The sequence below is a fragment of the Streptomyces sp. NPDC048383 genome (assembly GCF_040651775.1).
Classification (GTDB): domain Bacteria; phylum Actinomycetota; class Actinomycetes; order Streptomycetales; family Streptomycetaceae; genus Streptomyces.
In genome coordinates this window covers 113,174-167,145 of record NZ_JBEZKS010000005.1, presented here as the reverse complement: position 1 = coordinate 167,145, position 53,972 = coordinate 113,174, and the positions used below count along the sequence as shown (strand labels likewise).

The 53,972-nt window shown below is 71.7% G+C and carries 55 protein-coding genes and 3 pseudogenes (1 of these 58 cut by a window edge); 32 read left to right on the top strand and 26 right to left on the bottom strand.

Annotation, left to right across the window (positions count from 1 at the left end; translation table 11 throughout):
- Nucleotides 1-226: 226 nt before the first annotated feature.
- Entirely contained in the window at nucleotides 227-1,105 is an 879-nt protein-coding gene (locus AB0D46_RS06470) for a SigB/SigF/SigG family RNA polymerase sigma factor (protein WP_362876135.1), read from the top strand.
- Nucleotides 1,106-1,154: 49 nt separating this feature from the next.
- Here AB0D46_RS06470 and AB0D46_RS06465 read toward each other — a convergent pair whose 3' ends face one another.
- A complete protein-coding gene (locus AB0D46_RS06465; protein WP_362876134.1) occupies nucleotides 1,155-2,750 on the bottom strand; it encodes an ATP-binding protein in 1,596 nt (531 codons plus the stop codon).
- Nucleotides 2,751-2,867: 117 nt separating this feature from the next.
- Here AB0D46_RS06465 and AB0D46_RS06460 point away from each other — a divergent pair, with 117 nt between their 5' ends.
- Nucleotides 2,868-3,656, top strand: coding sequence for a response regulator (locus AB0D46_RS06460; RefSeq protein WP_362876133.1), 789 nt, complete (start codon nucleotides 2,868-2,870; stop codon nucleotides 3,654-3,656).
- A gap of 76 nt (nucleotides 3,657-3,732) precedes the next feature.
- Here AB0D46_RS06460 and AB0D46_RS06455 read toward each other — a convergent pair whose 3' ends face one another.
- Complete coding sequence (locus tag AB0D46_RS06455) at nucleotides 3,733-4,107, bottom strand: ATP-binding protein (RefSeq protein ID WP_362876132.1); 375 nt, start codon at nucleotides 4,105-4,107, stop codon at nucleotides 3,733-3,735.
- 395 nt (nucleotides 4,108-4,502) lie between these two features.
- Here AB0D46_RS06455 and AB0D46_RS06450 point away from each other — a divergent pair, with 395 nt between their 5' ends.
- The 5 genes and pseudogenes from AB0D46_RS06450 (at nucleotide 4,503) to AB0D46_RS06430 (ending at nucleotide 8,815) form a co-directional block, all read left to right on the top strand.
- Nucleotides 4,503-5,366 (top strand): STAS domain-containing protein, encoded by an 864-nt coding sequence (locus AB0D46_RS06450; protein WP_362876131.1) that lies wholly within the window; start codon nucleotides 4,503-4,505, stop codon nucleotides 5,364-5,366.
- Nucleotides 5,363-5,704 (top strand): annotated as a pseudogene (locus AB0D46_RS06445) (STAS domain-containing protein); the annotation flags it as partial. The gene AB0D46_RS06450 and the pseudogene AB0D46_RS06445, both read left to right, overlap by 4 nt.
- A gap of 95 nt (nucleotides 5,705-5,799) precedes the next feature.
- Nucleotides 5,800-6,216, top strand: a complete 417-nt coding sequence (locus AB0D46_RS06440; protein ID WP_362876130.1) for an anti-sigma regulatory factor — start codon at nucleotides 5,800-5,802, stop codon at nucleotides 6,214-6,216.
- Entirely contained in the window at nucleotides 6,204-7,436 is a 1,233-nt protein-coding gene (locus AB0D46_RS06435; RefSeq protein ID WP_362876129.1) for an ATP-binding protein, read from the top strand. The genes AB0D46_RS06440 and AB0D46_RS06435 overlap by 13 nt, the downstream gene beginning before the upstream one ends.
- Nucleotides 7,433-8,815, top strand: coding sequence for a SpoIIE family protein phosphatase (locus AB0D46_RS06430; protein ID WP_362876128.1), 1,383 nt, complete (start codon nucleotides 7,433-7,435; stop codon nucleotides 8,813-8,815). Before AB0D46_RS06435 ends, AB0D46_RS06430 begins: the two co-directional genes overlap by 4 nt.
- 217 nt (nucleotides 8,816-9,032) lie before the next feature.
- On the opposite strand, the gene AB0D46_RS06425 is transcribed toward AB0D46_RS06430, so the two are convergent.
- Nucleotides 9,033-10,583, bottom strand: a complete 1,551-nt coding sequence (locus AB0D46_RS06425; protein ID WP_362876127.1) for a PD-(D/E)XK nuclease family protein — start codon at nucleotides 10,581-10,583, stop codon at nucleotides 9,033-9,035.
- A 143-nt stretch (nucleotides 10,584-10,726) separates the two neighbouring features.
- On the opposite strand from AB0D46_RS06425, the gene AB0D46_RS06420 reads away from it, so the two are divergent.
- Nucleotides 10,727-11,902 (top strand): cytochrome P450, encoded by a 1,176-nt coding sequence (locus AB0D46_RS06420; protein WP_362876126.1) that lies wholly within the window; start codon nucleotides 10,727-10,729, stop codon nucleotides 11,900-11,902.
- Nucleotides 11,903-11,972: 70 nt separating this feature from the next.
- On the opposite strand, the gene AB0D46_RS06415 is transcribed toward AB0D46_RS06420, so the two are convergent.
- Both AB0D46_RS06415 and AB0D46_RS06410 read right to left on the bottom strand, forming a co-directional pair.
- The gene (locus tag AB0D46_RS06415) at nucleotides 11,973-12,695 is read right to left on the bottom strand and encodes a hypothetical protein (protein WP_362876125.1); all 723 of its coding nucleotides are present in this window, start codon (nucleotides 12,693-12,695) and stop codon (nucleotides 11,973-11,975) included.
- A gap of 41 nt (nucleotides 12,696-12,736) precedes the next feature.
- Nucleotides 12,737-13,231 (bottom strand): helix-turn-helix domain-containing protein, encoded by a 495-nt coding sequence (locus tag AB0D46_RS06410; RefSeq protein WP_362876124.1) that lies wholly within the window; start codon nucleotides 13,229-13,231, stop codon nucleotides 12,737-12,739.
- Nucleotides 13,232-13,953: 722 nt separating this feature from the next.
- On the opposite strand from AB0D46_RS06410, the gene AB0D46_RS06405 reads away from it, so the two are divergent.
- Complete coding sequence (locus tag AB0D46_RS06405) at nucleotides 13,954-15,864, top strand: helix-turn-helix domain-containing protein (protein ID WP_362876123.1); 1,911 nt, start codon at nucleotides 13,954-13,956, stop codon at nucleotides 15,862-15,864.
- Between the two features lie 1,529 nt (nucleotides 15,865-17,393).
- Here the strand turns inward: AB0D46_RS06405 and AB0D46_RS06400 are convergent.
- Nucleotides 17,394-17,849, bottom strand: coding sequence for an SsgA family sporulation/cell division regulator (locus tag AB0D46_RS06400; RefSeq protein ID WP_362876122.1), 456 nt, complete (start codon nucleotides 17,847-17,849; stop codon nucleotides 17,394-17,396).
- Nucleotides 17,850-18,025: 176 nt separating this feature from the next.
- On the opposite strand from AB0D46_RS06400, the gene AB0D46_RS06395 reads away from it, so the two are divergent.
- The 3 genes from AB0D46_RS06395 to AB0D46_RS06385 all read left to right on the top strand — a co-directional run bounded on the left by AB0D46_RS06395 (nucleotide 18,026) and on the right by AB0D46_RS06385 (nucleotide 20,436).
- Nucleotides 18,026-18,301, top strand: coding sequence for a WhiB family transcriptional regulator (locus AB0D46_RS06395; protein WP_362876121.1), 276 nt, complete (start codon nucleotides 18,026-18,028; stop codon nucleotides 18,299-18,301).
- Nucleotides 18,302-18,436: 135 nt separating this feature from the next.
- Nucleotides 18,437-19,840: an oxygenase MpaB family protein gene (locus AB0D46_RS06390; RefSeq protein WP_362876120.1), complete on the top strand. Its 1,404-nt coding sequence runs from the start codon at nucleotides 18,437-18,439 to the stop codon at nucleotides 19,838-19,840.
- 215 nt (nucleotides 19,841-20,055) lie between these two features.
- Nucleotides 20,056-20,436: an STAS domain-containing protein gene (locus AB0D46_RS06385; protein ID WP_362876119.1), complete on the top strand. Its 381-nt coding sequence runs from the start codon at nucleotides 20,056-20,058 to the stop codon at nucleotides 20,434-20,436.
- Nucleotides 20,437-20,479: 43 nt separating this feature from the next.
- Here AB0D46_RS06385 and AB0D46_RS06380 read toward each other — a convergent pair whose 3' ends face one another.
- Nucleotides 20,480-21,400, bottom strand: a complete 921-nt coding sequence (locus tag AB0D46_RS06380; RefSeq protein ID WP_362876118.1) for an AraC family transcriptional regulator — start codon at nucleotides 21,398-21,400, stop codon at nucleotides 20,480-20,482.
- Between the two features lie 536 nt (nucleotides 21,401-21,936).
- Complete coding sequence (locus tag AB0D46_RS06375; protein ID WP_362876117.1) at nucleotides 21,937-22,434, bottom strand: DUF4232 domain-containing protein; 498 nt, start codon at nucleotides 22,432-22,434, stop codon at nucleotides 21,937-21,939.
- Between the two features lie 195 nt (nucleotides 22,435-22,629).
- Here AB0D46_RS06375 and AB0D46_RS06370 point away from each other — a divergent pair, with 195 nt between their 5' ends.
- From AB0D46_RS06370 to AB0D46_RS06360, 3 genes are read left to right on the top strand one after another with little or no spacing between them, the layout of a single operon-like run.
- Nucleotides 22,630-22,956 (top strand): PadR family transcriptional regulator, encoded by a 327-nt coding sequence (locus AB0D46_RS06370; RefSeq protein WP_362876116.1) that lies wholly within the window; start codon nucleotides 22,630-22,632, stop codon nucleotides 22,954-22,956.
- The gene (locus AB0D46_RS06365) at nucleotides 22,953-23,309 is read left to right on the top strand and encodes a DUF1048 domain-containing protein (protein WP_362876115.1); all 357 of its coding nucleotides are present in this window, start codon (nucleotides 22,953-22,955) and stop codon (nucleotides 23,307-23,309) included. The genes AB0D46_RS06370 and AB0D46_RS06365 overlap by 4 nt, the downstream gene beginning before the upstream one ends.
- A 1-nt stretch (nucleotide 23,310) precedes the next feature.
- Nucleotides 23,311-23,637 carry a DUF1048 domain-containing protein gene (locus AB0D46_RS06360; protein ID WP_362876114.1) on the top strand — a complete coding sequence of 109 codons (327 nt, stop codon included), beginning with the start codon at nucleotides 23,311-23,313 and terminating at the stop codon, nucleotides 23,635-23,637.
- 93 nt (nucleotides 23,638-23,730) lie between these two features.
- Here AB0D46_RS06360 and AB0D46_RS06355 read toward each other — a convergent pair.
- Both AB0D46_RS06355 and AB0D46_RS06350 read right to left on the bottom strand, forming a co-directional pair.
- A pseudogene (locus tag AB0D46_RS06355) lies at nucleotides 23,731-23,841 on the bottom strand (short chain dehydrogenase); the annotation flags it as partial.
- A gap of 68 nt (nucleotides 23,842-23,909) precedes the next feature.
- Nucleotides 23,910-24,575, bottom strand: a complete 666-nt coding sequence (locus AB0D46_RS06350; RefSeq protein ID WP_362876113.1) for a GNAT family N-acetyltransferase — start codon at nucleotides 24,573-24,575, stop codon at nucleotides 23,910-23,912.
- Between the two features lie 703 nt (nucleotides 24,576-25,278).
- Between AB0D46_RS06350 and AB0D46_RS06345 the strand changes: the two genes are divergently transcribed.
- Entirely contained in the window at nucleotides 25,279-25,839 is a 561-nt protein-coding gene (locus AB0D46_RS06345; RefSeq protein ID WP_362876112.1) for a DUF6817 domain-containing protein, read from the top strand.
- A gap of 305 nt (nucleotides 25,840-26,144) precedes the next feature.
- On the opposite strand, the gene AB0D46_RS06340 is transcribed toward AB0D46_RS06345, so the two are convergent.
- On the bottom strand, nucleotides 26,145-26,864 hold the full coding sequence (locus AB0D46_RS06340) for a class I SAM-dependent methyltransferase (RefSeq protein WP_362876111.1): 720 nt from the start codon (nucleotides 26,862-26,864) through the stop codon (nucleotides 26,145-26,147).
- Between the two features lie 210 nt (nucleotides 26,865-27,074).
- Here AB0D46_RS06340 and AB0D46_RS06335 point away from each other — a divergent pair, with 210 nt between their 5' ends.
- Both AB0D46_RS06335 and AB0D46_RS06330 read left to right on the top strand, forming a co-directional pair.
- Nucleotides 27,075-27,299, top strand: a complete 225-nt coding sequence (locus AB0D46_RS06335; RefSeq protein WP_362876110.1) for a hypothetical protein — start codon at nucleotides 27,075-27,077, stop codon at nucleotides 27,297-27,299.
- Between the two features lie 191 nt (nucleotides 27,300-27,490).
- A complete protein-coding gene (locus AB0D46_RS06330) occupies nucleotides 27,491-28,918 on the top strand; it encodes a hypothetical protein (protein ID WP_362876158.1) in 1,428 nt (475 codons plus the stop codon).
- Between the two features lie 56 nt (nucleotides 28,919-28,974).
- Here AB0D46_RS06330 and AB0D46_RS06325 read toward each other — a convergent pair whose 3' ends face one another.
- Nucleotides 28,975-29,397, bottom strand: a complete 423-nt coding sequence (locus AB0D46_RS06325; protein WP_362876109.1) for a helix-turn-helix domain-containing protein — start codon at nucleotides 29,395-29,397, stop codon at nucleotides 28,975-28,977.
- Between the two features lie 101 nt (nucleotides 29,398-29,498).
- On the opposite strand from AB0D46_RS06325, the gene AB0D46_RS06320 reads away from it, so the two are divergent.
- The 5 genes and pseudogenes from AB0D46_RS06320 to AB0D46_RS06300 all read left to right on the top strand — a co-directional run bounded on the left by AB0D46_RS06320 (nucleotide 29,499) and on the right by AB0D46_RS06300 (nucleotide 33,355).
- Complete coding sequence (locus AB0D46_RS06320; protein ID WP_362876108.1) at nucleotides 29,499-30,335, top strand: NAD(P)H-binding protein; 837 nt, start codon at nucleotides 29,499-29,501, stop codon at nucleotides 30,333-30,335.
- 204 nt (nucleotides 30,336-30,539) lie between these two features.
- Nucleotides 30,540-30,764 (top strand): hypothetical protein, encoded by a 225-nt coding sequence (locus AB0D46_RS06315; RefSeq protein WP_362876107.1) that lies wholly within the window; start codon nucleotides 30,540-30,542, stop codon nucleotides 30,762-30,764.
- A 106-nt stretch (nucleotides 30,765-30,870) separates the two neighbouring features.
- Nucleotides 30,871-31,333: pseudogene (locus AB0D46_RS06310) on the top strand (enolase C-terminal domain-like protein); the annotation flags it as partial.
- 280 nt (nucleotides 31,334-31,613) lie between these two features.
- Nucleotides 31,614-32,411, top strand: coding sequence for a hypothetical protein (locus tag AB0D46_RS06305; protein WP_362876106.1), 798 nt, complete (start codon nucleotides 31,614-31,616; stop codon nucleotides 32,409-32,411).
- On the top strand, nucleotides 32,408-33,355 hold the full coding sequence (locus AB0D46_RS06300) for a sensor histidine kinase (RefSeq protein ID WP_362876105.1): 948 nt from the start codon (nucleotides 32,408-32,410) through the stop codon (nucleotides 33,353-33,355). Before AB0D46_RS06305 ends, AB0D46_RS06300 begins: the two co-directional genes overlap by 4 nt.
- 173 nt (nucleotides 33,356-33,528) lie before the next feature.
- Here the strand turns inward: AB0D46_RS06300 and AB0D46_RS06295 are convergent, their stop codons facing one another.
- The 3 genes from AB0D46_RS06295 to AB0D46_RS06285 are packed head-to-tail and all read right to left on the bottom strand — an operon-like array spanning nucleotide 33,529 to nucleotide 35,047.
- On the bottom strand, nucleotides 33,529-33,858 hold the full coding sequence (locus AB0D46_RS06295) for an Asp23/Gls24 family envelope stress response protein (RefSeq protein WP_362876104.1): 330 nt from the start codon (nucleotides 33,856-33,858) through the stop codon (nucleotides 33,529-33,531).
- Nucleotides 33,855-34,469: an Asp23/Gls24 family envelope stress response protein gene (locus tag AB0D46_RS06290; protein WP_362876103.1), complete on the bottom strand. Its 615-nt coding sequence runs from the start codon at nucleotides 34,467-34,469 to the stop codon at nucleotides 33,855-33,857. Before AB0D46_RS06290 ends, AB0D46_RS06295 begins: the two co-directional genes overlap by 4 nt.
- Entirely contained in the window at nucleotides 34,466-35,047 is a 582-nt protein-coding gene (locus tag AB0D46_RS06285; protein WP_362876102.1) for a sigma-70 family RNA polymerase sigma factor, read from the bottom strand. The genes AB0D46_RS06290 and AB0D46_RS06285 overlap by 4 nt, the downstream gene beginning before the upstream one ends.
- Before the next feature lie 354 nt (nucleotides 35,048-35,401).
- Between AB0D46_RS06285 and AB0D46_RS06280 the strand changes: the two genes are divergently transcribed.
- From AB0D46_RS06280 to AB0D46_RS06260, 5 genes are all read left to right on the top strand, one after another.
- The gene (locus AB0D46_RS06280) at nucleotides 35,402-35,908 is read left to right on the top strand and encodes an Asp23/Gls24 family envelope stress response protein (protein ID WP_362876101.1); all 507 of its coding nucleotides are present in this window, start codon (nucleotides 35,402-35,404) and stop codon (nucleotides 35,906-35,908) included.
- A 95-nt stretch (nucleotides 35,909-36,003) separates the two neighbouring features.
- Nucleotides 36,004-36,189, top strand: a complete 186-nt coding sequence (locus tag AB0D46_RS06275) for a hypothetical protein (protein WP_362876100.1) — start codon at nucleotides 36,004-36,006, stop codon at nucleotides 36,187-36,189.
- Nucleotides 36,186-37,136, top strand: coding sequence for a DUF6286 domain-containing Asp23/Gls24 family envelope stress response protein (locus AB0D46_RS06270; protein ID WP_362876099.1), 951 nt, complete (start codon nucleotides 36,186-36,188; stop codon nucleotides 37,134-37,136). The genes AB0D46_RS06275 and AB0D46_RS06270 overlap by 4 nt, the downstream gene beginning before the upstream one ends.
- Nucleotides 37,133-37,711, top strand: a complete 579-nt coding sequence (locus tag AB0D46_RS06265) for a hypothetical protein (RefSeq protein ID WP_362876098.1) — start codon at nucleotides 37,133-37,135, stop codon at nucleotides 37,709-37,711. Before AB0D46_RS06270 ends, AB0D46_RS06265 begins: the two co-directional genes overlap by 4 nt.
- A gap of 82 nt (nucleotides 37,712-37,793) precedes the next feature.
- On the top strand, nucleotides 37,794-38,099 hold the full coding sequence (locus tag AB0D46_RS06260) for a hypothetical protein (protein WP_362876097.1): 306 nt from the start codon (nucleotides 37,794-37,796) through the stop codon (nucleotides 38,097-38,099).
- A gap of 50 nt (nucleotides 38,100-38,149) precedes the next feature.
- On the opposite strand, the gene AB0D46_RS06255 is transcribed toward AB0D46_RS06260, so the two are convergent.
- Nucleotides 38,150-39,718, bottom strand: coding sequence for a PP2C family protein-serine/threonine phosphatase (locus tag AB0D46_RS06255; protein WP_362876157.1), 1,569 nt, complete (start codon nucleotides 39,716-39,718; stop codon nucleotides 38,150-38,152).
- Between the two features lie 352 nt (nucleotides 39,719-40,070).
- Here AB0D46_RS06255 and AB0D46_RS06250 point away from each other — a divergent pair, with 352 nt between their 5' ends.
- On the top strand, nucleotides 40,071-40,568 hold the full coding sequence (locus tag AB0D46_RS06250; RefSeq protein ID WP_362876096.1) for a MarR family transcriptional regulator: 498 nt from the start codon (nucleotides 40,071-40,073) through the stop codon (nucleotides 40,566-40,568).
- Between the two features lie 107 nt (nucleotides 40,569-40,675).
- The gene (locus AB0D46_RS06245; protein WP_362876095.1) at nucleotides 40,676-41,869 is read left to right on the top strand and encodes a PP2C family protein-serine/threonine phosphatase; all 1,194 of its coding nucleotides are present in this window, start codon (nucleotides 40,676-40,678) and stop codon (nucleotides 41,867-41,869) included.
- Between the two features lie 44 nt (nucleotides 41,870-41,913).
- On the opposite strand, the gene AB0D46_RS06240 is transcribed toward AB0D46_RS06245, so the two are convergent.
- The 4 genes from AB0D46_RS06240 to AB0D46_RS06225 all read right to left on the bottom strand — a co-directional run bounded on the left by AB0D46_RS06240 (nucleotide 41,914) and on the right by AB0D46_RS06225 (nucleotide 45,576).
- On the bottom strand, nucleotides 41,914-42,369 hold the full coding sequence (locus AB0D46_RS06240; protein ID WP_362876094.1) for a MarR family winged helix-turn-helix transcriptional regulator: 456 nt from the start codon (nucleotides 42,367-42,369) through the stop codon (nucleotides 41,914-41,916).
- Nucleotides 42,370-42,587: 218 nt separating this feature from the next.
- On the bottom strand, nucleotides 42,588-43,760 hold the full coding sequence (locus AB0D46_RS06235) for a PP2C family protein-serine/threonine phosphatase (RefSeq protein ID WP_362876093.1): 1,173 nt from the start codon (nucleotides 43,758-43,760) through the stop codon (nucleotides 42,588-42,590).
- A 1,269-nt stretch (nucleotides 43,761-45,029) separates the two neighbouring features.
- The gene (locus AB0D46_RS06230) at nucleotides 45,030-45,269 is read right to left on the bottom strand and encodes a hypothetical protein (protein ID WP_362876092.1); all 240 of its coding nucleotides are present in this window, start codon (nucleotides 45,267-45,269) and stop codon (nucleotides 45,030-45,032) included.
- 61 nt (nucleotides 45,270-45,330) lie between these two features.
- Nucleotides 45,331-45,576, bottom strand: a complete 246-nt coding sequence (locus AB0D46_RS06225) for a hypothetical protein (protein WP_362876091.1) — start codon at nucleotides 45,574-45,576, stop codon at nucleotides 45,331-45,333.
- A 50-nt stretch (nucleotides 45,577-45,626) separates the two neighbouring features.
- On the opposite strand from AB0D46_RS06225, the gene AB0D46_RS06220 reads away from it, so the two are divergent.
- Nucleotides 45,627-46,127 (top strand): metallophosphoesterase, encoded by a 501-nt coding sequence (locus tag AB0D46_RS06220; protein ID WP_362876090.1) that lies wholly within the window; start codon nucleotides 45,627-45,629, stop codon nucleotides 46,125-46,127.
- Between the two features lie 96 nt (nucleotides 46,128-46,223).
- On the opposite strand, the gene AB0D46_RS06215 is transcribed toward AB0D46_RS06220, so the two are convergent.
- Entirely contained in the window at nucleotides 46,224-46,460 is a 237-nt protein-coding gene (locus AB0D46_RS06215; RefSeq protein ID WP_362876089.1) for a DUF6479 family protein, read from the bottom strand.
- A 474-nt stretch (nucleotides 46,461-46,934) separates the two neighbouring features.
- Between AB0D46_RS06215 and AB0D46_RS06210 the strand changes: the two genes are divergently transcribed.
- Nucleotides 46,935-47,264 (top strand): STAS domain-containing protein, encoded by a 330-nt coding sequence (locus tag AB0D46_RS06210; RefSeq protein WP_362876088.1) that lies wholly within the window; start codon nucleotides 46,935-46,937, stop codon nucleotides 47,262-47,264.
- Between the two features lie 118 nt (nucleotides 47,265-47,382).
- Here the strand turns inward: AB0D46_RS06210 and AB0D46_RS06205 are convergent, their stop codons facing one another.
- From AB0D46_RS06205 to AB0D46_RS06185, 5 genes are all read right to left on the bottom strand, one after another.
- Nucleotides 47,383-49,110: a thiamine pyrophosphate-dependent enzyme gene (locus AB0D46_RS06205; protein WP_362876087.1), complete on the bottom strand. Its 1,728-nt coding sequence runs from the start codon at nucleotides 49,108-49,110 to the stop codon at nucleotides 47,383-47,385.
- A 579-nt stretch (nucleotides 49,111-49,689) separates the two neighbouring features.
- Nucleotides 49,690-51,090 (bottom strand): hypothetical protein, encoded by a 1,401-nt coding sequence (locus AB0D46_RS06200; protein WP_362876086.1) that lies wholly within the window; start codon nucleotides 51,088-51,090, stop codon nucleotides 49,690-49,692.
- 147 nt (nucleotides 51,091-51,237) lie between these two features.
- The gene (locus AB0D46_RS06195; protein WP_362876085.1) at nucleotides 51,238-51,714 is read right to left on the bottom strand and encodes a hypothetical protein; all 477 of its coding nucleotides are present in this window, start codon (nucleotides 51,712-51,714) and stop codon (nucleotides 51,238-51,240) included.
- An 85-nt stretch (nucleotides 51,715-51,799) separates the two neighbouring features.
- Nucleotides 51,800-53,068: an ABC transporter substrate-binding protein gene (locus tag AB0D46_RS06190; RefSeq protein ID WP_362876084.1), complete on the bottom strand. Its 1,269-nt coding sequence runs from the start codon at nucleotides 53,066-53,068 to the stop codon at nucleotides 51,800-51,802.
- Nucleotides 53,065-53,972: the 3' portion of a branched-chain amino acid ABC transporter permease gene (locus AB0D46_RS06185; protein WP_362876156.1), read on the bottom strand. The gene runs 157 nt beyond the window's last position; the window shows 908 of its 1,065 coding nt (coding positions 158-1,065); the start codon falls outside the window, past its right edge — the gene reads right to left on this strand; the stop codon is at nucleotides 53,065-53,067. Before AB0D46_RS06185 ends, AB0D46_RS06190 begins: the two co-directional genes overlap by 4 nt.

The window sequence follows — 53,972 nt, the reverse complement described above, 5'->3', positions numbered from 1 at the left end:
TTTGAAACGGGCGCCGCGCGGAAACGGGACGTTCGCACCGGGAGCAGGGGCCGAAGGACCCGGCCGAGCCCTCGCCGCGTACACGGCAACCAAACTCATGAAACTCGTTTCGCGTATTTCTTGACTGGTGTGGGTGTCAGGCGTAAAACTCTGGGTGCGTCAGCACGGACAGCAGCGTCCCGGGGGGTGACCTCGGCGACGGATGCAACTCACTCGGGGAGATGAAATGGACACCCTCACCACCCACGCCCCGGCCGGAACGGGCGAAGCGGTGACGGAGACCACGCATCTCCTCGAAGCGTTGCCCCGCGTCGCGGACCCCCGTGAGGTCGCTCCCGAAGACGCCCGGGCCCTTTCCAAGACCTTCTTCGAGCGGCTCCGTACTCTCGACGAGGGCACTCACGAGCGTCAGTACGTCCGCAACACGCTGATCGAGATGAACCTGTCCCTGGTCCAGTTCGCGGCCCGCCGGTTCCGCAACCGCACCGACGGTACGGACATCGAGGACATCATCCAGGTCGGGACCATCGGTCTGATCAAGGCCATCGACCGGTTCGACCCCACCCTCGGCAACGAGTTCGCGACGCTCGCCCTTCCCTACATCACCGGGGAGATCAAGCGGCACTTCCGCGACACCACCTGGGCCGTGCGCGTGCCGCGCCGCCTGCAGGAGCTGCGCATCGCACTGGCGCGCGGCAAGGAGGACCTGCATGCCGTCCTCGACCGCGCGCCGACCGTCCGGGAACTGGCGGAGCACCTGGAGATCACCGACGAAGAGGTGATCGAGGGCATGGTCGCCGCCAACGGCCACTCCAGCCAGCCCCTGGAGCAGGAGGCGGACGATTCCACCGCGGCCGCCGCACGGCCGCTCGCCGAGATGCTCGGCAGCGAGGATCCCGCGATGGAGCTCTTCGAGGACTTCCGCACCCTCGCCCCGCTGCTGAGCCAACTCGAAGGCCGCGACCGGCTCATCCTGCAGATGCGCTTCGGCGACGAGATGACGCAGGCACAGATCGGGGAGCGCCTGGGCATCTCCCAGATGCAGATCTCCCGCATCCTCACCCGCACCCTGAACCGGCTCCGCGAAGGCATGCTCGCCGACTGACCCCGCCCCGCGGTCGCGGAGCCGGCGCCCCCGACGGGGCAACGTCCCCTCAGGCCTGCCCGTCGGCCGCTCCGGTCGGTGCGAACGGGTCGTGAACCGTGGGCGGTTCCTGCGCGAGCGTGAACTCGATGCGGGTGCCGTCGCGGTGGTCCGGGTCGACCGCGATGGTGCCGCCGTGGAACTCGACGATCTTCTTGCACATCGCCAAGCCGATCCCGCTGCCGGAGTAGGCGTCCTTCGTGTGCAGCCGTTGGAAGATGACGAAGACCTTCTCGGCGTACTCCGGAGCGATGCCGATGCCGTTGTCGGTCACCGAGAACCGCCACAGCGCTCCGTCGAGGGCCGCGGACACGTGGATCTCCGGAGGTGTTCCCGGCCGGTGGAACTTGATGGCGTTGCCGATCAGGTTCTGCCAGAGCATCCCCATCTGCGTGGGGTCCGCGACCAGCGTGGGAAGGGGATCGTGGGTGATCACGGCCCCGGTTTCCTCGATGCCGACGCTGAGGGAGGAAAGCGTCCGGGTGAGGACCGCGTCCAGGTCGAGGCTCTGGTGGGTGTGACCGACGCGGCCGACGCGGGAGAACCCCAACAGGTCGTTGATCAGCGTCTGCATGCGGTTCGCGCCGTCGACCGCGTAGTCGATGTACTGGTCCGCCTTCGCGTCCAACTGCCCGCCGTAGCGCCGCCGCAGGAGCTGGGTGAAGCTGGAGATCTTCCGGAGCGGCTCCTGCAGGTCGTGCGAGGCCACGTACGCGAACTGCTCCAGCTCGGCGTTGGACCGCTTGAGGTCGGCGGCCTGCGCGTCGAGAGCCCGGCGGGCCTCCTCGGTGAAGGCGAGCTCCTGTACGAGGCGCAGGCGCATGGAGTCGATCTCCGCGCCGAGGCGGCGCAGATCGGCCGGACCCGTCGGTGTGATGGGGTGCTCGAAATCGCCGCCGGTGACCCGACGGGCATCGGTTCCGAGCAGCCCGAGGGGCGCCGTGATGCCGCGCCGCAACCCTTCGAAGACCAGTCCGGCGACGAGGAGGATCACCAGGGCGATGGCGCTGAAGACCCAGTTGCGCAGGACCACGACGCCCGCGAGGTCATCGCGCACCTTCGCCCGGTCGGCCCGGAGTTGCTCCTGCTGACCGGCCATAGCCGTCCGCAAGGCGTCGAAGGAGGCCTTGCCCTCCTCGGCGCGCCCGGCGTCCAATCGCGGGGGCGCCCCGGGCGCGGTGGCGGCGACCGGACCGGCGATCCTGTCCTGCCACGTCCGAGCGGCCCCCTCGACGGCCCGGAGGTCCCGCAGCCCCGGCTCGTTGCCGGCCAGCAGTCGGGCGAGCCCGTCGGCGGAGGCCTTCTCGTCCTTCAACCCCTGCTGGTAGGGGGCCAGGAAGTCAGGGCTGCCGGTCGCACCGTAGCCGCGGATGCCCGTCTCCTGGTTCAACAGCGCCGCTTCCAGCCGGATCGCCATCATCAGGGCCGGCGACCGCACGTCCACCAGCTCGTCACTGATGGAGGCCGTCCGCCCCAGCACCCACGCCCCGGTCAGCCCGAGCAGGGCGAGGACGGCCAAGGTCGCGGAGACCCCCACGCGCAGCCAGCGGCGCGTGGTCCACGAGGACAGGCCCCGGGCATCGGGCAGCCCTTCAACTCCGGTCATTTCCTGCGCCCCTCCACCGTCACGGGCCGTCCCGGGATGCGGTCGGCCTGCACACTGTAGAGGCTTCCGTGACAACAGATGTTGTCGAGGGTGGGTGGGGCCGCCTACAGTGCCGGTATGCCGGGTAGAGATTCCTCCTCGTCGACCGCGTCCCAGGACGCGGCAGCCGTGACACGGGCGGCGGTCGCCGACCTCGCGCGCCGGCTTGCCCACCGGCTGACGGACGGTCCCACGTCACCCGAGGCCGAGGACCCCAACCCGGCCCTCGTCCTGCTGCACGTACTGGAACAGGTACGGCAGACCGCCGAAGGGCTCCAACGTGACGCGGCCGCCGACGCCGCCCGCGCGGGCGCCGGTTACCCCCAGCTCGGAAACGCCTGCGGCATCAGCCGACAGGGCGCCCGCCGTCGCTGGCCCGGCCTCTACGACCACGTGCCCGACGGCAAACCCCACCCCACTCCCACGGAGCATTCGATGATGACCGCGCCCGCACGCCCTTACGACGTCCTGCTCGTCGAGGACGACATGGCCGATGCCATGCTCATCGAGGAGGCCCTCTCCGAGCGCGGTACCCGCAACCTCGTCCAGGTCACCGACGGCGTCGCCGCCCTCGAATACCTGCGCGACCCCGACAGCGCACGGCCCGACCTCATCGTGCTGGACCTCAACATGCCCCGGATGAACGGCCGTGACCTCCTGCAGATCCTCAAGAACGACGAGGGCTTCCAGACGATCCCCGTCGTCGTCCTCACCACCTCCGCCGCTCCGGAAGACGTGAGCGGGGCCTACAGCAGCCACGCCAACGCGTACGTGACCAAGCCGGTCAACCTGGACGAGTTCGAGCGGGCCGTCCAGAGCATCGACGCCTTCTACCTCGACACCGTCACGCGCCTCCCGCGCCCCTGACGCGCGCCCACCCGATCCGGACGGACACGCGGGCGGTCACCCGATGAAGAGCCGCGGCCGGGGCGGGGCCCGCGGCTCAGCCGAGCTTCAGGTGCGCGGTGATCCGCTTGCCGTCGGCGTGCGGAATCACGGCCAGCTCATCGACGATGCTCTGGACCAGCGGCCAGCCGTAGCCGCCGATCCGGATTCCGGCGGGCGGACTGGTCTGCGTCACGGGTGCCTCGCGACGGTGGTCGGCCACGGACACCCGCAGGACGCCGTCCCGGACCTCGGCGTGGAAGCCGGCGAGACCGCCGCCGTGCCGGATGGCATTGGTGACGAGTTCGGTGGTGACCATCAAGGCGTCCGTCACGGCACCCGGATCGCAGCGGAGTCCGGAGTGCAGCAGCAGGTCCGAGACCTGGTCGCGGGCGTCGGCAGCCGTGGCGGGAAGCGAGGTACGCGGGTTCATAGGGGTGGTTTCAGGGCGGCCCGACGGCGCACCCGACTCATCGTTCCCTCGTGACCGTCCCATGTCTCCGTATCTGTCCCGTGCCGAATCGACCCCGCGATCCTCGCACACCCCCGCCTCGTACGGCCACGGGGAGGGCACGCCACCGAGCAGCGCGGGGCATCGGACGTGCCGTCGCCGTCCGTGACCCCCGGTACGCCGCCCCGCGCACCGCGCCGGACGGGGCGCCGCCCCCCCGGGGGTCGGGGCACGTCCGACACCCGGCCGCCGAGGCGGGCGCACGCCGCTCCGCTCCGGCATCGGCGGTGGCCCCGGCATTTCCGGGCGGCGCTCGGGGGTTCGGCCCAATGGCCTAAGGTTTCCACGGAGAGGCCGCAGGGCTTCCGTGATGAGGGATGTGCGTTGTGGCTGGTGGGGACGTTGCAAAGCGTTTGGTAGGCCTGCTTTCCGTACGGGGTGAAGACCTCGCTTCGGCCTGGGCGGACACGGTCGCCGGTTCCCTCGGCGGCAGGGTGAGCCGTGCGGAGGTCCAGCGTGAACTGCAGGAGCTGTACGACACGCTGGTGGCGGCCCTCGGGCGGGACAGCCTCGACGCGCACGGCGACGAGTTCGGCGAGGTGCGGGCACTCCTGACGGAGCTTTCGCGCAGCCGGGCCCAGCAGGGCTTCACCCCCACCGAAACCGCGCTCAGCGTGTACGCGCTCAAGGAGGTCCTGGAGCCGTCGCTGTCCGGCGACGTGGAGGACGTCCAGGCCTACCTGAAGTTCGCGACCCTGCTGGACGCGCTGGGCCTGTTCACCATCGAGGTGTTCACCCGCACCCGCGAGGCCCTGATCTCCGCACAGGCCGAGCAACTCCTGGAGCTGTCGACCCCGGTGGTCAAGCTGTGGGACGGCGTGATCGGGGTGCCGCTGGTCGGCACCCTGGACTCGGCGCGCACGATGGTCGTCATGGAGAAGATGCTGCAGGCGCTGATCGACACCGGCTCCGAGCAGGCCATCATCGACATCACCGGCGTTCCCGCGGTCGACACCGAGGTCGCCCAGCACCTGCTCAAGACCGTCGTGGCCGCCCGTCTGATGGGCGCCGAATGCACCATCTCCGGCATCCGCCCCCAGATCGCCCAGACCATCGTCGCGCTCGGGATCGACTTCGGTGACATCGTCACCAAGGCGACCCTCGCCGACGCCCTGCGCCACGCCCTGCGCCGCTCCGGCGTCACCTTCTCCCGTACGGTGCCGCAGGCGGGCAACCGGTGAGCGAGCAGGTACCCGTACTGCAGATCGGGCAGGTCCTGCTGGTCTCGATCCAGACGGATCTGGACGACCAGGCCGTCATGCTGCTCCAGGACGACCTGGCCGCCAAGGTGGTGGACTCCGGGGCCCACGGCGTGATCATCGACATCACCGCCGTGGAGATCGTCGATTCCTTCGTGGGTCGCATGCTCGCCACGATCGCCTCGATCTCCCGGATGCTGGACGCGCAGACCGTCGTCGTCGGCATGCGGCCCGCCGTGGCCATCACCCTGGTCGAGCTCGGCCTGTCGCTGGGCGGAGTACGAACAGCGCTGACCCTCGACAAGGGGCTGCGCGTGCTGGAGCGTGCCCGCGCCCAGGCACACGCCGAAGCCGGCTACGACGCTCCAGCGGGAGCCGGTGACGAGGTCAGCGCGCCGGATGCCGCGGCCGGCCGGTGAACGCTCCTGGGCAAAGCGGCCCGGAGTTGCTGGAGATCACCGCCAACGCGGGAGTCGTGCACGCACGCCAGACGGTTCGCGCCCTGGCCCAGGCGTGCAGGCTCTCCCTCGTGGAGCAGACCAAGCTGATCACCGCGGCCAGTGAACTGGCCCGCAACACCCTGATCCACGGCGGTGGCGGAACCATGACCGCCTCCCTCATCGAGCAACACGGCCGTCGGGGAGTACGCCTGGTCTTCGCCGACCAGGGTCCCGGCATCCCCGACATCGACCTGGCGCTGACCGACGGCTGGACCTCCGGCAGCGGCATGGGCCTCGGCCTCTCCGGCTCCAAACGCCTCGTCGACGACTTCGTCCTGGACACCACCCCGGGACACGGCACCACCATCACGGTCACCAAGTGGGCCCGGTGACACTTCACCTGACGGACTGTGAGGACGTCGCCTGGTTCCGGGACGAGCCCGAAGCCGCCCGCGGCGCCGCCGCCGCTCTGGGGCGACGCATCGGGCTCACCGAGCACCGCACCGCCGAACTGGTGCTCGCCGTCGCCGAGTTGGCCACCAACATCACCAAACACGCCGTCGAAGGGTCTCTGCTGCTGCGGGTGCTGCGCACCGCGCACGTGGCCGGAGTCGAAGTCGTGGTCGTGGACGGCGGCCCCGGGATCACCGACGTACCGGCGGCCCTGCGCGACGGGATGTCGACGGCGGGCACCCTCGGCATCGGCCTCGGAGCGGTCCAGCGGCTGGCCGACGCCTTCCACATCCACTCCCGGCGCGGACTCGGCACCGTCCAGGTGGCCCGCTTCTGGCCCCGCCCCCCGCACCACACGGTGACGGGGGAGCCGACCGTGGGCGGCATCACCCGGCCGATCGGCGGGGAACAGGTCTGCGGCGACGCCTGGGCCGGGCGCCCCGATATCGCAGAGCACGTCACGCAACACCACGACGAACGGACCGACCGCCGGCCCCGACCCGAAGAGTCCTCCCTGGACTGGTCGGCCCTGACCGCCACCCGGCCACCCCTGCGACGGGCCCCGACGACACCCGGGCTCCCGCCCCGCATCCCCCCGTTGGCCGTCACCGCCCGTACCTCACGCTCCGTCCCGGTACGGGCAGCCGCACCGGGACCCGGACGGGGAACCCTGGTGATGTCCTGCGACGGCCTGGGACACGGCCCGATGGCCTCCCTCGCCGCCAAGGCAGCCGTCCAGGCCTTCCGCACCGGCACGGCCCGCACCCCGGAACAGGCGATGGAACAGATCCACCGCGCCCTGCGCGGCACCCGCGGCGCCGCGGTGGCCGTCGCCCGCCTGGAGCCGGACGGCCGCGTCCTCTTCTGCGGCACGGGAAACATCACCGCCGCCCTGGTCACCGCGGACAGCCGGTCCAACCTGCTGTCCCACCCCGGCATCGTCGGCCATCAGATGCACCAGCTGCGCACCTACGAACACCATCTGCCCGGCCACGGCGTCCTGGTGATGCACTCCGACGGTCTCAGCGAGCGCTGGAAATCCGAGGACCTCGCCGGCTTCCTGCACCATCCGCCCGCCCTCATCGCCGCTGCCCTGCTGCGCTTGGCCGGCACCCGCCGCGACGACGCCAGCGCGGTGATCGCCAAGGTCACCAGGTGAAGCGGACCGTCATCCGTCCACGCGACAGCGACCGCGCCACCGTTCTGCTCGCCCCGATCGCCACCGAACGCGACGTCTTCGCCCTGCGCCGCCACGCCAAGACCATCGCCGACGCGGTCGGACTCGACAACCGGGACCAGGTCCGCCTCGCGACCGCACTGAGCGAACTGGGACGCGACCTGCTGCGCCCCAACACGATGACGACCGTGTTCACCGTCCAACAGCATCCGCCCACGCTGCACACCGTGATGCGATGGACGGACGACCGCGCCCCCAGCACCGAATCCCTGACCGCCGTCACCCGACTGCTGCCCCAGACCCGCTACGATCCCTCCCTCGCCGTCCCGGACCGCGCCGGCGCACTGCCGGTCGGCTCCCGGGTCGGCCGGATCGAGATCAGCTGCCCCATTCCCGAACTCGCCGCCCGGGACCTGGACGTCCGCCGCGTCCTGGCCATGGTGGAGGCCGACACTCCGGCCAGCGCGATCGACGACCTGCAGGCACAGACCCGGGACCTGCTGGCCGCCCTGCACGAGGCCCACGCCCAACGGGACGAGCTGGAGCGGCTCAACGAGGAACTGGTGGAGACCAACGCCGGTGTCATGGCCCTGTACGCGGACCTCACCGTCGAGCACAAGGACGTCGTGGAGCGCTTCGACCAGGAACACGAGCTGGCCCTGGCCCTGCAGCGCACCTTCCTGCCCGCCGACCTGCCGTCCTCCCCGAACACGGAACTCGCGGTGCGCTACCTGCCGGCCACCTCGATGACCGAGATCGGCGGCGACTTCTACGAAGCCGTCACCACCCCCCACGGCCTGCTGCTCGCGGTCGGCGACGTGGTCGGCCACTCCCTGCAAGCCGCCATGGTCATGGGCGGAATACGTCACGCGCTGCGTGCCTACGCCGCCCAGGGCCACCCCCCGCACCTCCTGCTCCACCACCTGGACCACCTCCTGGGCCTGCACCACCGCGGCTGGACCGCCACGGTGTGCATCGTGCTGGTGGAGCCGGGCAACCAGCGCATCCAGGTCGCCAACGCGGGCCATCTCCCACCCCTGCTCCTCAACCCGGGAGCCGCGCCGCGCTACCTCACCGAGCACGGACCGCTGCTCGGCCTGGGCCTGCCGCACCCCGAGGCGACCAGCCACCCGGTCGGGCCCGGGGGTCGGCTGCTGATGGTCACCGACGGGCTCATCGAAACCCGCGACAGCGACCTGCACGACCGGTTGGACCTCCTGGCCGACACCGCCGCGGCCGGACCGGAGGAACCCGAAGCGCTGTGCACCCTGTTGGTGGAGACCTTCGGTGTCGAACCCGAGGACGACATCATCGTCTTCGCCACCCGGCTCCACCCGTCCGAGAGCGCCGCGCGCCCCTGACCCGCGTCAGCCCGGCCCTGGCGGGTACCCGGCCGTCGTGAGTGCGAACGGCGCGCTCCGCGGGGGGAGGGGCCGTGGTGACGGATCGGGAAACGGATCTCAGGTCACAAGGACGCCGGTTCGACAAGTGATGGGTCATCGCCCTGATGGCGCTGGTCACCGGCCTGGGGGCACGGCTGTTCTTCCGTGACCTGCGCACCGAGCCCGATGAGCGGGGTCAGTCCTCGTCCGCACCGGCTCGCGCCTCAGGGCACCACCTGCGGACCGGGCACCAAGCGCACTGTTCGCCCGGAGAGGCCGCCCACGTGGTGTCGCGGTGCCAGGCGGCGGAGCGCAGGTGGACGGCGGCCCGTGCCGCGCTCAAAGCCGCGCCGTCGCGCAAGTCCCAGGTGAAGAGGCGGCTTTCGTCCCGGGACAGCACTTCCAGTTCGAGGCGGGCGGACTCGGCCCGGTGGGGGCCCCGGTAGCCGGTCCCCAGCAGATTGAGGAGCCACGGAACCGCGAGGAAGCGCTCGAAGGCCTCCCTGTCGTCCCGGGGCAACCGTTGGTTCGTCGTCTTCGTTTCCCTGATGACGAAGCAGCCGTCGGCATCCGTGTACAGGGCGTCGGGCTCGCTCGCTATGACGACATCGGCGGACCTGTCGTATCCGTAGAGCGGGGATTCGGTCGCGATGAGCCGGATGCCCTCCCCGAGCGGACAGGTCGCGAGGTGTTGCCGGAGATAGGGACTCACTTCCGCGTACTCGTCCGCGGTGAGGGTCGACGTGAAGGAGTCGGGATCACTGAAATCCCCCACGTCGGAGGGGACGCACCGTCGCGACCGGACGTGCGCGGTGGCGATCCAGTGGTGGATCAGGCTCCCGCGGCGGGACCCGGCCCCGGTGAAGCGTTCCTTCGGGAGGTGGCACGCCATGTCCAAATGCCACCGGGCGGCGCAGGTTCCGTACGCCTCGATGTCCCGCGCACTGACCGATCTGGTGCCCTCACCAGGGGATTCCTGCCCGAGGAACCCGTCGAACTCCTCGATCGCTCCGCAGCACCCCGCTATTTTGCAGTCCTGGCACGAGTACCCGGGCGTCATGGTGCGGGCGGTGTCGATGGTTCGGAGCGACGCGAGGGCGATCCCCTCGTACAGGGGCAGTGTCGACTCGGGCGTTCCGTCGAAGAGCACCTGGAACGACCCGTCGCCCAGGCCGATTTCCGTCACCCGTATGCGGCCGATGTCCCCGACAGGGTTGGTGAGCGCTGCGACGCGGGCAGCGACGGCCGTCCACCGGTCCGGGGTTTCCCCCGGTGGGCGTACGCCGCCGAACCTCAGCCGCCGCACCTCCCTGATTCCCGTCCCGCTTTCGTAGACGGGGCTCCAGACGGTCAGGGTGCGGCCGGGGCCGACAGCCACCTGTGGGTCGAAGAGGCGAAAGGTGAGGGGATCGATGTCGGCCCCGCCGACTTCGTGCGCGTCCAGGTAATTCTCGATGGCGTGGCGCGCGTAGGCGCGGGAGCCGGGGTGGAGGGCGTAGGCCTTCAATTCCGCGTCGATCTCATGATCCAACCCTTCCCAGGTGTCGACCCGGGGGTTCGAGTGGAGCCGGGTGCAGATCTCGCGGATCATTCCGAGGAGGAACGGCTGACTGTTGTCGAAACGGCGCGCCCAGGCGGCAGCCTTGAGGTTCGGCCGTATCTTGAGCGCGCCGTACGCGCCACAGCCGTCCAGCCTGTCCTGAGCGTCACTCGCGCTGATCCTCAGGATGTCCGCACGCCCTTCCACCGCCGGCCACGCCCCGCCCCGAACCCCCACAGGATTCTCCCCTCGCCCCAGACAACCGGACTGACAAGGCTACGGGGTTGGTACCTCCCGGATCGTGCGGGCCCGGCCCCGGGAGTGACGCGCTCACGTTCTAGGGTGGGCCCATGGATCTTCAGGCCGAACTGATCGAGCACCCGTACTCCGTCTACGACAGGCTCCGGGACACCGCGCCGGTGTGCCGCATCACGGGTACCGACGGGACGCCCGCGTGGCTCGTCACGCGCTACGACGATGTCCGCGAGGCGCTCGCCGACCCGCGGCTGTCCCTGGACAAGGCCAACGCCGCGGAGGGGACCTACCGGGGCTTCGCCCTCCCGCCCGCGTTGGACGCCAACCTCCTCAACATGGACGCGCCCGATCACACCCGCATCCGTGGGCTGGTGGGTCGCGCCTTCACCCCGCGGCGGGTGGACCAACTGCGCGCGCCGATCCGCGAGACCGCCGACCGGCTCCTGGACCGGCTCGGGCCGGCCGGTGGCGCCGACCTGCTGGGCGCCTACGCCTTCTCGCTGCCGATCATCGTGATCTGCGACCTGCTGGGGATCCCCGAGGACCGGCGGGTGGACTTCCGCGGCTGGACGGAAGCGCTGGTGGCGCCGGACCCGGCTCGGCCGCAGGCGATGAAGGAAGCGCTCGTGGCGATGCTCGGCTTCCTCACCGGGCTCATGGAGCACAAGCGCGGCCGGCCGGGCGACGACCTGCTGTCCGACCTGATCGCGGTTCGGGACGCCGACGGCGACCGGCTCAGCGAGGACGAGCTGATGTCGGTGGCGTTCCTCGTCCTGTTCGCCGGCTACGAGAACACGGCCCAGCTGATCGGCAACGCGATCCACACCCTGCTGCGGCATCCGGACCAGCTGGCCCTGCTCCGCCAGGATCCCTCCCGACTCCCGGCCGCCGTGGCTGAGTTCGCCCGGCTGGAGGGCCCCGCCCTGCTCGCGATCCGTAGGTTCGCGACCGAGGACATGACCATCGCCGGGGTGGCGGTGGCGGCGGGGGAGACGGTGCTCGTGTCCCTGGCGGCGGCCAACCGGGACCCCGCCCGTTTCCCGCAGCCCGACGCCCTGGACCTCGACCGTGACACCGCCGGCCACCTGGCACTCGGCCACGGCATCCACTACTGCCTCGGCGGCCCCCTGGCCCGCGCCGAGGTGGAGATCGCCCTCGCCGCCCTCCTGGAGCGTTACCCCACCCTGGAGTTGCTGGACCCGGCCCCCCAGTGGCGCCGGTCGCTGCGCTCCCGCGGCCTGAAGGAGCTGAGGGTTCGCTACGAGGCGTGAGCGCATCACCCTGAGGCGCCGGGGCTCGCGGCGGGGGCTTTCGGGAGGCGGGATCCGCGAGGGACGGCCCTCAAGGCGTGACCAGGGCCCTCTTCTGACGCAGTCGCTGCCGGAAGGTGCCCACCATGGGGAGCGTCAGGCCGGCGAACAGGAAGATCACCGCGAGGCCGCTCAGGGTCGGGCTGATGAACTCCTCGGTCTTCAGCGACCACGGCCTGTCGAGGGTGTGGAAGATGATGTAGCTCCCCTTGGTCAGGGCGTAGGCCAGCCCGAAGACGGCCGCCATCGCTGACAGGGAGAACCCGGCGCCGCTCCAGGGTCGGATGCCCCAGTTGCGGCGCGCCGTCCTGCCGCACATGAACGCCAACTCCCCGCAGGTGACCATGACGTAGGAGAGGTAGAGCAGGAGGTACGCGGCGATCTTGGGATTGTCGGCGTGGGCGGTCGTGAACGCGATGTCGGGCGCGTTCGTCGCCAGGAAGAGCGGCACCATGATCGCGAGTTCGACCGTCGCGGCGAACCCCCGGTGGAAGATGGCGGACTTCACGTATTCGGGGCGATAGGCCAGATCCACCATGGTGATCTGCAGCGCCGCGCACCACAGGATCGCGCAGACGTGCGCGATGAGCTTGCCGATGTTGACGACGCCGGTGAGGTCCTCCGCCGCTCGGGCCACGACGGGGACGGCGAACAGGACGCCCAGCGTGCACACGCCGAAGGCGATGGCGATGGCCCATGTGGAGACCCGGGGATTGCCCAGGGCCCTGCGGGTGCAGAGCACGGTGACCAACAAGCCGGCCAGTGTGCACGTCCCGAAGACTATGCCGTCCACTACTACAGCCCTTCCAGTGATTCAGCCGCGTAGCGCGCGGCATCGTCCGGTTTCCGCCGTCGTCGGCGCTTGCTCGGCGGCATGACGGCCGCACGGGGCGGAACCGGTTCCAGGCCGACGTGGGCCCTTCGCCGTTCCAAATCTTTGATGACTCCCGCCAGTTCGCTCTCGGGGAGACCGTTCAGCAGGGCCAGGACGTGTCGCGCGAGCGGGTTCTCGAACGCCTCCAGCGCCTCAAGGTCGTCGTAGGGCTCGTGCGGGAGGAGATGGGCGGGTGGGACGCCCAGAGCTTCGCACAGGGCCAGCAGCGTGCCGACGGTCGGGTTGCTCTGCGAACCGTTGGCGATCTTGGCGATGGCGGCGTGCGACAGGGACGGATGACCGTCGGGCAGGGCTTCGACGGACTCGGAGAGCGACCGGGACGTGTGACTGCGACCCCGCCGTCCCGCCATGAGGTCCTTGAGTTTGCCCGCGATCGACGGACGGTCGCCGCTCACCTCAGGCAGGAGGTGCCGCTCACGGCCCGAAGGACGCCCTGCTGATGGATGCACACAACCACGTACCGGTCTCTCGCTCTGTCTGGGCCCAGGTCTGTGTACTTTAGTTGACACGCTTGGGTGCGGAAGGCAGTATCCCGATAGGCAACGCAACCTTGCGCACCGGCGTGTGCGCGGGTTGTCGGGCCTGCGGGCAAGGGGACGTCGAACCGCCGGGACGCCCGCTTGTTCGAGACGTCCCCGCAGGTCGGACACGGGGCGGAGGAGGGAGCGGCCGCACGTCGGCCGCACGCCGTGCGGCTCGTGCCCACGCACGTGGCGCCGCACCATACAGGGGGACAGTTGAGTCCGGAGTTGGGATACAAGGACAGTGACCGGGCGTCGGAACGGACCGCGCGGCACCTGCTTTCCTCGCCCGGTCGCACCCGGCGACACGACAACGGCTCCGCCCCCGTCCTCGACGCTGGGTCCCGCGATCGCCGGAACCCGCACGTCCCGCCCCGTTCGGCCCCTCCGACCGTGACCGTACGTCCGCTTCTCAGGATGCCCGAACGCCTGTCGCACGCGGTGCGTTTCGAGTCGTCCGTCCTGCCGCACCCAGGTGGGCGCGCGGCGCGCGCGGGAGAGGCGGGAATGAGGTCGTGACCGAGGTGCCCACGCAGTTCCCCGGGCGGCACAGGGCACCCACGCGACACCTTCCGGACAGCTTCGAGGAGTGCTCGATGCCAACTCTGGGCACGCTGCCCACCCGAAACCCCGAGCTCGAACTCACCTTCTTCGGCCAGTGCTCCGCTCCCGCGCGGGCGGTCGAGGTGACGGGCGTCCTCTCCGTGACCCCGGAGACGCTCCTGGAAGAAGGCGTGCCCGCCACGCTGCCCGACGGCTTCCTCGTACTGATCGCCGACGCGGTCCCCTTCCGGCTGCGCGGTCGCATCACCGGCGTGCTGGAGGTACTGCTCCGGCGCATGAGCCGAGACGGCAGCGTCGGCCTGGTCGTCGGCGCCGCTCCCGGATCCCGCCAGCCGTACCCCCAGTCCCTCGTGGACCTGGCGGATCGGCTGGGCACGCCCCTCCTGGTCACCGCCGCGCCGGTGGAGCAGTGGCAGGGAGTGCACGAAGCCATCCAGCAGTCCCGGATCGTGTCCGCCGAGCATCGGGCCGCCCAACTCGCCTCGCTCGTACAGGAACTGCCGGCGCGGCTCGCCGACCCGCGGGCCATGCAGCGCATCGCCGACTGGCTCGCCCGCGCTCTCGACGTCCAGGTGATGGTCAGCGAACCCGACCGCGTTCTCGTCGCCTCGCCGGCCACGGCGGCCGAGGAACTCGCGCAGGCGATCATCCGCCAATCCGTCGCGGCCAACACATCCGAGTCCCGGTCGGGACCGCACACCCGGCTCATCTCGCTCGGCCCGTCCTCCGCGGCGGACACGGTCCTCGCCGTGGCCCGGCGTACGCAGTTCGAAGACGCCGATCTGGAGCTGCTGCGCCAGGCCGCCAAGCTCCTGGGGCTGGTGGACCAGGCGCGCCGCGAGTACCGGGCGGCCTCCGACGCCGTCCGGGCCGCGCGCGCGGCCGCGGTGGAACTCCTGCTGGACGGAGAGGTGTCCAAGGCGCGCCGGGTCATGAGGAACCTCGCGCCCGGGTTGCTCGACCCCGAGACCGCCCGCGTCTTCGTCGTGGAGACCTCGCCCACCCGTCGGGACGCGGCCGTGCGCCGCTGCGAGGCCGTCACGGCCGGCCGAGCCCTGGTCGTCGCCGACGGGCGCCGGCCCGACCGGATCCTGGTGATCCACCCGGTCCGGGCCGACGAGGCGGACGAGAAGGTGGCCGTCGAACTGACCCGACTCGTGTCCGTGCTCGGCGCGGAGGCTTCGCTCGGCGGCAGCGGGGTGTACTCCCTGTCCCTCCTCGCCCGCGCCCTCCACGAAGCGACCACCGCCCAACGGTTCGCCGTCCACCAGCCCGACTCCGTGGCCCTCTCCGCCCAGGACACCGACCTGGTCAGCCTGCTTCCGGCGCACGAAGCCCAGGTGTGGGCCCGCCGACTGCTCGACCCGCTCATGCGGATCGACAGCCAGTGGGAGCTGCTCCGCGGGACGCTCCCCACGGCCCTGGCCTACCCCTACACGGTGGCCGCGCGCCGCCTGGATCTGCACCGCAACACCGTGACCCGGCGGGTGGCGCGCGCCGCCGAACTCCTCAACAAGGACTTCGGGGCCCTGACGGACCGGGTCACCGTGGGCCTGGCCCTGGAAATCGTCACGCAGCGGGAGCTGCCCGAGCCGCCCGACGGGTGCCTCGCGGCCGGGGAGCCCACGCTCCGGGGTCTGCTCGAAGGCCCGCAGACCCGCGCCTGGGCCGAAATGCTGCTCCGGCCCGCCTGCGCGGACAGACGCGACCTCCTCACCACGGCCACGGCCTGGCTCACGTTCGACGCGCACTTGGAGTCGACCGCGCGCGAACTGGGCCTGTCGGAGGCCACCGTCCGCTCGCACATCAGGGCGCTGGAAGGTCACTTGTCCCGCGACCTGTCCTCGCTGAGCGGCATGCGCGACCTGCTGTTCGCACTGCACCTCATGACGGGTGTGCCCCACCTTCCGGACTCCACCCGCGAACTGTGCGCGGCGGCCTGACCCGAGAGCCACGCGGGCACCGGGTCGTCGGTAGCCGCGATACCGGGCGCGGGTCGCGCGGCCTGCGTTGCCGGTGGGGGAACAGGGCGCGTCCGGGCCTCGGTTCGGCGAGCCGTTTCGCGGGCTGAACGAAATTCGATTGACGTCAGCGCGCTTCCTGGTCCGATGGACATCCGATACGGGAAATCGTTGCTCGAATCGTCCGGACGATTCGCATGGGCTGCCGTGTGAGCGGCTCCGCGACTTTTGTTTTCGGCCGGCAGGATCGCGAAGATCGGCTCGATGCGTTGAGGTGACCCGAACGGTCGATGGATCGAGCCCGAAGGGAGCGGCCTTGGGTGGTCGTCATTGCTGTGATTCCGGGGGCGCGGCCGAGGTCGGAACCTGATGAAACCGCAGGTGGGGTGCGGTGTCATGGACCGGGTGAAACCGGCGTGGGCCGCGCTTCGATGTGGCCGAAATCAGGCCGTAATAGTTGGCTGAATTTCGAGGGTGGTCATCATTTTCGTCCTGCCTGATTGGGTGAACCTTAAATTAGGCCCGTTGGCCGAAAAAAGCGAGAGGTGAATCCTTTCGCCGCTCGCGGCAAAGTCCGATGTGCAGCTCCGCAGGATCGGAGCTGCACAATGTGCACCTCGGGGGTGTGCCTGCGAACCGTGGTGCAGAACCCACAGGTCATACCGCTCGGTTGGTGCATCCGTGCAATGGCGCGGCATTCCCCGTATGCGTAGCGTTGCCGAGGCGAGCACAGCCCGACCCGCATTCCGGACACCCACGGCACGAGCAATCGCGCAGTGCCGAACCACGGGGGTGTACGGCACGGAAGTGGGCCTGGAAGAAGGCGAAGGCGTGCTCGCGGCGATCCGGTCGCCTCGAACACCGGAAGACGGGTGCCGGGGGAGTGGTGGGAACCGCTTCCCCCGGACAACCCGACGCCCGGCGGGGCCGGTACCGGCTCGGTCCGTTGCCCCGGTCGAGCGGCACCTCACGTACGCGTTCCCTCAAGAACCGGTCTGCCGTGTGCTCGGGCCGCCGGGGCGCGGTACCCGGTTCCGGGACGGTCAGGACGACCGTACGGCCGTACGCCCGTCCGGCTCGGTGAGGACGGGCCGGCCGCCTTCGCGCCCACCCGCTCCGGGCGACGGTGCCGGAGCCGTCGGCCCGACGCGCGGACCAACCGGCGCAGGAGGGTCACCTTGGCCGCACCGCTCAGCCCCGACGCCTTCCCGGCCGCGCTCATGAACGAGGGCGTGAGGATCGTCGAGTGTCCCGGCCGGCGCACCCACAACCGCAACCACAAGGGCCTTTGGGGTCCGGCGGACGGCGTGATGGTGCACCACTACGGTCGCCGAGGCGACCACGGACGGCAACCGGCACTTCTACGGCTTCGGGTGCGAGAACCTCGGCGACACACCGTCCGGTCCGCCCTGGCACGCAGGCCGACCTGAGCCGGGGACCGCCTTTCGGCGGGCCGCCCGACCGGCAGGACACCCACGTCGGCCGGTGCGGGGGCGGGAGCGGGCGGGGGATCAGGTGCGATGCGGAGGCCGAGGACTGCTCAGCAGTCGATGGATGGGGGTCCAGTCGAGGTGCTCCTCCTCCGTGCCGGGCGGGACGAGGGCGTAGGTGGTGCGGAGCCACGCCGCCAACTCCGGGCGGCTGATGCTGAGGAGCGCGTGCCCGGTGTCGGGTCCGAGTCGGAGCCACACCCGGCTGCGGCCGCGGCCCGGCCACAGGACGACATCGCCGGTGCCGGTGAGGCTGGAGATGCCGCAGGACAGCAGGTCACGTCCGAGGGTCCACACGACGTCGTCGCCGTGGGACGGGCAGCGGAAGACGGCCTCCACGGCCAGCGGGTCGGTCCGCCGGTAGTGGAACGTCACCGGGACGGTGCGCGGCGTGCGGGTGTGGGGCAGGTACTGGCGGGCGCGGGTGGACCAGCGGGCGTCGCAGCGTGCGGCGCCGGAGGGGAGAACGGGCTCCACAGCATCCTTCTCGGCAGGGGGGGGGTCGTTGCCCTGCCCGTCTGCCCGTGGACGGGCAGCTGATCCCCGTGGACCAGGCGGCAACCGGGTGAATCGGTGGAGGCGGTCGGGAGAGGTTTGATCCGTACGAACCGGAACAGACGGACCGCAGGACACCGACACCGAAGGAGCACCCGATGCCGAACACCTCCCGCCTGCCCCTTCCCCTGCTCCAGCACTGGGCCTGGCAAGCGGACGCGGCATGCCGGGAAACGGCGTCCGAGCAGTTCTTCGGCCCGACGCAGGAGCCGCTCGAACAACGCCAGGAACGTGACGAGCGGGCCAAGCGGATATGCGCCGGCTGCCCCGTCGCCCAGGCCTGCCTGCGCCATGCCCTGTCCGCTCAGGAGCGCTACGGGGTCTGGGGCGGTCTGACCGCGAGGGAACGGAGCCGCCTGCAGGCCGCCGCCTGACCCGCGACGGACGGTTCCGGGCGGGCGGCGCTCCCGAAGTCCCCCCGCGCCACCGAAGCCTCCTCCGCATCACCGAAACCTCCTCCACCAGCACGGCGTTGTGCTCCTGTCGGCCACCACCCCAAGGAGCACCGCGTGACGCACACCCCTGCACCCTCCGCCGCCGGCCTGCTGCGCCTGACCCTCGGCGAGTGGCGCATCGGTTTGGTGGCATGGCGGCTCCTCGTCCTGCAGACCGCACATCCCGCCGTCGCCGCCGGTACCGCCCGCTACTCCACGTACCGGGCCCACCCCTGGCGGCGGATCGAACACACCATGGAGAGCGGGAGCCGACTGTTCTTCGCCACCTCCGAGGAACGAGCGCGGGAGGCGGCCCGGCTGGAGCGCGCGCACCGCCGCATCCGTGGCACCGACGACGCCGGCCGCCCGTACGAGGCCGAGGACCCGGCGGTCCGCGCCTGGGTGATGGTGACCCTGTACGAGGCCATGACGGCCATGCGTGAGCTGTCCGGCGACCCCCTGACAGCCGGTGAACTCGACGTCCTGTACGCGGAGTTCAAGGAAGTCTGCACAGACCTCGGCGTTCCCGACGACGCGCTCCCCGCGACGGCCGCCGACGTGGCCGCGTACGTCGACCGGGCCGTCCGCGAGACCCTGGAATGCGGCGACCAAGTCCGGTACCTGCTCTTCGACATGTTGCGCGAGGCCCCCGCCCCCCGCCGCCTCGGCCGACTGCGACCCGCCTGGCCGCTGCTGCGCGCCGTCGCCGCGAACGTACTGACCACCCTGACCATCGCCGACCTGCCGCCCGCCTGGCACGAGCGGTTCGCCACGCCCCGCACCCGTACGGCCGCCGCCCTCTCCTGGACGGTTCACCGCGGCATGCGGCAGGTGATGACCCGCCTGCCGGACCGGCTGCGCTACCGCAGGCACGGCGACGCCGCGCCGGCCGCGCCCCGGCGCACCACGACCGTCACGCCCCTGCCCCGACCCCGGACCGTCGACTCCCGCCCGGCACGCCTGGCGGCGTTCTTCCACCAGGTGCTCGACCAGACCGGTGACGGGCGGGTGGACAGCGCGGACCTCCAGGCGATGGTCCACAACGTGTGCTGGCAGCTGGAGCTGCCCGTGGAACGGGAGGACGTGCTCTACGCCGCCTTCGAGACGTGGTGGCAGCACCTGCGCGCGGGCATGGACGCGGACGGGGACGGCGCGGTGCACTGCGCCGAGTTCGTGAGCGCGATGCTCGCGGGTGTCGATGGTGACGCGGGCTACCTCGACCACGGACTCGGACCGGCCGTGCGGGCTCTTTTCCGCGCCGTCGACACCGACGGGAGCGGGTACCTGTGCGCCGACGAATACCGCGTCCTGTTCGGCGGGCCGCGCGTGCACCCCGCCGAACTGAACGATGCCTTCCGCCAGTTGGACGTCGACGGAGACGGTCGGATCAACGAGGCGGAGTTCGTCGCCGCGTTCACCGACTTCTTCACCGCCCGTGCGGACACGGCCGCGGGCGTGGCGCTGTTGGGCCGCCCCTGATCCGTCGGCCGGGACGGGCGCGCCGGCCCGCCCGAGCGGCGGGCGCGGGTCGCCCGCCCTCCCAACGGTCCGAGCCGGCGTACCGCGTGGGGGGAGGGTTCGCTTCGTGGACGTCCGCGGCGAGGTGTTTCGTTCTGCGGGCTGCTGAGCGCCCGGTACATGGTGCATGGTCGAAGGGAGGTGGACGCCGCCGCCTCGCGGACGGAGGACGGGTTGTGCAGGAGACACCACTGAGGGCGAGCCTGACGGAGGTCGAGCCGGGCGTGCTGAGGGTGGAGGTGGCCGGTGAGGTGGACAACGACACCTGCCCGGTCCTGCGTGCGGTGCTCCGCGAAGCGCTCGCGGCCGAGCCGGCGCCGTACCGCGTCGAAGTCGACTGCGCGGGGCTGACGTTCTGCTCCTCGGCGTGCCTCAACGAACTCCTGCTCACGCGACTGGACGCGAAGGACCGCGGCATCGCCCTGACGGTGACCGAGGCCAGTCGCCCCCTGCGGGTCCTGCTGACCCTGACCGGCACCCACAGCGTCTTCGGCACTGTCCCGGTCGAGCACCGCCACGCCCCTTCCCGCCGGTCCGGCGCGCCGCACGGGGCGTGAGGGTCGAGGGGCGCGTCACCGGGCGGGGGGCGTCACCGGGCCCTCACCCGTGCAGGGTCGTACCGGGGGCGGTGCCGTACGCCTCTCGGTACGCCGCCGCGAAGCGTCCCTGGTGGGCGAAGCCCCATCGAAGGGCGACGGCCGTCACGGTGGTCCGCCGGGGTTCCGCAGCGGTCAACTCCTCGTGGGCGCGGGCGAGTCGTACCCGGCGCAGGTACCCCAGCGGGGTGGTCGCGGCGTGCCGGGAGAAGGCGTACTGCACGGCGCGCGGGGTGACCGGGACCGACGCCGCGATCTCGGCGAGCCCGATGTCACGGTGGGCGTTCTCCTCGATGAACACGACGGCTCGGCGGAGGGTGTCGCTGGTGCCGTCGCGCGAGTCGACCCGGTCGGGCAGGGCGCCGGTGCGGGTGTGCGGCAGGCAGCTGAGGGTGGTGGCCGCCAGGAGACGGGCCGCCGCGCCGGTGAGGAGGGGCTCGTCGGCGAAACCCGGCTGAAGGATCGTGTCGCGGACGTGCGCGACGGTCCGGCAGAGCATCCGGTTCGCCGCCTCGCCGAGCGGTGTCTGCCCGGTGAGCCGGACCTCCTCCCCGCCCTCGGCGGTCCGGTCCAGCAGGCCGGCGTCGAACATCGTGATCGTGTAGTGGGCGGCGCGGACCTCCCCGGCATAGGAGCGGCCCGGTAGGGCGACGAGAAACGTTCCGCCCGGTCCGCAGACGTCACCCCCGCTCGTATGCACCCCGCGGTCGACCGTGATCAGGCAGAGCCTGTCGAGCGGCCCGGCGTCGTACGACATCGTGAAGTCGAAGGCGAGACGGTCCACGTGCAGCCCGCCGGCGGCACGCCGCTCGATGCGCGCACCGCTGCGCTCCGGGACGCCGCCGATCGTCATGGGCGTGTACGAGGACGACAGGAAAGCCTCCGTCTGCTCCAGGCTCTCGCTGCGAAACAGCGTCCGTTCCATGCTCACCCACTCGTCCGGTCCGGCCCCGACCGACGGGGCTCAGCAAGTACGCCCGCAGTCGCGGGCCGGGAGGCGCTCACGAGCCGGCGCGGCGCGTTCCTTCGCGTCGCGGCCTCGATCGCGTCAACCGCCCCATCCTTCCCGATCCGGTTCCGCGAGGCGAGAGGCCCCCCTCCGGAGCTGCTGCCGGACCCCGCCCCGCAGCGCCCGATCCGGCGCGAGGGGCCCCGGACGGTTCATCCGAACGGGGCCGCGGGCGCGCCCGGGGTGTTGCGCTCAGCCGGCAGCAAGGCAGCGACGGCGGCCGACACGGTCAACAGCCGGTTCAGTGACGGGTCGGTTTCGGCCGGATGCGGTGGGCGGGCTTCCTCTCCGGCGCGTACCGGTGGCGGGGCGCGCTCCGGGCCGTCGCCCGACGTAGGTGACCCGACGTAGGTGACCCGACGTAGGTGACCCGACGTGGGTGACCCGACGTGGGTGACGGCCCGGTTCGAGGTGAGCGAGTGCTGTCCCCGTGTTGGTCGCGGAGTTGGGGCTCAGGCCGTGAGCGGGCCCACCGTGAAGCGGTCCGAGCAGATCTGGAAGGCGGCCTTGACGAGGACCGCGTCCTTGGAGGCGGGCGGATAGACCTTCAGGAACGTGCCCTTGGGCAGGCACGGGCCGCCGATGGGCCCGTTCGTGGTGTGCAGGACGGCCGTCGCCCTGCCACCGGGAGCCAGGGTGACGGGCCCGGGCGTCGCGCCTTCGCGGTCGGCGGGGTCGCCGATCCGCTGCCGGTCGGCGCCCAGGACGCTCACCCCGGGGTATCCGAGCAGGGTGCACGAGCGGTCGCCGATGTTGGTGAAGCCGAGCGGTACGTACAACTGGCCCGCGCCGGCATCCGGTGCTCCGACGGACAGGTCCAGGTCCCCGGCGGCGCACGTGCTCGCGCGTGCCGGCTGCCCGGCCGCGGCGGCCGGGCCGGCGCACACGACCGTGGCCCCGACGACCACGGACAACAGAGCGGGAACCGCCGTACGTGTGAAGCCCACCATGGCTCACCCCGATCGATCGCGCCGGCGCGGACGCCGGCTCTCGTGATTGACGTCAGTTCCGCCTACCCCCGATGCCCCCTGCCAAGCGGACCCGGTTTCCGTCGGCCGGAGGTACTGCCGCACTCCACTACTCGGTGATACCGTGTAGTGGTACTCGGTGGCACGGAGTACTAAGGGGGTTGAGGAGGGACCGCGATGGACGACCTGACGGAGATGTTGAAGGGCACGCTCGAAGGGTGCGTGCTGGAGATCATCGGCGGCGAGGAAACCTACGGATATGCCATCACCCGCCGGCTGAACGAGCTCGGCTTCGCCGACGTCGTCGAGGGGACGGTGTACACGATCCTGCTGCGGCTCGAGAAGAACGGGCTGGTCCAGGTGGCGAGGCGGCCGTCCGGGGTGGGTCCGCCGCGCAAGTTCTACGCGCTCAACGAGGCCGGACGCGAGGAACTCGCGAGGTTCTGGGCGAAGTGGCAGTACGTCTCATCACGCATCAACAAGCTGAAGGAGGGCGGGAGATGAACTTCTGGGAGACCATCACGGGGAGCGATCTCAGCAGGGAATGGAAGGCGCTCGAAGCCCGGGCGCAGACCCTGCCGGACGATCACCGGGCCGCATGGGAGCAGATCAAGGTCCACCTGTTGCCCCACGCGGACTTCACCGGCCGCAACCTGATGCCGATCCTCGACGCGGCCCTGGGGCTGCTGGAGGAAACGGCGGCGGACGGGCAGAACGTGCAGGAGGTGCTCGGCGACGATGTCCGGGGCTTCTGCGCGGCGCTGGCCGGAGGTGAGGGGGCCCGCACCCATCGCGACCGGTGGCGGGAGCAGTTGAACCGGAACGTCGCGCGGAAACTGAGCCGGCTGGGAGGCTGACGTGAGCATCCAGGACATCATCGAGGGCAAGAAGCAGTGGCGGGCGCACACGGCACGGGTCAGGGCGCTCCCGCCGGACTACCGGATCGTGTACAAAGAACTGCAGCGGTACCTGTTCAAGGTCGGGCCGGTCGACCTGGCCGACGGGCCCTTGCTGCCCGGGATCGTCGAGTTCTTCGAAGAGGGCGTCGTCGCCGGCAAGGGAGTCCTGGAACTCATCGGCCGTGACGTCGCCGCCTTCTGCGACGACCTGATCAAGGACACCCCCACCTACTCGGACCTCCACCAGCAATCCCTTGGCGGGAGCCCCGGTACGACCGGCAGGTAACACCCCCGCCGTGCCGTGACCGTACCGACGGGCGTGGCCCGAGGCCCTGCCCGTCGGATGGCCGCGCGCCACCGTTCTGGACCCGTCCCGCCGCTACTCCGGGATGCCAACTCCGGTCAGTTCCGCCGAGATCCGCCACATGCGCCGCGCCTCGTCGACGCTGCGCAGCCGACCGTAGAGCTCCTGTTCGGCCGGAGGGCCGCCCGGGTCCGTCCCCGGCACCGAGAGCCACGAGCGGCTGCGACTGCTGTCCGTCGTCGGCACGCAGACCCTCACCGCACCGGCCGGAGGCGGAGCGCGGTCCCTTCCACGGGCGCGGCCTCGTGACCACCCGGCGCCCCGACGGTCGCATCCGCCGACCGGCCCGGATCCCGTACGGCGCCGGTCAGCGGGGCCAGTGAACGCCAGCCCATCGTCTCGTAGAGGGCTCGGCCGTCCGGAGTCGCGCCCAACACACCGGCGGTGGCGCCCTGCTCGGCGGCCGTCGCGGTGAGTTCGCGCATCACCAGGCGACCCAGGCCGCGGCGTTGGTGGACCGGATCGGTTTCCACCTGGTCGACGACGGCGCCGAGAGCGGTGACGGCGACCTGACCGCGCGCGGCGAAAGCGCCCTCGGCGGTGCGCACCAGAACGCGGGTCACGCCGTCACGGGTCCAGGTCGTCAGCCGGTACCCGGCGGGCGGTCCATCCGGGGACCGGGTGTGGGGGCCGGTGAGCGGGGCGGCCATCAGGTAGCCGAGGCCGCCAGCGAGGTGCCAGCCGGGGGCGAGCCAGGATTCGAGGGTGTCCGGCGGAACGAGGGCCTTCAACCAGATGCCCGGGACGGTGGCGTGCTCGGAGAGGCCGCGGACGGTCGCCTCGTCCGCGGAGTGCAGGACATGGCGCATGACGTGCCCGGTGAGGCCGACGTCGACGGTGTAACCCCAGGCATGGGGCACGGGTTCGGCCGCGCCGCGCGAAGCGGTCCAACCATGGACCCATGCTCGTGCGGCCTCGATCGGATGAGCGAAAGGCAAGGTTCCCCCGAGATGGTAATAGATGAACAGGTGCAGTGATTATTACATCAGGATGCCGTGATGGCACGTGAACAGGGACCTCCGACGTGTCCCTGCCGCGGGTCGGCCGTTCGGCTCCAGGGTGAGCAGGCCCGCGGTTTCGGAATCGCTCTACACGCTGACCTGCACATGGCCCGGCCTGAACGAACACGTCTGCTCCCGTATCCCGCACTCCGACCTGGAGGACCTGAACCGGGGATTCGAGAACTCCCGTTTCGTCGGCCGGGAGACCCTGCGGCGCACCCCCCAACGGCACGTCAACCACTGGCGGGTGGGCGTGGTCCTCCCGCAACTGCCCCCGTCAAATGCCCGCGCCTGCCGCTCGCACTGGGCGACATCCACGTCGACGAGGACAACCGGGGCACCTTCTGGCAGGCGCTGCAGTTCGGTGTCCAGAACCTCTACGACCCCGAGCTGGACGAGTGGCTGGTGATGGACACCTTCGAGCACCGGCCCGGGACGGTCACGCTGCCCGGCCCGTGCGAGTTCGCCCGTTGCTCGTCACCCCGGCCGGGCAAAAAGGGGCCCGGCGTCCGCATGCCGGTCCCGGCGTACGTGCCGCGCGCGGGCTCGCCATGATGGGACCATGATGCACAGCGACGACACGCCCACCGACTCGCCGGCGATAGCCCTGCTCAAGGAGTTGGGAGCCGAGACCACCAAGCACTCCGGCGGCACGCTCCTGACCCACCTGCTGCGCGTCGAGGCGCTGCTCGCCGCGTGGGGCGGACGCCCCGCACTGCGGACCGCGGCCCTCTGCCACGCCTTCTACGGCACGGACGGGCTGCCCCTGGCCCTCCTGGAACTCTCCGAGCGCGCCCGTCTCGCCGAGGCGATCGGTACGGAGGCGGAAGAGCTCGTCTACTTCTACGCCAGCTGTGACCGCAAGGCCTCCTACCCCACCCTCGCCGCTCTCGACGAGGCGTCGGTGAGGTTCAGGGACCGTTTCACCGGTGACGAGTTCACCCCGTCCCTGCAGCGGCGCCGCGACTTCGCCGAGCTCACGGTGGCCAACGAACTGGACCTGGCCAAGGTGAACGCGTCCTTCCGTGAGCGGAACGGGGCGGACCTGCTCGCCCTCTTCACGCGCTGGACCCCGCTCCTGTCGGAGGCGACCCGCCGGGAAGTGACCGCGGTCCTCGGCTGAGCCGTACGGGAGCCCCGACGCCGCTTTGCCCCCGCGACATCACGCCTGCCCGTCACCATCGCACCGTTCCGTACCGGCCGTTCCTCCGCGCGGGCGGCCGGTACGCCGTGCAGGCAGCCGTCGAGGAGTGCGTGCCTGCGCGCCACGCGGAGGGCCGAATTGGCCGCGGCGCCCGCGGGCCAGGGCGGCTGAGCCGGCGTCTAACGCCTCGGCGCGCGCGACCACCCGCCGGGCGGCGCCGGATACGACCGGTGGCCGCGCCAAGGTGCCGGACGTACCGGGCACGGCCACCGGAGGGCGTCCCGTCAGGGGCGGCCGGCGACGAACCAGCGGGCCGGTAGTTCCACCGGGGATCCGTCGGGGCGGGTCTCGCTCATGGCCAGGGCCGTCGTGCCTTCGTCGAGGACGGTGAGACCGGCCGCGCGCAGCAGGGCGGCGACCTCACCCTCGGCGACCTCGCCGGGCCGCAGGTCGTGCTCCTTGACGCGGCGCAGTTTGGGGGAGGGCCCGCCGGGCTGCTCGGCGATGGCGGCGATCACTTGTTTGGCTTCGCCGGTCGGCTCCAGGACGAGGGCGCGGCCGTGCGCGCCGACCAGCCGCGCGACCGCGGCGGTCACCGCGGGGCGGTCCTCGGGGTCGCTCTGGTGCAGGACCGCCCGCATGTAGACGTTCGTATCGCCGAGGCGTCCGTACAGGGCGTCGGCCTGGGCCGCGTCGGCGAGGTCTAGCTGTTCGTACGCGGCGGAACCGTCCGGGTCGGCGCGGCGGGCGTGGGCGACGGCGGCGGCGGACAGGTCGACGCCGACGGCGCGGGCGAAGCGGGTGGCGAGGAAACGGGTCTGGGTGCCGTTGCCGCACCCGAGGTCCGCGATCGGGAGCGAGTGGTCGGCGTACGGGGCGAGGTGGTCGAGGTCGCGCCGCGCCGTCAGGGCCGGATCCGCGTCCCAGAAGGCTTCGCCCGGCTCGCCGGAACTCTGCTCCCAGAAGCCGTCCCAGGCGGTGCGGTAGCGGTCGGACAAGGTCATGGCATCTCCCTGCGGTGGATGAGGCGCGACGTGGTGGGGCCGGCCGCGCCCTGGTGGCTACCCGGCGGGCGGCGGAGATAGACGGACCGGGCCGGGGAGACGGGCCAGAACATGCCGCCGAGTACGCGCGGAGCCGATGCCGTCGAGGAGATGGGCGGGGCCGCACGCCGCGGACAGTGTCGATCGGCGCCCCGGCGCGTTGACCACGTCATGAAGCAACTCCTCGCACTCACCGCCCTCAGCGTCGCCGCCCTCGTGGGCGCGACTCCCGCTCAGGCCGACGGAGCCCCGGTCCCCGAAGGGCAGCGGAAGCACTCCCCGAACGACCCGCTGCACTTCATGGCGCCCGATGCCTTCGGCCAGGTCCTGGCCGCGCAGGGCCGATCCGGCGACACGAACACGACGGCCCCCGCAGCGCGCGCTCCCGGCCGCTGACAAGGACCGTGGGGGCGAGGGCGTAGCGCACGGCCCAGGGTTTGACCGTCTACCACCTTGCGACTTCGGTCGCACAGGGGACGGCCCGGACTGCGACTTCGGTGGTACGCGACGACGACCCGGGACCGATGCGTTCGCACCAACTCCGTGGCCAGGATGGCCGGGTGACCGAACTCATCACGGGACTGCACATGTCCCCCCTGGAAATCCTGGCCTCGCTCAGCGCCGTCGCGCTGGTGGCGGTGCGTTGGCTCGCCCCCGCCACGCGTCGCCCCGTCGCCATCGCGGCAGGCACGGGTTTCGTGCTGTCCGTAGGCGTGTTGGGCGTGGTGGGCCTCCGCTGGCAGATGTTGCCGGTGTTGGCGGGGGCCGTCCTCGCCGCGGCGTTCGCCGTGCCTCCTGTGGTGCGACGCCGTCCCGGGCGGCCGGTGCGGCGGGCCCGCTGGTGGTTGGCGTTGCCCGGAACGGCGCTCTGCGCAGGCCTGATCGGGGCGGGCCCGCTGGCCGCGTGGGCTTGCCCCGTACCCGTGTTCCCCGAGCCGACGGGCCGGTTCGCCGTCGGCACCCGCGTGATGCAGTGGACCGACCCGAACCGAGCCGAGGCCGCCACTGCCGAACCCGACGACCGGCGCACGGTGGTGGTTCAGCTCTGGTACCCCGCCGCAAAGAGTCCCGCAGGCGCGCGGCGGGCCCCCTACCTCGGCCGCACGCAGCAGGAGGCGCGCACCGTCTCGGACGCCCTCGCGGACTACGTCGGGCTCCCGGGTTTCCTCCTCGACGGTGTGCCGCGCGCCCATTCCCACGCGGTCTTCAACGCCCCGCCGGCCGATGGGGGCGAACGGTTCCCGGTCGTGCTGTTCTCACCGGGTCTTGGCGGAGTGCGGACCCAGAACACCGCGTGGGCGGAGGAACTGGCCGGCCACGGCTATGCGGTCGTCGCCCTCGACCACCCGTACGACTCCGCTGCCGTCGTCCTCGCCGACGGTCGCACGATCCGTACCAGGATCTCCGCCACCGGCGACGACGACGAGGACAACAGAAGGGCCGTCGAGACGACGGCAGTTCGGGCCGCCGACCTCAGTTTCGTCCTCACCCAGCTGGGACGTGTGGACCGGGGTGAGATCGCGGGCCCCCTGACCGGACGGCTGGACGTCGATCGGGCCGCGGTGACCGGTCATTCGCTCGGTGGTGGCGCCGCCCTGCAAGCAGCGGGCCAGGACGCCCGGTTCGCCGCCGTCATCAACCTGGACGGCTACCCCCGCGACCCCGGCGCGCGCCCGTTCCACCAGCCGGCGCTCGCGCTCACCCAAGCCATCGGCCCGCAGACCGACCCGCGCTACCTACCCCGCCTCACCGAGGTCCTCGACCGCGGCACCGCGACGAGCTACCGGCTCACCCTTCCAGGAGCCGCGCACCTCACCTTCACGGACGGCCCCCTGTACCTGCCGCCGGTGCCCGCCCTGGTCGGTTCCCTGGGCCGCACCGAGAGCCCGCGCGTCGTCGCCGCGGCCACTCTCGCGTTCCTCGACTCCACCCTGCGGCACGAACGAATCGACCTGTCCCCCGCGTTGTCGGCGTACGGCGACCTCAACGTCCACCACCCGGACACGAGTCCATGAGGCGCGCTGCGATGACCACGCGGCCCCGGCCACGTCCGGAGTGGGGAGAGGCATCGTCAGCGGATGTCATGGTCGGGGTGGGCCCGGTCGTAGGTGTCCCGCGCCTCGGCGATTTCGGCGCGGTGGGCGAGGGACCAGTCGGCAAGGGCCTTGACGAGGTGGGTCAGGTCCGCTCCGGTCCCGGTCAGCCGGTAGTCGACCTGGGCCGGCACGGTCGGGTAGACGGTACGCACTACGAGGCCGTCCCGTTCGAGCCTGCGCACGGTGAGGGTGAGCATGCGCTGGGATATGCCGTCGAGGGCGCGTTGCAGTTCGCGGAACCTGCGTGGCCCGGTGGCCAGTTCGACGATCACGAGCACCGACCACTTGTCTCCGAGCCGGTCCTGGACATCGCGGATCCCGCAGTCCGGGTGGTCCTCGCGTCCGCAGGGGTCGAGGTCGGCGGGGGTGGTGGTTACCCCGGTGTGCGTGAGTGACATCGAACTGCCTTCTTGTAGCCGGTGGGCCCGCGGTCAAGGATTCAAGCGTAGGCATGGACGAAGGCGCTGATGAGGGCCACGACGGAAGACGGTGAGGGAACATGATCCTGGTGACCGGAGCGAGCGGGAACCTCGGCAGGGCCACGCTCGCGGCGCTGCGTACGCGTGGCGTCGTCGCGGAGGGCGGCAGCCGCACGCCGGTCGAGGGGATGCGGCGTCTCGACTTCGATGATTTTGAAAGCCTCGACCTGGAGGGCGTGTCCACGCTGGTGCTGATCTCCGCCGGGTACGGCGAGGACGACCGGGTGATCGGACGGCACGCGTCGGTCCTGGACGCCGCCGTCAGGGACGGCGTCCGCCACGTCGTCCAGACGAGCCTGACCGGCGCCGGCGACCACCTCGGTTTCGCGCTCGCCCATCGCGCGACCGAGCGTCTGGTGCGGGGGAGCGGCCTGCCGTGGACGATCCTGCGCAACGGGCTCTACGCCGAACTCTTCGGCGCTCTCCTGACGTGGACCGACGACGGCTTGGAGTCGGCGTTCGGTGACGGCGCACTGGCAGCGGTCGCGCGAGAGGATCTCGCCGATGCGGCGGCGCTCGTCGCGGCGGATCCGGCTCGGCACAGCGGGCGCGTTCATGAACTCGTCGGGACGCCGATCACGGCGGCGCAGGTGGCCGACCGGCTCGAAGTCCCGTACCGGACGCTCGACTTGGGTGAATATCGGCATCGGCTTCTGAACGGGACGCCGGGGTTGCTGCCGTTCCAGCCGCCGATGCTCGCCTCGATCGCCACCGGCATCCGGCACGGCTTCCTGGACGGGACCTCTCCCGACCTCACCGACCTGCTGGGCCGCCCGGCCCGTGATCCCCTGGCCGCGGCCGTCGCGGTCACCTCGGCCACGAGGTTGGCGTCCGGCTCCGAACCCGACCCGGTCTGAGCCCGGTTCGGCCGGCCGCCGAGGTGGGCGACGGTCGAACCTTGCTCCGGGCGCGAGGCGGGGGGCGGGCCATCACCGGGGGGCTCGCTCCCGGAGCCCTCGGGTAACCAGTCGGGTAGCTCAACAGGCCCCACTTTGATGTCGGTTGGGTCTCGGATCGGGTGTCGGGGGTGACGCCCGCGATGCCGCGGCGTTGTTCCTGGCGTGGATGAAGACGGAAGGCTGTTCGCGCGGGCGTCGCTCGACGGTGAGGTGTGGCGGGATGCCCTCGTGCACGGTGAGACGTGCCCGTGGTGCCGCGACCTCGGGGGAGCGGGCCCCGACGGGGCAGGGGAGGGCGGCGGCGACATGGTGGGTCCGGGGAGCGGCTGGATGGTCGCCATGTGCGCGGTCACCGTCGTGGCCGCCCTCCTCACCGTCCTGTCGTAGCCAACGTGTGCGCAGGGGTCTCGTCGGCCCCGCCGTGGCCGCTCGTGCCTGATGGTCAGCGCGTGGTGTCCAGAATCTCCTGGACGTCCTCCAGCGTGGTGGCGGGGTTGAGGCCTTCGATCTCCTCTTGATCGAACAACCCGTCCGCAACGACGACATGGTCCAGCACGCCCGACTCGCCACACTCCTGCGCACACCCATCTGCCCGGATGAGTCCGTCGAGTCCGCCGCCGACGCCGCGGCCGCGATCTCCCTCGGCGCCTGCCCCGTCATCAACGTCAGACCCGCCCGCGTCGGCGGCTACCTCGAAGCCCGCCGGATCCACGACCTCGCCCACGCCCACGGCATTCCCGTCCGGTGCGGAGGCATGCTGGAAACCGGCATCGGCCGCGACGCGAACGTCGCCCTCGCCGGCCTGCCCGGCCGCACGCTGCCCGGCGACACCTCCGGCTCCAGCCGGTACTTCGCCACCGACAACCGAGCCGTTCGTCCTCGATGAGGACGGCCACCTCGACGTCCCCACCGGCCCCGGCCTCGGCGTCGAACCGCTGCGCGACGTCCTCGAAGAGACACCGTCTCCAGCGAGTGGTACGAGGATCACTCCTTCGTACCGCCGGGGCCGGGCTGCGCTGTTCCTCCCACGTGCCCCGGCGCCCGCCGAACCGCCTGGCCGTCGTGCGGGTGGGCTCGTCACGCAAGGTCGTACGGGGTCGTCCTGGCCGGGGTTCGCCGCGGGGCCGGGGCGCCCGGTCGCGGTCCCGTCCGTGGAGCGCTCCGATCGGGCCGACGACCGGCCTAGACTGGGAGATCGTGAGCAGGTCCCGGCGGGTGTGGCGGCGAGGAGTGGAAGTGAGGGCAGTGAAGGCCCTGGCGACACTGGACGGGGTGGTACCCGGAGACCACGTCTGCTGGAAGGTGGACGGGGCGCCGGGACTCACGGGCGGCTTGGAGTCGTTCGTCGCCGACGGAACCCTGTACGGCGACCGGCTCGTGATCGTCGGTTCCCCGACGTCGCTGACCGAGGTGGGTCGACTGCGCTCCGTACCCGAATCCGTCGTGATGATCGACACGCGTCAGGAGCCCGGGTCGCTCGCCCTCACCGTGGACCGCGAGGTGCAGCGGGCCAGGAGCGCCGGCTACCCCACCACTCGTGTCCTGGCGTGCCGCGAACCCGGCGCGCGGGGCTTGGACGGGCTGGTGGACGAGGAGCTCGGGTTCGACGAGACGGCGGCCCTCAGCGGCGCCACCGTGGTCTGCGCCTACCTTCCGGGCTCGTGGAGCCGTGCGGAGTGGGAGGCCGTGATGTGCGTACACCCGCAGACCGTGGGCAGCCGACCTGAACTGCCCGGATTCCAGATGTTCAGATTGGTAAATGAGGACTGGAAGGTGTCTGGAGTGATCGATGCCGATGGGGCACACGCATTCGCCACCGTCCTTCGATCGGCTTTCCGGCGCGCGTCCCGGATCCGACTCCGCTTCGACGAGGTCAAGCTGATCGACGCGGCGGGGATGCGGGCTCTCGTCGACGCCGCGACCCATCTGCCGGACCGCCGCGTGATCATCGAAGGTGCCAACCGCCTCGTCAAACTGTCCTGGGACCTCTCCGGCTACGCCGGACCCCGAACCCCGGTGGAGGTCCTCGCATGACCACCTCCGTACGGCCCCAGGACGGCTTCCGTCACGAGCTCTACCCCTACGTCGGTGACGACGAGTTCCTCAGCGGCGCCCTCGACTTCATCCGCGAAGCCCAGGAATCGCGCGAGGGAGTGATCATCTCCGTGCCCGCCGATCGTGAGGCACTGTTGCGCGCCGAACTCCCCGACGCCAAGTCGATCACCTTCCTCGACGCGGCGACCCCCGGCCGCAACCCCGGCAGGCTGCTGGCCGTGTGGCACGACGAGATCGCCCGGCAGGCAGCCGACGGCCGCCCGCTGCGCGGGATCGGCGAGTCCGCCTGGCGCCAGGCCCAATCCGCCTCCGAGGCAGCCGAGTTGCGCTACCACGAATGGCTTCTGAACCTGGCTTTCGCACAGAGCGCCGCCTGGTCCCTGCTCTGCCCCTATGACACCACCGATGACGACTCCGACTCGCTGCGGGCCCTGGCCCGCTGCCACCCCCTGATCCGCCGCAACGGCATCGCCCTGCCGAGCGAGGACTACGATCGGCAAGCCCCTTACACCTTCGAGGAACTCATCGCTCCGTGCGGGCCGTTGGACGAGCTGACGTACAAGCGGGGCGGTCTCACCGCCGTGCGCGAGAAGATCACCACCTGCGCGACGGAGACCGACCTTCCCGAGGCCCGGCTGGACGAACTCCTCCTGGCGGCAACCGAGATCGCCTCCAACAGCATCCGCCACGGCGGCGGCCACGGAACCCTGCGCACCTGGACCCAGGACTCCACCTTCGTCTGCGAGTTCCGCGACGCCGGCCACATCGATGATCCCCTGGCCGGTAGGACCCGGCCCCCCAACGGGCAGTACGGCGGGCGCGGGCTGTGGCTGGCCCACCAACTGTGCGACCTGGTGGAGATCCGCTCGGCGCCGGGCACCGGAACGACCATCCGCCTGCACATGCGGCTCACGGCCCCCTGACGGGTCGTCGGTCGGGGCGAGGTGCGGGGCGGGGGCCGGCCGCCGGCGCAGGCGCTGACGCCGCGAAGGCCGAGTCGCTCGCGCGGGCTGACCCACCTCTGGGTGCCTCGCCGGTCAGGGGCCCGGACCGGCCGAACCGCTTCGTCCCCCCGACCGTCACATGACGCCGCCCGTCACACGACGCCGGTGACCGTCACGGTGACCGCGGCCCCGGCCGTGCCGGGGGAGTGGTGTGCGAGCAGGTGGGTCAGGACCGCGGACCGGGTGGCGCGGGTGACGTCAAGCGCCCTGCTGCCGGACAGGGTGACGACGCGTACGTCGATCTCCCACCGGCCGGTGGCCCTGCTGCGGCTGATGCGCAGGCCGGAAGGGGTGCGCGCGGCAGCCTGCGGACCCTGGAACGCGGTGCGGAGCCGGTCGGTGAACCCGGGGGTGAGGAAGGCGACGCCGGGTACCTCGCGCACGATCCGGGCGAGAGCCTGGTCCAGCGGATCCTGCGTCACTGTGTCCCCCCTCCCGGGCCGCCGCCCGAGGCGTCGGCGAAACCGATGACGCGGACGTCGATGGCGGTGACCTCCAACCCGATGGAGCCGTCCGCCGCTGCCCGCACCCTCCGGCGGACCTCGTCCGCCAGGGCCGGCAGGTTCGACGCGCTCATGGGGGCCAGGATCTGCATGCTGACGGCGACGTGGCCGCCGTCCGTGTCGGGAGTGATGCGGCACGATCCGGAACGTACTCCGAGAACCTGTTCGGCCGCCGTACGCAGGACCCGGGCGGCCGCCGACTCGGTGATCCACATGGCTTCCTCGGGGGCGCCCAGGGGCAGGGGGCGTCCGGGCCGCAACTCGGTGCGGACGATGTCCATCACGCGGTCCGTCAGGCCGGTGGCGTCGTAGTCGGCCGGGCCCCGCGCCCCGCGCAGTCCCCGTACCGCCCTTTCGAGCTGTTCGAGTTCCGCGGCGGCGCGGGCGCAGGACGGGCACGTGGCGTGGCGGGGGTCGGTGGCGCCGTTCTCCCAGGCGGCCCAGGCCTGCGAGAGGAGCCGTCCGCAGGGCAGTCGTTCGTCGTCCGGTCCGGGCGGCGGGGAGGAAGGCGGGTGGGTGCTTGTGGTCATCGCCAGGCCCCCAAGGCGTCGGTGAGTTGGCGTCGGGCGCGAAAGACGCGGGCGCGGACGGCCTGCTCGGTGATGCCGACCGTTTCCGCGATGAAAGTGTAGGAATGATCGTCCAGTTCTCTCAACACCCAGCAGGTCCGCTGCTCGGCCGAGAGGTCGGCGAGCGCATGGTGGAGATCCGTGACGGCGGCACGCGCCTCGGCGATCCGGTCGGGGGCGACGCTGTGCTCCGGGGCGCTCACCTCCGAAGCCTCCTCCAGCCGAGCCTGGGGTCTACGGGCGCGCAGGACGTTCAGACAGCGGTTCGTGACGATGCGGTACACCCACGTCCCGAACGAGGACCGGCCACGGAACTCGGGCAGCTTGCGCCAGGCGCTGATCAGGGCGTCCTGGACCGCGTCCTCCGCTTCCGCGCGGTCGCCCAGCAGCCCGGTGGCCAGGCGGACCAAGGCCGGCACGTGACGACGGACCAGGACGGCGAAGGCCTCGTCATCGCCTTCCGCGGCGCGTACCGCCAGCAGGGCGTCATCGCCGGCCCTCGTGCCGTCGTCCGGCGCCCTCGTCAGTGTCCCCGCCATCGGGCGGCTCCCTTCGTCACGGTCCATCCGGTGTACGGCCCGCCCCCGCCCGTCCCCGCCGCACCCGGCGGACACGGCGCGCGGCGGGTGATCAGGAGCCGGCAGCTCCGGGTCACTGCATCCTCACCCGCGGTACCCGGGTGCCCCGCCGACATCTTCGTAATCAGGGAGACAACAGGCGGAAACAGTCGGAATCGGAAGGGCGGGGATCACGTCGCCGCCGGCCGCGCCCGGAAACAAGGAACGGGCGGATTTCGATCCGGTGCGTCACAACGGCCGCCGGCCGGTGTCCATGGAAGTGAGACCACACAGCGCGCCGCATCCGGCGGCGCCCACGGAGAGGACCTACGGAGCATGACCACTCAGCAGTTGATCCCCTCGTCCCCGCGCGCCTCCGCCCCGCAGAACGACCGGGCGGGCGCCGGCACGACCGACATCGCCCTCGGCAAGCCGGGCACGGACGAACCGGCCGGCACGCGCGGGAAGACCTCCATCGCCGACGTGGTCGTGGTCAAGGTGGCGGGCATCGCCGCGCGGGAGATCCCCGGCGTCCACGACATGGGTGGCGGCCTGTCCCGAACGCTCGGCGCGGTCCGCGACCGGGTGCCGGGTGGCCGTCCGAACATCGGCCGTGGCGTGAAGGTCGAGGTGGGGGAACGACAGACCGCCATCGACCTGGACCTCGTCGTCGAGTACGGCGTCAGCGTCACCGAGGTCGCCGCGGACGTCCGCGAGAACGTCATCGGTGCCGTCGAGCGCATCACCGGTCTGGAGGTCGTCGAGGTCAACATCGCCATCAACGACGTCCACCTGCCCGAGGACGACCACCACACGGCCGCCGGCGAGGGCCGCGTCGAGTAACACCGTTCGCAACCCACCCCTGCGCGCGACGATCCGCTCCGCGCGACGACACCGGCTCGTGCCCCCGGTACCGAGCACGGACAAGGAGGAAAGAGATGAGCCGAGCCCTCATCGGCATGACCGCGGGGATGGCCCTCGCGTTCGCGGGGTGGTTCGGAGGCTTCGGCGCCTTCGTACTCGTCGCCTTCCTGGGCGGGGCCGGATACGCGGCCGGGGCCTGGCTGGACGCCGGCGGACAGCCGCACGAACTGCGGCAGATGTTCGAGCGGAGCCGGCGGTGACCGGGGCCGCCGGCCGCGGGACGACCACCATCGCGGACAAGGCCGTACGCAGGATCGCCGAGAAGGCGGCCTCGGAAGTACTGCCCGCCCCGTCGGCGGGTACGGCCACGGGCTCGGCGCACGTCCACGGACGCACGGCCGACGTGGCCCTCCACGTGGCGCTGCCCTACCCGACTCCGCTGTCGGAAGCGGCCCGACGCGTGCAGCAGCACGTCGCCGAGCGCACTCGGGAACTGACCGGACTGGAGATCGCCCCGCCCCGCTTGGCCGTCACCCGACTCAGCGCGCAGGACGCCGCACCCGTGGCACCCGACCCGTTGACGACGGACGACCGCCCGCCGGCCCGTGGCCCGCGCCGGTGGTGGTCCGCCAGACGCGCCCCGACGGCCGTGCTCGTCCTGCTCGCCGCCGCCGCGTGCGCCACCGTGACCGTCGACGTGATCCGGGTCCACGCCGGCGGGCACCGCGCTGCCGCGTGGCGCCTGCACATCGTCGACTGGTTCGCCGCACACCGCTTCGGCGACCTCGGCGTGACCGTCGGCGCGGCGGTCGGAGCGGTCGTCGGCCTGTGGTTGCTCGCACAGGCCCTCACACCCGGACGGAGGGGCCGGCTCACCGTCAGCGGCCCGACACCGCGCCACAACGTGGCCGTGGACCGTTCCACGGTGGCCGAGCTGGTCCGCGGCGCCGTCCACGACGTCCCCGGCATCGAGACGGTTCGGGTTCGTGCCGGGCGCCGACGCCTGACCGTCCGCGCCGGACTGGCCTTCGGCGACCAGCAGGAAGCACTCCGGCAGGCCACCGCCGCGACCGACCGGATCCTGTCCGGCTGCCGGCTGCGCCGCACCCCGCGACGCAGGGTGTCCGTGACCCCGGAGCCGACCTGGCAGAGTCCACCGCCCGAGACCGACAACACCCCCGACGAGCCGAAGGGCCACGCCGGATGACCCCGCCCCGTACCGCCGCCAACCGAACCGTCCTCGCCGCCGTCGGCCTCACGCTCCTGCTCGGCGGAGGGTGGATCGCCTCCGCCCACACCTCTGTGGCCGAACACGTCCCCTCCGGTTGGCCCGCACCACCCGACGCGCCCCTTCTCGACCGTGCGGCCCTCGCCGAGCTCCGCACCCATCCCTGGTGGACCCCCACCGTCACCGCGGTCGGGGTGCTCGCGACCCTCGCACTCGGCTGGTGGCTCATCGCCCAGCTCCGCATCCGCCGCCGCCCCCGACTGCCCCTGGCCGCGGCGGGAGGATCCCTGCGCACCCGCGCCCTGGAGAAGGCACTCGCCGAACGGGCCCTGACCATCGACGGCGTCAGCCGCTGCCGCACGCGCATCCACGTCCGCCGCCGGCACCTGCACCTGCGGACGCGCGTCTGGCTGGAGCCCGAAACCACCCCCGACACCGTCGTCGCGGCGCTCACCGCACTCACCTCGGAAGCCGAAACGGCCGCCGCCCCCTACGAAATCGACCTACGCCTGCGCATGAGCCACCTCACCCACCGGGCACCCCACGTCCGTTGACCCCCGGCCCCGGCGTCCTCGCGGCCGCCCTCCGGTGCCCCGTCTCCGCCGGGACCGAAAGCGATCGATTAGCCTGCCCGGCATGTCAGTGAACATCGAATTCAGTTTCCGGGTGTCGAACGTCGCCGACGAGGCGCAGGCGCAGGCGGTCCTCGCGGAGCTCAAGGAACTGCTGGGGGAAGAGCGCATCGCCGACCAGGTCCGGCTGGCCGTGGAGGGGGCGGGCGGGGCCTGGTTCGTCGTGGGGGACACCGACTTCCCCCTCATCGTGAGCCGCTCCTACCTGTGGCGCCCGAAGTTCGAGGAGTCCCTGGCCTGGTACGCGAAGGAGGCGGCGCCCGCGGCGACCGTGGTGGTGGACTGGAACTACCCGGACGAGGAGTACTGAGGCTCGGTGCCACCCGGGGCACGCACGCCGTTCCGGCGGCGGAGCGATCGTCATGCGGTGAATCGGCCTCGGGTGTGGCCGTCCACGGCGCTCAGATGTTCGTTGCGCGGCGCGGAGATGACCACGATCGCCATGTCGTCGTGCTGTCCGCCCGCCACCCACTGGGACGTGAGCATCTGGACGCGTTCCACGATGGCTTCCGCGGGCATGCCCGCACAGGTCGACAAGGCGTGCCGCAGCCGTTCCTCCCCGAACTCGGCGCCGCCCGTGGGACCGCCGCGGGCCTCGCTGATCCCGTCCGTGTACAGGACGCAGGCGTCGCCCGGCGCCAGCGTGACGTCGGCGCCGACGGCGGTGAAGTGGGGGAGCGCCCCGACGAGGCTGCCGCGGGTGGGTGCCTCCTCGACCCCGCCGCCGCTTCGCACGATCAGTGGAGCGGGATGCCCGGCGCTGGTCAGCCGCATGTGCACCGAGTTGCCCCGCCTCCGGGCGGAGGCGAGCACCATGGTGGCGAAGCGGGCGTTGCGGGTGTTGAGCAAGGAGGTGTTGAGCAGGGTCAACATCCGGTGGTGGTCGCCGGCCATCGGCAGCAGGGCGTGCATCGTGTTGCGGATCTTGCCCGCCATCACCGCGGCCTCCAGGCCCTTGCCGCACACGTCGCCCAGCACGACCAACGAAGCGTCGCCCTCGACGGCGGAGGGGTGGACGTCGTAGAAGTCGCCGCCGATCCGCTCGTGGTCCTTCGAGGGCCGGTAGCCGCCGGCGTACTCCACCCCCGCCACCTGGTGCAGGGACGGTGGCAACAGGTCACGCATCAACGTCTCGGAGATCGAAGCCTGTTCCGCGTACAGCCGGGCGGCCGACATCGCCGCCCCCGCCCGCGCGGCGAACAGCCGGGCGAACACCTCCTCGGTCTCCGTGAACGCCGTGTCGCTCTCCCGCCGCAGCAGCACCAGGGCGCCCGCGGGTACCCCCTGCCCGGGCAGCGGAGTGATCACTATCGACCCCACCGCGCCGAAACCCTCCGGGACCAGCCAGGCCGGCGCCGCGACCGGGTCGATCCATCGGGCCGGAACCGGGGGGAAGCCCTGTAGCGCCTCCGCCAGTCCCGGCACGTCCCGCGGATCGGCCGGCACGCGGGACGCGACGGGCGTTCCACCGCGCAGGCAGCTCACCACGGGGAACTCGCGGCCGTGTGCGGGGGCGATCACCACCGCGGCGTCGGCGAGGTGTTCGGCCGCCATCATGGTCGTGACGTCCGTGCACCGCTCGATGTTCAAGGACGACAGCAGCCTGTTCGAGGCGTCGGTCAGGAATGCGGTGCGCTCCCGTTCGAGCAGGAGGGCCTCTCGGGCCAACCGGTGATCGGTGTCGTCGACCAGCCACCACACCACCGTGCCGTCGTCCCGCACGGTGGGATGCGCTTCGTACGTGCGGTCGGCGACCGGGCCCTGCACCGTCGCGTACTCGACGTCGACCCCGGGCCGCCGCGCGGGTGGGGCGGTGAGCCAGGCGGGCGCCACGTCCGCCAGCGCGGAGCCGGGGCAGGCGTCCGGGAGGATGAGAGAGGCGGCTTCGTTGACGGCGAGCAATACCGCCTGACGGTCCGCCACGAGCACCGGATACGGCGCGCCCGCCCAGGGGTTGTGCCCCGAGGCCGAACCGGACGTGGTCGCCTTCGTGGAGTTCACCACACCTTCGGTTCGCTGGGCGAACCCCTCACCTCATCATGTCGAAAGGGAACAGTTTCCCTATGGAAACTATCTCTCCCGCAGGCCCGTGGCAACCAAGCCCCCGTAGGCCCGTGGCAACCAAGCGCTTCCTCCGTCACAGCGCCCCCCGGACGTGCACCCCGCCAGGCTCGACCTGTTCACGTGCCGACCCCCGCTGCCGTGCGAAGCCGCTCCCGGGCGGCCCCGGCAGTATTCCGCGGCGCCTGACAAATGGGCTTCCGGCTGACACAGTGGGGCCATGCCCAGAGCCTTGCATCCCCTCGTCGACGAGCAGGAGGTGCTGGAGGCGTGCGCCGTCGCCGAATTGCTCGAGGTCCTGTGGCGCCCGGGCCACGAAGCCGCCGAAGGCTCGGTTCCGCCGTCGCAGCTGCGGGCGCTGACCGTCATCGAACAGCGGGACGGGATCAATCTGCGTGATCTCGGGGACGCCCTCGGTTCGGCCGCGCCCGCCGTCAGTCGCCTGTGCGACCGCCTGGAGGCGGCGGGGCTGCTCCAGCGCTCCCGCGTCAGCACGAATCGACGCGAAGTCGAGCTGACCCTGAGCAGGCGCGGACACGCCGTCCTGGCGAACAACCGCGCCCTGCGCGCGCTCAGGACGGCCGAGGTGATGCAGCGGATGTCGACCGAGGACAGGCGCACCCTCGCCGAGAGCCTGGCCGCCTTCCGCGCCGCGGCCGCCGATCCGGCGGCCCACGGTGTCCCTCCGCGCGGTGACACCCTGTCGGACACCGCCTGAACCGCGCCCGACGGGGCGGCGGGGCAACGAGATGCGCATGGGTCGGCGCCCGTCCCGGCAGACTGCACCCGTGACCGGCACCGGCCACCGCGACAAGGGACGAGGGCATGCGCAACCACTCCGAAGCCTGGCTCGGCGCCGCTGAAGACGCGCTGCGAGCGGCAGCACCCACCGCACTGCCGTCAGCGGCCCGGGAACTCCTCACCACCCACGTCAGGGCGAGCGAGGTCACGCTCCTGCTGGCGGACTACGGGCTGGACGTGCTGCAGCCGGTGACGCACCTGCCCCACACGGGAACGCGGGTCCCCGTACGGGACGGAGCCCCGGCCGGCCGGGCCTTCGCCACGCAGACCCCCGTCCTGGAGGTCACCGACGACCCCGGCACAGTCATCGCCCACCTCCCGATCACCGTGCGCGGTGATCGGCTGGGCGTGCTGTCCGTGCGGTGTCCCGAGTCGGCCAAGGGCGCTCCCGCCGTGCTGGACCTGGCCGCCTTCGCCACCGCGCTGGGGCACGAACTGGTCGTGGCGGACCGGGACACCGACCTCTACCGCCAGGCCCGTCGGCGTCGACGGCTCACCTTGGCCGCCGAGATGCAGTGGCAGTTGTTGCCCGGCCGCGGATTCAGCCGACAGGAGTACACCCTGGGTGGCCACCTCGAACCGGCCTACGCCATCGGCGGGGACAACTTCGACTGGAGCACCACCGAGGACTTCCTCACCCTCACCGTCACCGACGGCCAGGGCCACGGCATCGACGCCGCTCTCCTGACGAATCTGGCCGTCAACGCCCTGCGCAACGCCCGCCGGGCCGGGGTCTCCCTGGCGGAGCAGGCGTGCCTCGCCGACCAGGCCGTCTACGCCGAGTACGGCGGCGAACGGTACGCCCCGTCGCTCCTGTTGCGGTTCGACCTGGCAACAGGACGGGCCCAGGCGGTGGAGGCCGGGTCCCCCCAGTTGTTCCGCTTCCGGGGCGGCCTGGTGGAGCAGGTGATGTTCGAGGCCCAGACCCCCCTGGGCATGTTCGAGGAGACCGACTACCGGCACCAGTCCTTCACGGTCGCCCCCGGCGACCGCCTGGTGATCGTGAGCAGTGGGGTGCACGGCTCCCCCTCACCGGACGGCAGTGCCTTCGGCGAGCGGGCGCTGAAGGAGACCGTCGCCGCCACCGGCAGGTCCTCCGCGCACGAGACCGCACGCGCACTCGTCGACGGCCTCATCCAGCACCAAGGGGGATCCGAACTCGCCAAGGACGCCGTCGTCGTCTGCTTGGACTGGAACGGTCGACCCTCATCACCGTGAGTCCGGCACCCGGCAACCGGTGGCCGACTCGGCTCGCACGCGCGCTAATCGTCGCGGGTCTCCGTCACTTCGGCGAAGGAGCGCAACCCCTCCAACAGGTGCCGGCGGTGGGCGGACGGCATGTCCCCCAGCACCTCCTGCAGAGCCCGGCGGCGTCGCTCCTGCAGTCCGTTCACCATTTCGTGGCCGTGTGTCGTCAGGACCAGTCCCACCTCACGCCGGTCGTCCTCGTTCCGTCGGCGGCGCAGCAGGCCGGCGGCCTCCAGCCGGTCGCACAGCCTGCTGGCGGCCGGGGCACCGGCTCCCACTTCTTCGGCCAGCCGGGTGAGATTGATGCCGGGACTGAGTCGGGCGGCCGTCAGGGCGCGTAGCTGCAGGCTCGACAACCGGGGGGAGGCGGCGTGGGCGGTGCGCTCCCACAGGTCCACCAGAGCGGTCGCGGCGCTCGCCACATCGTGTGCCATGGCGGCCAGCGCGTCCTCAGGTCCCGCACGGTCCATGGTGGCCGTCACTCCCCAATGAGCAGGTGCCTCTCCGCCCGTGCCGCCCGTCACGGGCCGCCGGCGGGAGGGATACCCCCGCGTGTGCCCGCAGTGGCGAAAGTATCCCCTGCGAACGGCCCGGATTGCATCACGAGCGTGCGCGTCCCCCTCGCGCCCGCCGGCACCCCCCGCTCCCGCATCCCGCTCGCGGTCCCTTCGGCGGGGTGGGGCGGACGTCACTGCGCCGACGGCCTGCCGAACCAGTCCAGGCAGGTGACCAGCGCGTCGTCGTCGGCCTCGGTATCGCGATAGGCGGTCAGCGTCTCCAGGATCGCGCGGGGCACCGCGGCGGCCGGCAGGAGGCTGGTGGCCTGGATGGCGCGGGCCAGGGCGCGCTCGCTGTAGGCCACCCCGCCCTTGTCCGCCGCCCCGTACACCCCGTCGCTGACGAAGACGAGACGGTCTCCCGGAAGGGCCTGGAAGGGCTGTGTCGAGTAGTGCGACTCCTCGAACATTCCCAGCGGGAACTGTGCCTCGAAGTGGACCCTCTCCACCGATCTGTCCCGGTACCGCCACAGCTGCGGCGAGCCGGCGTCCACGATCTCGCCGCGGCCCGTGGCCAGCTCCAGACACAGAAGGAGGGTCGAGACGTACTGTTGGCCCCGGTGCTGGCCGTAGACGGCCTGGTCCGCCAGCGCCGCTTGGTCCGCGATGCCCACCCCGGCCCGGCGGGCGTTGCGCAGGGCATTGACCGTGAGATTGGTGAGGAGCGAGGCCTGGATCCCTTCACCCATCCCGTTGGTGACGGTCATCGTGAGCGTGTCCGCGGTGGTGGACCAGTCGAAATTGTCGCCGTGGATGTCGTAGGCCGGCTCCAGTTGAGCGCCGATGGCGTATTCCGGGCGGGCACAGGCGCGACCGGGCAGCAGCTGCCACTGCATCTCGGCCGCCAGGGTGAGTCGGCTCGCCCGGCGTGCCTGCAGGTACAGGTCGGTGTCCCGCTCGGCGACGATGATCTCGTGACCCAGCAACTCGGCGATGTCCTTGAGCTCTTCGACGGTGGCCGGGCCGCACGCCTGGTCGGGCATGCGTACGGTGAGGATCCCGAGCCGGTCTCCTCGTACGGTCACCGGCAGGTGGAGGTCCAGGGTGGCGCCGTCGGTGAAGTACTGTCCGTAGGGCTCCTGACTCCCGAAGGCACGGCCTTGCGGCGTGCTCTGCACCGGCAGCGGATCGGCGGTGTGCGGAAGCGCGGTGACCTGCTGGAGAACACTCAGGCTGTAGTCGGCCATCAGAAGATCGACTTCGATGGCCCCGTAGTGCGTCACGAGTGCCGTTCTGACCGCCCGCAGGAGGTCGTGCGGCGCGGCCGTGCGCAGAGCGCGTTCCACAGCAAGATAATTCGTCATGGTGGTCGTCGTTTCTTGCGAAGTGGTCGACAGGTCGGGCGGATCGCCTGGGCGTCCGCGCGAGCGGGAGGTTCATGCTTGACGAACTCGGACGAACCGGCACCATCGCGGATGTCCGCCATCGAACCGACCCGGGACCACTATTCATCACCTAAAAAATTGTCATGCGGCAACTAAGTCTCAACCTTACCGTCTGCGGCCCCGCCGAAGGTCTGCGGCGAGTGAGAATCTGCGCCGCCGGGACGGGCGGCGTGGCCGACCGAGCCGGAATCCCGCGCCCGGAGCACTACGGCCGCGCCCCGTGTGGGGCGTCGCCCGGTGCGACGATCGCGTCGCGTCCTGCGGGGCAGGCGCAGCGTGCCATCGAAGAAGTCGGCGGGAGCGGCCCGAGGGACGCTGTTCCTCCACCGCGTACGTCCAGCACTGCTTCGCGTCCGCACGGGAGGGCGTGACCCGGCTGACCGAGCCGCGTCCGATCGGCGCCCCCGGCACCTCGAAGCGCTGGTGGCCGCAAGGGCTGTTGTGACCGGGCGGTTGAGGATCGCCCTGATCGCGTCGGCCCGCTTCCCGATCAGCGAACCGTTCGCAGGCGGGCAGGAGGGGCACACCTGGCAGCTCGCCCGACCGTGCCGGCCGCCCGCGTCGTGCGCAACAGCATCGACACCGACTTCTGGAAGCCGGGCGCAGGCGGCGGCGACCTCATGTGGTCCGGCCGGCTGGTCCCGGAGAAGGCGCCACACCGGGCGCTGCGGGCGGCGCGAGCCGCCGGCCTTGCGGATCGCGGGCCCCGTGGCAGACGCGCGCTACTTCGAGGCAGAGGTGTAGCGCCCCGGCTCGGACCGGAAGCGCGGTACGTGGGGCACCTGGCCCGACGGGAACGCGCCGCACTGCTCGCCGGCGCCGGCGCCGCGCGGGTACCGCCGGGCTGGGACGAGCCCTACGGCCTCGTCGTCGACGCCCTGGCCTGTGGGACTGCGGACACCCGTACCGCGCCGAGGCCGTCTCCGCCCATCTGCGTACCCCGTCGCCGTCATGCCGTCGCTGCCGCGCCCGGCATGCCGGACAGGGCCCTGGGTGGCCATTCCCTCCGACGCGGCCGACGATCCCGACGACCCCACGGCCGGGGGCCCGCTGGACCGGGTACCCACCCATCACCCCGGCCGCCGCGCACGCACGCGTGGACTCATGGCCTCAGCGGCGGCGGGATCCGAGTCAGTCCGTGCCCCCGCCTCGGGCCGCGTCGCCTCGAACCGCTCCGGCGTGACGAATTCAGACCGAGGCGCGGCTGTCCTGGTCCCCCGTGCCACCGCCGGGGTGTGGCCTCCGCAGACGGCTTGCCTGCGTCCATTCCGCGAACCACCAGGCGCCGGTGACCACGGCTGCCCACAGCAGCCCGCTGACCAGAGCCGCCCGCCACGGCGCGTCCTCACCCCACAGCTCGACGCCGCACAACACCACCCAGCTGATGAGGAAGACCGCAACTGTACGTACCCGCCGGTGCCTGAACATGCGGCTCGCCTACCCCCGCCGCGCGTCCTAAACGACATCGCGCCAAGCCGATGGGTTCGCGTCAAGGAACGACCGGTCTCCGGATGGCATCGCGAATTCTGTGGGCCTCCGCTGCGGCCGGTTCGTGGGAGTCGGCCGCCGGGGAAAAGGCGATGGCGACAGGGGTGTTGTCGTCGCCCCATCCGCAAACCGTCTGTTCGTTGACCGTGGTGCAGCGGAACGCGACGTCCGAGCCGGGCACGCGGATCGTGCGCGGTGCCTCGTCGACGCGCTTGCCGCACGCAACGGTCATGGCGCGCGTCGCCACAGGCCGGGTCCTGGCAGCGCCGGGGGACGCAGCGCTCTACCGTGGGTCCCATGCGGCTTCTGCTGACCTCCGACACCCACCTGCCCTCCCGCGCCGGGTCCCTTCCGGACGCCTTGATGGCGGCTGTCGACGACGCTGACGTCGTCATCCACGCGGGGGACTGGATCGACGAGGCCACGCTCGACCTGTTGGCTGCCAGGGCCCGGCGACTCATCGGGGTGTACGGCAACAACGACGGCCCGGCCCTGCGCCGCCGGCTTCCCGAGGTCGCCTTCGCCGAGCTGGAAGGACTGCGGTTCGGAGTCGTGCACGAGACAGGAGCGGCCACAGGACGCGAACGCCGTTGTGCCGAGCGGTATCCCGATGTGGACGTCCTGGTGTTCGGGCACAGTCACATTCCGTGGGACACCACCCTCGGGCGTCTGCGCCTGCTCAACCCCGGATCGCCCACGGACCGTCGCCGTCAACCGTTCTGCACGTTCATGACGCTGACCGTGGCCGACGCGAGGGTGGACGACGTGACACTCCACCGCGTACCGCCGCGTCGGTGACCCCAGCCGTCGTGTGAGGGACCGCGGCCCGTACCTCCTGTGGGCCTCCGCACCCGGAGCCGACCGTCGGCGGAGGCCAGGACGAGGCCTTGCCGATCAGCCGCGCCGCGGGGCGTCGTCGTTCCCGGCGTCGTCCGGCGTCTGCCACGAATCCTGGCGGGCGCGGGCGGTCGGGCTCTGGTCCACCGGCCGCGCGCCGGGGTCCTTGCGCGCCGCCGTACGCCTGCTGCCGTACCAGAACGCGACGATCAGGAGCGCGGCGACGACCACGCCGGCCAGGATGAGGAACAAGGACGAGGACCCGGAGGCCGCAAGAGTGCTGTGGGCGATCATGCGCGACGTCTACCCGCTCACGGGCGTCGCACGCGGGGGAAGCGGAGGGTGCCCCGAACGCCGGTGGCCGGCCGACGGAAACCGAACGTGCCGGGTTGCCGTCCGGCGAACCACGGCCCCACGTCCGACAGCGACGCGGAGCGGACGGCGGCGGCCCGGCGCCCGGCGCTCGTGCCCCCAGCGCCCTCCTCGCCCCACTGATGGCGATTTCCTTACGGGACGGAACGCGGAAAGCTAATGCGGCCAAAGTAGACATTGCAAGGTGGTGTGGTTATGGTTTCTCTCGCGGTCGGGAGAGAACGGGGCTCCGGGCGGGGAGTGAACCACCGGACCGGGTGGCCCGTGGCCCTCACGGGTGGCCGCAGCGGGGCCAACAGTTCTTGTTCCATGTCCGGGCACCGCAGGACATCACGAGTGAGGTGGCATGACCGCAGGTGTTCCAGTCCGTCCACTGTGATCGATGGGGAGCTTCGGGTGGAGAAGCAGGTACGGGTGCTGCCCGACGCGGACGGCGTCCGCGTGATCGTGTGCGAGGGCGACTTCGACGTCGACACCATCGAACCCCTCAGGTCGGCCGGCCGGGCCGCCCTCACGGACCCCGGCCTGCGACGGATCGCGGTCGACGTGAAGGGGCTGACGTTCGCGGACTCGTCCGTCCTCAATGAACTCGTGCTCCTGCTGCGCTCCGGCCGTCTGGTCCTGGTCGGCCCTCTTCCGCGCCAACTGGTACGACTCTTCGACCTCACCGGGATGACGGACCTGTTCACGGTCGTGAAGAGTTTGGAAGCCGTCCGCGCCGCGTAGCCGGGGCGACCCGCCGATACGGTCCGGGCCTCCCGTCGGCGCTCGTCCCGCCCCCGCGACGGCCCGAAGCCCGGCTGCCCGGGCGCACGCCGCGCGGCGTGCGCCCGGACCGGAGCCGTCACCCCTCGCGGCTGGGGAGGTTCTCCTTCAGCTTGGCGATGGCGAAGCCCCACCCCTGCGCGGCGGTGGGCTTCGCCGGTACGGCGATCTCCTCGGGATTGGTCAGGACGTCCAGCAGTACCGGTCCGGGCATCGCGAAGGCGCGGCGGACGGCGTCGTCCATGCGGTCCGGGTCGGTGACACGGATGCCGGTGATGCCGAGTGCGGTGGCGACGGCGGCGAAGTCCGGGTTGTCCAGTTCCGTGCCGAACTCCGGCAGCCCCGCCTGCTCCTGTTCGAGCTTGACCATGCCCAAGCGACGGTTGTCGAAGACCACGAGCTTGACCGGCAGTCGATACGTCTTGATCGTCATCAGGTCCCCGAGCAGCATGCTCAGACCGCCGTCACCGCAGAAGGCCACGACCTGCCGCTCGGGTGCCCACAACTGCGCCCCGATGGACTGGGGCATGGCGTTGGCCATCGAGCCGAGGTTGTAGGAGCCGATCAGGCGCCGTGAGCCGTGCATGGAGACGAACCGGGAGAGCCAGACGGTCGCCATGCCCGTGTCGGAGGTGAAGATCGCGTCGTCGGCCGCGTGCGCGTCCACGGCCGCCGCCAGCGCCTCGGGCCGGATCTCGTGATCACGGTTGTCGAACACGGCCCGCAGCTTGCCGGTCCAGCGGTGTTCGTGACGCGGGTCCGCCAGCCGCCCCTGGCCCTCCTGCCAGCTGCCGAACCTCTTCACCGCATCGTCGAGGTGGGCCCGGTCCGGTGCCTCGTCCAGCAACGGCAGCAGGGCGCGCAAGGTGGCGCCGACGTCGCCCGCCAGGCCCACGTCCACCGGGACCCGGCGGCCGAGCCGCTCCTCACTGGTGTCGATCTGGACCACCTTTACGCCCTCGGGGTACCAGTCCCGGTACGGGAAGTCGGTGCCCAGCATCAGCAGGGCCTCCGCGTGCTCCATGGCGTGTGCGGCGGCGGGGTTGCCGATGAGCCCGGTCTGGCCCACCTGGAAGGGGTTGTCGCCCTCGAAACCCTCCTTGGCCTTCAGCGTCAGCACCATGGGCGCGGCGAGGTGGTCGGCCAGGCGAAGGACGTCGTCCCGACCGTCGCGGGCTCCCCGACCCACGAGCAGGGTGACGCGGGAGGCCGCGTTCAGCAGCTCGGCCGCCTCCGCGAGGGCGGGGTCGTCCGGGCGGGTCACGGGCCGATCGAGAGCGAATCGGGCGGGCCGGTCCTGCGGCACCTCCTGGTCACCCAGGTCGCCGGGAATCGTCAGGACCGCCACACCGCTGCGGCTGATCGCGGCGCGCACGGCGGATTCGAGCATCCGCGGCATCTGCTCCGGCGAGGTGACGGTGGCACGGTAGACGGCGACGTCCCGGAAGAGCAGATCGTTGTCGACCTCCTGGAAGTAGTCGCTGCCGAGCTCGGCGAGCGGCACCTGACCACAGATGGCCAGCACCGGGGCGTGGCTCTTGGCGGCGTCGTACAGCCCGTTGAGCAGGTGCACGGAACCAGGGCCGACCGTGCCCATGCACACGCCCAAGGTGCCCGACAGCTGGGACTGGGCACCGGCCGCGAAGGCCGCCGCCTCCTCGTGCCGGCATCCCACCCAGTCGAGGTCCTCCGTGGTGCGGATGGCTTCGGTCAGGGGGTTCAGGGCGTCGCCGACGACGCCGAAGACATGCTGAACGCCCAGCTCCTTCAGCGCGTCGACGATCACATGAGCGACGGTACGTGTCACTGCGGTGCCCTCCGGTTCGGCGAGGTTCCCTGGCCGGGAACCACGTACGTGGGTAGCCGACCGGGATCAGCCGCCTCCTCCGCGCATGCCCCGCCGACCGGCCCTGATGCCACCCCGACCACGGCTCACCGGTGGCTCCCCGCCGCGGAGGGGCTCGCTGCTGCCCGGCCGTCGGGCTCCGGCTCGTGCGATCCCGCGTGCCGGCCGGGGCCCGGCGGCCGCCCACCCGCGCGTGGCCGCTACAGTCGCAGGCCATGGGGGAACGGACACGTGTGAAGCACTGCAAGCAATGCCGTCGGCCGCTCGACGGGCGCAGCCGGTGGCGGCGCCCGAAGCGGTTCTGCAGCCGTCGGCACCGCCTGACGTACTGGGTGGAGGAAATCTTGGACGGCGTCCTGAGCTGAGCGCCCGCCCCGCTCACCCCCTCGCCCCTCCTTCGGCGCCTCCCCCGACATCGGATGCCGCTGAGGGCATCGGAGGCGAGCCTGTCCGCCGGCTGAAGACGCTCGGCGCGCCGCCCTTGCTCGCCGGACGGAGCCGGGGACGTCGGGGGGAACCCGCCCCGCGTGCCGTCGCGGCTCAGTCACCCCCACAACCCGACCCGCAGCTCGACCCGCAACCGGAGCCGCAGCCGCCCGCGTTGTACCGGTTGCCGGAGCCGCCCCCGTCCCCCCTGCTCGACGAGCCGCGCGGCGGGTTCCTACGGCTCTCCTCCGCCCGGCGCTGCGCCTCCCGGTAGCGCTCCGCCCTCTCCCGCTCCTCCTGGAGCCGCCGGCGCTGCCGGGCGGCTCCGTCCGCCGGTTCCCACGGGCCCAGCCCGTGGCGGCGGTCCGGGCGGAGGGGGGCAGCGGTCACGGTCTCGTACATCCGCCCCATGTCCTGGTCGCGGTGGTATTCCACACAGGCGTAGGCGAGGACGACCTCGTCCCCCTCCGCGAGGGTGCCGTACAGGACCGCCTCGAAGGGCTCGTGCCGAGGGTCGACGTCATGGTGTCCGTTCCCCACTCCGTACGCCGAACCGCTGCCCAGGAGCCGCGTCCTGGCGCGGGTGTCGTTCTTGCGGGGAAGGTACGCGATCAGGGGCGCCGCCGAGCGGGTGCGGGCGTCCGGGCACACCCAGTGGCGCCCGTCCGCCCCGGCGCGCACGCCGACGATCAGGGCCGGCTGCGGCTCCTCGTGCAACCGCCGGGCCGCCCGGTGGGCGAGCAGGCCCCGACCGTAGACGGTCGTACCGGCCACGAGGAGTACCAGTGTGACGCCCTGCTGCCCGACGGCGTCGTAGGCAACACCGGAGGCGGCCGGTCCGCGGAACAGGCCGTCGGCGAGGACGGCCGCGGCGACCAGGCAGAGCGCCAGCCCGGTCCAGACCTGCTGGTGTCCGCGGTGACCGTCCGTTTCCGGGGTGCCCTTCGGCAGTGGGAAGCGGCGTGCCCCCGCGGTGGCGAGGGCCAGGGACCGCTGTCGTCGTCGGGCCCGCAGCCGCAGACAGCTTCCCGTGGCCGCGACGGCGCAGGCGGCGAGGACCACCAGCCACCCGGCCCCCGCCGGACGGTCCACGTCAGCGGGCCGGGCCAGGGCCAACGCCGCTTCCCCCGCGACGAACACGGCCGCCGGTACGGCCGCGACCGGAACGTACCGGTACCAGAACGGCAGGGCCGTCAACAGGATCAGACCCGGATACCCGCGCCAGTCCGTGCCGTCCCCGGGCCCGCTGTGCCAGGCCGCGGAGATGGACGAGAGCCCGAACAGCAGGACGTACGCCGTCGCCACCAGGACGGCCAGGACCCAGCCGCCCACGGCCGGTGCGAGCACGGTCGGGACCGCCGCCCGCCGCCATCGTTCGGCGTCGGCCACGGGCCACGTGGCGATACCGCCTCCGGACACGGACCGGGAGGCGACACCGTCCCGGGTCACGGACCAGCTGCCCACACGGTCCTCGGGCAGAGCCCCGACCGGTAGATGCTTGATGTGATACGTCATCACCGAACCACCCCCATGCGCCGCCCCCAACGCCTCACGCCCTCGGGCGTGCCCCCTGAACCCCCGACCGGTCCACCCGCGACGCCCCTACCGTCCATCGCGAGGAGCCCTTTCCAGTGAAGCACCCCGGTCCGACAACAGCGCCTCTCAGCCGGGCCAGTTGACCTGTCCGCCCTCGACCTGGAGTACATCCGGAACCTCGGCTTCGCAGAACCTGAGGAATCCGACCCCGACCGCGCCGTTTCCGCGCAGGTGGGTGGGGTGAGCCCGACCGGCCAGCCAGCAGAGCAGCTCGCCGACCTTCTCGAACCCGTCCGGATGGATCTCCTGTCGGGACGTCAGCGCCCAGCCCGGCCGGGCCGGGTCCGCGCGAGGGGCCAGTGTCGAGCAGAGCACACCACCCACCCGTGACGCCGCGCCCTGTTCGGCCAGCAGCGGGTAGGGATCGTCGTCGATCACCGGGTTCCCGGATTCGTCCTCCACCACGACCGGGTACTCGGTGACGATGGACAGACGATCCGGCCGGGGCCCGATCCCCACGTGCCAGCTCAGCTCGGCCAGCTCGCTCGCGGAGATCTCGTCCCGCAGGTCGACGGCAATCAACAACTCATGGACATCGCTCACCCGGTGAACGTTACGGCCGACCACCGACAACGTCGGCCGGTGCCGGTGCCGGTGCCGGTGCCGGTGCCGGTCGCGGTGGGGGACCTCAGGGGGTAGGCGTGAACTTGGTCGCGGCGGGCGCCGCCGTGGCCTCCTTCACGACCTTCATACCGCCCGGCACCCCCGCGTCGGGCTTGAGGATCACGCTCTGCCGGGTGGAGGGGGCCTTCGGGTCCGAGAAGTCGTGGGTGATGCCGAAGCCGTTGTCGTACGACTTCAAACTGAGCAACGCCGCGCGGATGCCCTCCCGGGTCAGGTCCTTGTCGGCGCAGGCCTTCTTCAGTACCTCCCCGAACAGGGCGCCGGCGGTGAAGCCGGCCACCACGCCGTTGTCGAGCCCGGAGTCCGGGTACTCCGCCTTGTACGCCGCGGCCAGCGCGGCTGGGGCCGCTTCGGTGGAGCCGATCGGCAGGGCGGAGGAGGCGACGTAGTAGTCCTTCTGCAGGGCGGCGCCGGCCGGAGTGGCCAACAGCTGCGGAGCGAACGCCGAGTTGTTGCCGACGATGGGCACGTTCCAGCCGCCCGCGGCGGCCACGCCGACGAGCGAGGCGGCCTGGCGGGGACCGGCGCTGATCACCACGGCCTTGACCCCGGCCTGCTTGAGCGCGGCGACCTGGGCCGTCATGTCGTTGTCGGTCGGCTTGATCTTCTGCTCGAAGACCGTCAACCCGGCTTCCGCCGCCGCTGCCTTGGCTCCGGTCAGCGCGTTCTCGCCGTAGTCGCCCTCGAAGTACACGTGCCCGATCCGGTCGCCCGAGGCGATCCGCTTCTGGTCCAGCAGGAAGCCGACGGCGTTGATGGTCTCCACGTCGTACGTGGCGCCCACCGTACGGACGTACGGGCTGCCCAGCAACGAGGCCGACCAGGCCTGCGGGATCACCAGGCCCTTGTCCCGGCCGTCGATCCGCTCCTTGACCGCGGAGACGAAGGGCGAGCCGATGAACTGGGTGAAGCCCAGTACCGAGGGCTCCAGTTCGGTGTAGGCGGCGAGGGCCTTCTGCGGGTCGTAGCCGTGGTCGCGCACCGCCAGTTCGACGGTGCGGCCGCAGATGCCGCCGGCGGCGTTGGTCTGCTTCGCCCACAATTGCTGGGCCTGGGTGACGCTCTTGCCGAGGGACGCGTAGACGCCCGTCATATCGGTGAGCGAGCCGAGCCGGATGGCCGTGTCGTTCACCCCGACCCCGGCCTTGACCCCGCCCGCCGCCTTGTCTCCGGCGGTGTCCCCGGCGGGCTTGGCCTTGCTGCTGCACCCGGCGGCGCCGGTCAGGACCAGTGCGGCCGCCAAGGCCGCGGCAGAGAGCCTTCTTCTGTTCACGTTCGCTCCTTCGGGGGTGTGATGCGGCTCCGGACGGTCCGGGTGATGCTCGTGAGACCGCCGGGCAGGAACAGGACGACCGCGACGACGGCCGCGCCGTAGAGGTAGCGGGAAGCCTCGCCCGGCGACACCCCACCCGTTCCGGGCGCGGACACCAGCGGGAGTGCGTCGCTGTAGCGGGTGAGCAGTTGGGGCAGCAGGGAGACGAAGACGGCCCCGACGACGGCGCCCCGCACCGTACCCAGGCCGCCGATCACGATCATGGCCAGGAACTCCAGGGACAGCACCATGCCGAAGTAGTCGGGCACGGTGCGCTGGAAGACGAGGGCGAGCAGCACCCCGGCGAGACCCGCGTACATGGACGACAGGACGAAGACGGCGGCCCGGTACCGGGCGACCGCCACCCCCATCACCTCCGCGGCGATGCTGTGGTCGCGCAGGGCGTTCATGGCTCGGCCCGGCCGGCCCCGCAGGACCCCTCGCGCGAACAGGGCGCCGCCCAGCAGAGCGGCCAGGGCCACGTACCAGAGCTTCTCCGCGGAGTGGAAGGGGACGGAGGCGATGACGGTCTCGGTGTCGTCGAAGGTGAATCCGAAGAGGGACAGCGGCTCCACGGCGCGGCCGTTGAAGCCACCCGTGAGGCTGGTCGCGTTGAACAACAGGTGCTGGCCGATGAAGATCAACGCGAGCGTGGCGATACCGAGGTACGCCCCGCGCAGCCGGCCGGCGATGGGGCTGAAGAGACCACCCGCGGCCCCGGCGAGGGCCACCGCCAAGGCGGCGGCGAGCCAACCGGGCAGGCCCAGCCCGACCGTCGCGTGACCGCCGGACGTGCCGCCGTCCCCGGCGAGCGCGCAGTACCCGTACGCGCCGACGGCGAGGAAGAAGGCGTGCCCCATCGACA

Excerpts from the sequence above, each read along its gene's own strand:
- AB0D46_RS06470 (WP_362876135.1), top strand. The coding sequence starts at position 227 with ATGGACACCCTCACCACCCACGCCCCGGCCGGAACGGGCGAAGCGGTG.
- AB0D46_RS06465 (WP_362876134.1), bottom strand. The coding sequence starts at position 2,750 with ATGACCGGAGTTGAAGGGCTGCCCGATGCCCGGGGCCTGTCCTCGTGG.
- AB0D46_RS06460 (WP_362876133.1), top strand. The coding sequence starts at position 2,868 with ATGCCGGGTAGAGATTCCTCCTCGTCGACCGCGTCCCAGGACGCGGCA.
- AB0D46_RS06455 (WP_362876132.1), bottom strand. The coding sequence starts at position 4,107 with ATGAACCCGCGTACCTCGCTTCCCGCCACGGCTGCCGACGCCCGCGAC.
- AB0D46_RS06450 (WP_362876131.1), top strand. The coding sequence starts at position 4,503 with ATGTGCGTTGTGGCTGGTGGGGACGTTGCAAAGCGTTTGGTAGGCCTG.
- AB0D46_RS06420 (WP_362876126.1), top strand. The coding sequence starts at position 10,727 with ATGGATCTTCAGGCCGAACTGATCGAGCACCCGTACTCCGTCTACGAC.
- AB0D46_RS06405 (WP_362876123.1), top strand. The coding sequence starts at position 13,954 with ATGCCAACTCTGGGCACGCTGCCCACCCGAAACCCCGAGCTCGAACTC.
- AB0D46_RS06395 (WP_362876121.1), top strand. The coding sequence starts at position 18,026 with ATGCCGAACACCTCCCGCCTGCCCCTTCCCCTGCTCCAGCACTGGGCC.
- AB0D46_RS06380 (WP_362876118.1), bottom strand. The coding sequence starts at position 21,400 with ATGGAACGGACGCTGTTTCGCAGCGAGAGCCTGGAGCAGACGGAGGCT.
- AB0D46_RS06375 (WP_362876117.1), bottom strand. The coding sequence starts at position 22,434 with ATGGTGGGCTTCACACGTACGGCGGTTCCCGCTCTGTTGTCCGTGGTC.
- AB0D46_RS06370 (WP_362876116.1), top strand. The coding sequence starts at position 22,630 with ATGGACGACCTGACGGAGATGTTGAAGGGCACGCTCGAAGGGTGCGTG.
- AB0D46_RS06365 (WP_362876115.1), top strand. The coding sequence starts at position 22,953 with ATGAACTTCTGGGAGACCATCACGGGGAGCGATCTCAGCAGGGAATGG.
- AB0D46_RS06345 (WP_362876112.1), top strand. The coding sequence starts at position 25,279 with ATGATGCACAGCGACGACACGCCCACCGACTCGCCGGCGATAGCCCTG.
- AB0D46_RS06340 (WP_362876111.1), bottom strand. The coding sequence starts at position 26,864 with ATGACCTTGTCCGACCGCTACCGCACCGCCTGGGACGGCTTCTGGGAG.
- AB0D46_RS06335 (WP_362876110.1), top strand. The coding sequence starts at position 27,075 with ATGAAGCAACTCCTCGCACTCACCGCCCTCAGCGTCGCCGCCCTCGTG.
- AB0D46_RS06330 (WP_362876158.1), top strand. The coding sequence starts at position 27,491 with ATGTCCCCCCTGGAAATCCTGGCCTCGCTCAGCGCCGTCGCGCTGGTG.
- AB0D46_RS06325 (WP_362876109.1), bottom strand. The coding sequence starts at position 29,397 with ATGTCACTCACGCACACCGGGGTAACCACCACCCCCGCCGACCTCGAC.
- AB0D46_RS06320 (WP_362876108.1), top strand. The coding sequence starts at position 29,499 with ATGATCCTGGTGACCGGAGCGAGCGGGAACCTCGGCAGGGCCACGCTC.
- AB0D46_RS06300 (WP_362876105.1), top strand. The coding sequence starts at position 32,408 with ATGACCACCTCCGTACGGCCCCAGGACGGCTTCCGTCACGAGCTCTAC.
- AB0D46_RS06290 (WP_362876103.1), bottom strand. The coding sequence starts at position 34,469 with ATGACCACAAGCACCCACCCGCCTTCCTCCCCGCCGCCCGGACCGGAC.
- AB0D46_RS06285 (WP_362876102.1), bottom strand. The coding sequence starts at position 35,047 with ATGGCGGGGACACTGACGAGGGCGCCGGACGACGGCACGAGGGCCGGC.
- AB0D46_RS06280 (WP_362876101.1), top strand. The coding sequence starts at position 35,402 with ATGACCACTCAGCAGTTGATCCCCTCGTCCCCGCGCGCCTCCGCCCCG.
- AB0D46_RS06275 (WP_362876100.1), top strand. The coding sequence starts at position 36,004 with ATGAGCCGAGCCCTCATCGGCATGACCGCGGGGATGGCCCTCGCGTTC.
- AB0D46_RS06265 (WP_362876098.1), top strand. The coding sequence starts at position 37,133 with ATGACCCCGCCCCGTACCGCCGCCAACCGAACCGTCCTCGCCGCCGTC.
- AB0D46_RS06260 (WP_362876097.1), top strand. The coding sequence starts at position 37,794 with ATGTCAGTGAACATCGAATTCAGTTTCCGGGTGTCGAACGTCGCCGAC.
- AB0D46_RS06250 (WP_362876096.1), top strand. The coding sequence starts at position 40,071 with ATGCCCAGAGCCTTGCATCCCCTCGTCGACGAGCAGGAGGTGCTGGAG.
- AB0D46_RS06245 (WP_362876095.1), top strand. The coding sequence starts at position 40,676 with ATGCGCAACCACTCCGAAGCCTGGCTCGGCGCCGCTGAAGACGCGCTG.
- AB0D46_RS06240 (WP_362876094.1), bottom strand. The coding sequence starts at position 42,369 with ATGGACCGTGCGGGACCTGAGGACGCGCTGGCCGCCATGGCACACGAT.
- AB0D46_RS06235 (WP_362876093.1), bottom strand. The coding sequence starts at position 43,760 with ATGACGAATTATCTTGCTGTGGAACGCGCTCTGCGCACGGCCGCGCCG.
- AB0D46_RS06230 (WP_362876092.1), bottom strand. The coding sequence starts at position 45,269 with ATGTTCAGGCACCGGCGGGTACGTACAGTTGCGGTCTTCCTCATCAGC.
- AB0D46_RS06220 (WP_362876090.1), top strand. The coding sequence starts at position 45,627 with ATGCGGCTTCTGCTGACCTCCGACACCCACCTGCCCTCCCGCGCCGGG.
- AB0D46_RS06215 (WP_362876089.1), bottom strand. The coding sequence starts at position 46,460 with ATGATCGCCCACAGCACTCTTGCGGCCTCCGGGTCCTCGTCCTTGTTC.
- AB0D46_RS06200 (WP_362876086.1), bottom strand. The coding sequence starts at position 51,090 with ATGACGTATCACATCAAGCATCTACCGGTCGGGGCTCTGCCCGAGGAC.